The organism is Streptomyces blastmyceticus (genome assembly GCF_039521185.1).
Classification (GTDB): Bacteria; Actinomycetota; Actinomycetes; order Streptomycetales; family Streptomycetaceae; genus Streptomyces; species Streptomyces blastmyceticus.
The window spans coordinates 33031-90314 of the sequence record NZ_BAAABW010000015.1; the positions used below are offsets into that span (position 1 = coordinate 33031).

Annotated in this window: 47 protein-coding genes and 1 tRNA gene (1 of these 48 running past the window's edge); 20 read left to right on the forward strand and 28 right to left on the reverse strand. The window is 70.6% G+C overall.

All coding sequences use genetic code 11. The features are described from left to right. Positions 1-64 precede the first annotated feature (64 nt). Positions 65-868: an alpha/beta hydrolase family protein gene (locus ABD269_RS12815; protein ID WP_344117955.1), complete on the forward strand. Its 804-nt coding sequence runs from the start codon at positions 65-67 to the stop codon at positions 866-868. 22 nt (positions 869-890) lie between these two features. On the opposite strand, the gene ABD269_RS12820 is transcribed toward ABD269_RS12815, so the two are convergent. The 3 genes from ABD269_RS12820 to ABD269_RS12830 all read right to left on the reverse strand — a co-directional run bounded on the left by ABD269_RS12820 (position 891) and on the right by ABD269_RS12830 (position 2589). Then, entirely contained in the window at positions 891-1733 is an 843-nt protein-coding gene (locus ABD269_RS12820) for a TauD/TfdA dioxygenase family protein (RefSeq protein WP_344117956.1), read from the reverse strand. A gap of 88 nt (positions 1734-1821) precedes the next feature. Further along, positions 1822-2055, reverse strand: coding sequence for a VOC family protein (locus tag ABD269_RS12825; protein ID WP_344117957.1), 234 nt, complete (start codon positions 2053-2055; stop codon positions 1822-1824). A gap of 150 nt (positions 2056-2205) precedes the next feature. After that, positions 2206-2589 carry a VOC family protein gene (locus tag ABD269_RS12830; protein WP_344117958.1) on the reverse strand — a complete coding sequence of 128 codons (384 nt, stop codon included), beginning with the start codon at positions 2587-2589 and terminating at the stop codon, positions 2206-2208. A gap of 279 nt (positions 2590-2868) precedes the next feature. Here ABD269_RS12830 and ABD269_RS12835 point away from each other — a divergent pair, with 279 nt between their 5' ends. Continuing rightward, complete coding sequence (locus ABD269_RS12835) at positions 2869-4113, forward strand: MFS transporter (protein WP_344117959.1); 1245 nt, start codon at positions 2869-2871, stop codon at positions 4111-4113. Here ABD269_RS12835 and ABD269_RS12840 read toward each other — a convergent pair. After that, positions 4107-5036: a LysR family transcriptional regulator gene (locus ABD269_RS12840; protein WP_344117960.1), complete on the reverse strand. Its 930-nt coding sequence runs from the start codon at positions 5034-5036 to the stop codon at positions 4107-4109. The genes ABD269_RS12835 and ABD269_RS12840 overlap by 7 nt on opposite strands. A gap of 131 nt (positions 5037-5167) precedes the next feature. Between ABD269_RS12840 and ABD269_RS12845 the strand changes: the two genes are divergently transcribed. Beyond that, positions 5168-6400: an MFS transporter gene (locus ABD269_RS12845; RefSeq protein ID WP_344117961.1), complete on the forward strand. Its 1233-nt coding sequence runs from the start codon at positions 5168-5170 to the stop codon at positions 6398-6400. A 101-nt stretch (positions 6401-6501) separates the two neighbouring features. Here the strand turns inward: ABD269_RS12845 and ABD269_RS12850 are convergent, their stop codons facing one another. Then, a complete protein-coding gene (locus tag ABD269_RS12850; protein WP_344117962.1) occupies positions 6502-6891 on the reverse strand; it encodes a RidA family protein in 390 nt (129 codons plus the stop codon). Between the two features lie 62 nt (positions 6892-6953). Further along, positions 6954-7751 carry an NAD(P)H-dependent oxidoreductase gene (locus ABD269_RS12855; protein WP_344117963.1) on the reverse strand — a complete coding sequence of 266 codons (798 nt, stop codon included), beginning with the start codon at positions 7749-7751 and terminating at the stop codon, positions 6954-6956. A 98-nt stretch (positions 7752-7849) separates the two neighbouring features. On the opposite strand from ABD269_RS12855, the gene ABD269_RS12860 reads away from it, so the two are divergent. Next, positions 7850-8728 carry a helix-turn-helix transcriptional regulator gene (locus tag ABD269_RS12860; protein ID WP_344117964.1) on the forward strand — a complete coding sequence of 293 codons (879 nt, stop codon included), beginning with the start codon at positions 7850-7852 and terminating at the stop codon, positions 8726-8728. 226 nt (positions 8729-8954) lie between these two features. Then, positions 8955-9590 (forward strand): hypothetical protein, encoded by a 636-nt coding sequence (locus ABD269_RS12865; protein ID WP_344117966.1) that lies wholly within the window; start codon positions 8955-8957, stop codon positions 9588-9590. A 135-nt stretch (positions 9591-9725) separates the two neighbouring features. Here ABD269_RS12865 and ABD269_RS12870 read toward each other — a convergent pair whose 3' ends face one another. The 6 genes from ABD269_RS12870 to ABD269_RS12895 form a co-directional block, all read right to left on the reverse strand. After that, the gene (locus tag ABD269_RS12870; protein WP_344117968.1) at positions 9726-12050 is read right to left on the reverse strand and encodes an ABC transporter permease; all 2325 of its coding nucleotides are present in this window, start codon (positions 12048-12050) and stop codon (positions 9726-9728) included. After that, positions 12047-12739 carry an ABC transporter ATP-binding protein gene (locus ABD269_RS12875; protein ID WP_344117969.1) on the reverse strand — a complete coding sequence of 231 codons (693 nt, stop codon included), beginning with the start codon at positions 12737-12739 and terminating at the stop codon, positions 12047-12049. The genes ABD269_RS12870 and ABD269_RS12875 overlap by 4 nt, the downstream gene beginning before the upstream one ends. Further along, positions 12736-13260, reverse strand: a complete 525-nt coding sequence (locus ABD269_RS12880) for a PadR family transcriptional regulator (RefSeq protein ID WP_344117970.1) — start codon at positions 13258-13260, stop codon at positions 12736-12738. The genes ABD269_RS12875 and ABD269_RS12880 overlap by 4 nt, the downstream gene beginning before the upstream one ends. 250 nt (positions 13261-13510) lie before the next feature. After that, on the reverse strand, positions 13511-14278 hold the full coding sequence (locus ABD269_RS12885; RefSeq protein WP_344117971.1) for a class I SAM-dependent methyltransferase: 768 nt from the start codon (positions 14276-14278) through the stop codon (positions 13511-13513). Between the two features lie 16 nt (positions 14279-14294). Beyond that, positions 14295-16337: an alpha/beta fold hydrolase gene (locus ABD269_RS12890; protein ID WP_344117972.1), complete on the reverse strand. Its 2043-nt coding sequence runs from the start codon at positions 16335-16337 to the stop codon at positions 14295-14297. Between the two features lie 41 nt (positions 16338-16378). Beyond that, positions 16379-17755 carry a condensation domain-containing protein gene (locus ABD269_RS12895; protein ID WP_344117973.1) on the reverse strand — a complete coding sequence of 459 codons (1377 nt, stop codon included), beginning with the start codon at positions 17753-17755 and terminating at the stop codon, positions 16379-16381. A 429-nt stretch (positions 17756-18184) separates the two neighbouring features. Between ABD269_RS12895 and ABD269_RS12900 the strand changes: the two genes are divergently transcribed. Next, a complete protein-coding gene (locus tag ABD269_RS12900; protein ID WP_344117974.1) occupies positions 18185-18676 on the forward strand; it encodes a hypothetical protein in 492 nt (163 codons plus the stop codon). Between the two features lie 348 nt (positions 18677-19024). Here the strand turns inward: ABD269_RS12900 and ABD269_RS12905 are convergent, their stop codons facing one another. Then, entirely contained in the window at positions 19025-21109 is a 2085-nt protein-coding gene (locus ABD269_RS12905) for an alkyl/aryl-sulfatase (protein WP_344117975.1), read from the reverse strand. A gap of 229 nt (positions 21110-21338) precedes the next feature. Here ABD269_RS12905 and ABD269_RS12910 point away from each other — a divergent pair, with 229 nt between their 5' ends. The 5 genes from ABD269_RS12910 (at position 21339) to ABD269_RS12930 (ending at position 29443) form a co-directional block, all read left to right on the forward strand. Continuing rightward, positions 21339-23027, forward strand: coding sequence for an MFS transporter (locus ABD269_RS12910; RefSeq protein ID WP_344117976.1), 1689 nt, complete (start codon positions 21339-21341; stop codon positions 23025-23027). 293 nt (positions 23028-23320) lie between these two features. Beyond that, positions 23321-23791 (forward strand): pyridoxamine 5'-phosphate oxidase family protein, encoded by a 471-nt coding sequence (locus ABD269_RS12915; protein ID WP_301890234.1) that lies wholly within the window; start codon positions 23321-23323, stop codon positions 23789-23791. Between the two features lie 153 nt (positions 23792-23944). Continuing rightward, positions 23945-26983, forward strand: coding sequence for an amino acid adenylation domain-containing protein (locus ABD269_RS12920; RefSeq protein ID WP_344117977.1), 3039 nt, complete (start codon positions 23945-23947; stop codon positions 26981-26983). Continuing rightward, the gene (locus ABD269_RS12925) at positions 26980-28188 is read left to right on the forward strand and encodes a cytochrome P450 family protein (protein WP_344117978.1); all 1209 of its coding nucleotides are present in this window, start codon (positions 26980-26982) and stop codon (positions 28186-28188) included. Before ABD269_RS12920 ends, ABD269_RS12925 begins: the two co-directional genes overlap by 4 nt. Positions 28189-28231: 43 nt before the next feature. After that, a complete protein-coding gene (locus ABD269_RS12930; RefSeq protein ID WP_344117979.1) occupies positions 28232-29443 on the forward strand; it encodes a cytochrome P450 in 1212 nt (403 codons plus the stop codon). Positions 29444-29473: 30 nt separating this feature from the next. On the opposite strand, the gene ABD269_RS12935 is transcribed toward ABD269_RS12930, so the two are convergent. The 3 genes from ABD269_RS12935 to ABD269_RS12945 all read right to left on the reverse strand — a co-directional run bounded on the left by ABD269_RS12935 (position 29474) and on the right by ABD269_RS12945 (position 31707). Beyond that, the gene (locus ABD269_RS12935) at positions 29474-30046 is read right to left on the reverse strand and encodes a TetR/AcrR family transcriptional regulator (protein WP_344117980.1); all 573 of its coding nucleotides are present in this window, start codon (positions 30044-30046) and stop codon (positions 29474-29476) included. Positions 30047-30131: 85 nt separating this feature from the next. Then, positions 30132-31514: an amidase gene (locus ABD269_RS12940; RefSeq protein WP_344117981.1), complete on the reverse strand. Its 1383-nt coding sequence runs from the start codon at positions 31512-31514 to the stop codon at positions 30132-30134. Beyond that, on the reverse strand, positions 31501-31707 hold the full coding sequence (locus ABD269_RS12945) for a hypothetical protein (protein WP_344117982.1): 207 nt from the start codon (positions 31705-31707) through the stop codon (positions 31501-31503). The genes ABD269_RS12940 and ABD269_RS12945 overlap by 14 nt, the downstream gene beginning before the upstream one ends. 145 nt (positions 31708-31852) lie before the next feature. Here ABD269_RS12945 and ABD269_RS12950 point away from each other — a divergent pair, with 145 nt between their 5' ends. Then, positions 31853-32758 carry an MBL fold metallo-hydrolase gene (locus ABD269_RS12950; RefSeq protein WP_344117983.1) on the forward strand — a complete coding sequence of 302 codons (906 nt, stop codon included), beginning with the start codon at positions 31853-31855 and terminating at the stop codon, positions 32756-32758. Positions 32759-32812: 54 nt separating this feature from the next. Beyond that, positions 32813-33673 (forward strand): trypsin-like serine protease, encoded by an 861-nt coding sequence (locus ABD269_RS12955; RefSeq protein ID WP_344117984.1) that lies wholly within the window; start codon positions 32813-32815, stop codon positions 33671-33673. A 25-nt stretch (positions 33674-33698) separates the two neighbouring features. Here the strand turns inward: ABD269_RS12955 and ABD269_RS12960 are convergent, their stop codons facing one another. From ABD269_RS12960 to ABD269_RS12980, 5 genes are all read right to left on the reverse strand, one after another. Beyond that, a complete protein-coding gene (locus ABD269_RS12960) occupies positions 33699-35291 on the reverse strand; it encodes a trypsin-like peptidase domain-containing protein (protein ID WP_344117985.1) in 1593 nt (530 codons plus the stop codon). Positions 35292-35438: 147 nt separating this feature from the next. Then, positions 35439-35915, reverse strand: a complete 477-nt coding sequence (locus tag ABD269_RS12965) for a hypothetical protein (protein WP_344117986.1) — start codon at positions 35913-35915, stop codon at positions 35439-35441. Positions 35916-36017: 102 nt separating this feature from the next. Continuing rightward, positions 36018-37256, reverse strand: coding sequence for a cytochrome P450 family protein (locus ABD269_RS12970; protein ID WP_344117987.1), 1239 nt, complete (start codon positions 37254-37256; stop codon positions 36018-36020). A gap of 78 nt (positions 37257-37334) precedes the next feature. After that, on the reverse strand, positions 37335-41786 hold the full coding sequence (locus ABD269_RS12975; protein ID WP_344117988.1) for a caspase, EACC1-associated type: 4452 nt from the start codon (positions 41784-41786) through the stop codon (positions 37335-37337). Then, on the reverse strand, positions 41770-42174 hold the full coding sequence (locus ABD269_RS12980; protein ID WP_344117989.1) for an effector-associated constant component EACC1: 405 nt from the start codon (positions 42172-42174) through the stop codon (positions 41770-41772). Before ABD269_RS12980 ends, ABD269_RS12975 begins: the two co-directional genes overlap by 17 nt. Positions 42175-42465: 291 nt before the next feature. Between ABD269_RS12980 and ABD269_RS12985 the strand changes: the two genes are divergently transcribed. Further along, positions 42466-43236 (forward strand): TetR/AcrR family transcriptional regulator C-terminal domain-containing protein, encoded by a 771-nt coding sequence (locus ABD269_RS12985; RefSeq protein WP_344117990.1) that lies wholly within the window; start codon positions 42466-42468, stop codon positions 43234-43236. A gap of 81 nt (positions 43237-43317) precedes the next feature. Here the strand turns inward: ABD269_RS12985 and ABD269_RS12990 are convergent, their stop codons facing one another. The 3 genes from ABD269_RS12990 to ABD269_RS13000 all read right to left on the reverse strand — a co-directional run bounded on the left by ABD269_RS12990 (position 43318) and on the right by ABD269_RS13000 (position 48305). Further along, a complete protein-coding gene (locus ABD269_RS12990; RefSeq protein ID WP_344117991.1) occupies positions 43318-45447 on the reverse strand; it encodes an FG-GAP repeat domain-containing protein in 2130 nt (709 codons plus the stop codon). Between the two features lie 78 nt (positions 45448-45525). Continuing rightward, positions 45526-46698 (reverse strand): FG-GAP-like repeat-containing protein, encoded by a 1173-nt coding sequence (locus ABD269_RS12995; RefSeq protein WP_344117992.1) that lies wholly within the window; start codon positions 46696-46698, stop codon positions 45526-45528. A gap of 110 nt (positions 46699-46808) precedes the next feature. Further along, positions 46809-48305, reverse strand: a complete 1497-nt coding sequence (locus tag ABD269_RS13000; RefSeq protein ID WP_344117993.1) for a C40 family peptidase — start codon at positions 48303-48305, stop codon at positions 46809-46811. Positions 48306-48914: 609 nt separating this feature from the next. Between ABD269_RS13000 and ABD269_RS13005 the strand changes: the two genes are divergently transcribed. Further along, entirely contained in the window at positions 48915-49850 is a 936-nt protein-coding gene (locus ABD269_RS13005; protein ID WP_344117994.1) for a hypothetical protein, read from the forward strand. A 106-nt stretch (positions 49851-49956) separates the two neighbouring features. On the opposite strand, the gene ABD269_RS13010 is transcribed toward ABD269_RS13005, so the two are convergent. Both ABD269_RS13010 and ABD269_RS13015 read right to left on the reverse strand, forming a co-directional pair. Continuing rightward, positions 49957-50742: a hypothetical protein gene (locus ABD269_RS13010; protein WP_344117995.1), complete on the reverse strand. Its 786-nt coding sequence runs from the start codon at positions 50740-50742 to the stop codon at positions 49957-49959. 256 nt (positions 50743-50998) lie between these two features. Beyond that, complete coding sequence (locus ABD269_RS13015; RefSeq protein ID WP_344117996.1) at positions 50999-51859, reverse strand: SDR family NAD(P)-dependent oxidoreductase; 861 nt, start codon at positions 51857-51859, stop codon at positions 50999-51001. 87 nt (positions 51860-51946) lie between these two features. Here ABD269_RS13015 and ABD269_RS13020 point away from each other — a divergent pair, with 87 nt between their 5' ends. Together ABD269_RS13020 and ABD269_RS13025 are read left to right on the forward strand one after the other, a co-directional pair. Beyond that, positions 51947-52399: a MarR family winged helix-turn-helix transcriptional regulator gene (locus ABD269_RS13020; RefSeq protein ID WP_344117997.1), complete on the forward strand. Its 453-nt coding sequence runs from the start codon at positions 51947-51949 to the stop codon at positions 52397-52399. A gap of 74 nt (positions 52400-52473) precedes the next feature. Next, positions 52474-52547, forward strand: a tRNA-Met gene (locus tag ABD269_RS13025). Positions 52548-52622: 75 nt separating this feature from the next. Here the strand turns inward: ABD269_RS13025 and ABD269_RS13030 are convergent. Further along, positions 52623-53042: a spore germination protein GerW family protein gene (locus ABD269_RS13030; RefSeq protein WP_344117998.1), complete on the reverse strand. Its 420-nt coding sequence runs from the start codon at positions 53040-53042 to the stop codon at positions 52623-52625. Between the two features lie 133 nt (positions 53043-53175). Here ABD269_RS13030 and ABD269_RS13035 point away from each other — a divergent pair, with 133 nt between their 5' ends. Next, the gene (locus ABD269_RS13035; RefSeq protein ID WP_301890212.1) at positions 53176-54072 is read left to right on the forward strand and encodes a MerR family transcriptional regulator; all 897 of its coding nucleotides are present in this window, start codon (positions 53176-53178) and stop codon (positions 54070-54072) included. A 79-nt stretch (positions 54073-54151) separates the two neighbouring features. Here the strand turns inward: ABD269_RS13035 and ABD269_RS13040 are convergent, their stop codons facing one another. Next, complete coding sequence (locus ABD269_RS13040) at positions 54152-55096, reverse strand: SGNH/GDSL hydrolase family protein (protein WP_344117999.1); 945 nt, start codon at positions 55094-55096, stop codon at positions 54152-54154. A gap of 297 nt (positions 55097-55393) precedes the next feature. On the opposite strand from ABD269_RS13040, the gene ABD269_RS13045 reads away from it, so the two are divergent. Both ABD269_RS13045 and ABD269_RS13050 read left to right on the forward strand, forming a co-directional pair. Next, complete coding sequence (locus tag ABD269_RS13045) at positions 55394-55999, forward strand: hypothetical protein (protein WP_344118000.1); 606 nt, start codon at positions 55394-55396, stop codon at positions 55997-55999. A 490-nt stretch (positions 56000-56489) separates the two neighbouring features. Next, positions 56490-57284: the 5' portion of a UDP-N-acetylmuramoyl-L-alanyl-D-glutamate--2,6-diaminopimelate ligase gene (locus ABD269_RS13050; protein WP_344118001.1), read on the forward strand. 678 nt of this gene lie beyond the right edge of the window; 795 of the gene's 1473 nt are visible here — the first part of the coding sequence; the start codon lies at positions 56490-56492; its stop codon lies beyond the right edge, outside the window.

A 57284-nucleotide genomic window follows, 5' to 3' on the forward strand; every position in this document is an offset into this window, starting at 1 on the left:
CGGCGCAACGACCGTGCGACAGCCGCCCGTTCCGCGTTCCCCGAGATCTGGGCGGCGCGCGACCATGCCTAGGAGCATCTCCGCCTTCGCGGCCGAGGAGGAGCGCCGGGTCCTGTCGATGGAGCCGGTCACCGCGCCCGTTCACCACGCGTACGGCGACCACCCCGACCAGGTGTACGACCTGTGGCCCACCGACGGTCCCCGCGCCCCGCTGGTGATCCTGCTGCACGGCGGATTCTGGCGGTACGACCGTACGCATCTGACGCCGTTTGCCGCCCACCTCGCGGAGAACGGCTTCACCACGGCCCTGCCGGAGTTCCGCCGCCCGGGCGGGGCCGGGGGCTACCCGGTCACGTTCGACGACGTCGCCCTGGCGATGAGCAGTATCGCGGACGGTCGGCCCTTCCTCCTGGCCGGCCACAGCTCCGGCGGCCACCTCGCACTGTGGGCCGCCGCTCGCGGCCTGCTGCCGGACTGTTCACCGTGGCACTCCACCGACCTGCCTGCGGCGGTGCTCGCCCTCGCCCCCATCACCGACCTCGCCGGGGCGATCCGCGAAGACCTCAGCTCCGGCGCCGCCCTCGAACTCCTGGGAGGCGTGGACAAAGCACCCTCCCGGCTCCCCTCCGTGGACCCGCTCACGCTGCTCCGCGGCGCGGGCACGACCGGGGTGCCGACCGTCGTGCTGCACGGCTCCGTGGACGAGGAGATCCCCCACCGCCAGTTCACCGACTACGCCGCCGCGCACCCGGACGCCGAACTCATCGCGCTTCCGGGGGTCGGCCACTACACCCCCATCGAGCCGCACTCACCGGCCAACCGCACCGTGATCGCCACCCTCAACCGCCTGTCCGCGCACGTCTCGTAGAGGCTCGGCATCTGAGCCGTCGTCATGAAGGGGCAGCGATGCTGATGCGGTGGACGGTGCGGTGGACCCCCGGCTCGACGGGGGTGGCCGCGTGGTAGGTGGTCGCTGTTTTCCACACCATGAGGTCCTTCGGCAACCAGCGGTGTGTGTAGATGTGCTCCGGATCCTGGATGAGGTGGTCGAGCAGGGTGCAGAACTCCTCGTTCTGGTTGGCGTCGAAGCCGTTCACCGTGCGCAGGTACTCAGGGCAACCGTAGAGGTAGGGACGTCCGGTGAACGCGTCGCACCTGACCAGCGGCTGTTCGACGGAAGGGTGTTTGATGTCGATCAGGTCCCGCAGTTCGGCCACGGACAGACCGGCATGTTCCGGGCCGATGATGAAGTGTCCCGCGAAGCTGTGCACGGCCGTGCGCCCGTCGATCCTGGTCTTCCAGGGGTCCGGCAGGCGGTCGTAGACGTCGCAGGCGTTGGCGTACAACGTGTGGCCACTGGTGTGCGGGACGTCGACGCCGTACAGCATGGAATAGGCCGGCGGATCCGTCAGGAACGTGGAGTCCTGATGCCAGTAGTTCCCGGCGCGGGCCGCGCCCACCGGCTTGTTCCCCTTGACGACGTTCGACATGACGGTGACCTCGGGAAAGGACGGATGCCCGTACCTCACGTCGGGGAAGGGGACCGGCCTGCCGATCTTGCGAGCGAGGACGACCTGCTGCTCGGGGGTGAGGGCCAGGTCACGCACCACGATCAACTCGCGCTGACGCAGCGTTTCGTGGAGGGCGCCGAAGACGTCGGGGCGCTGCAAGTCCTCAAAGGTGACCCCGGTGATCCCGGACCCGATGAACGGCGTGAGCTGACGGATCTGCATGTGAGCCTCCCCCTTCAGCATCCTTAATCCGCCACCGGCAGCGCCACCGCCTCTCCGGCCAATCCGCATCCCCCCGAACCGCGCCCTCTCAAGCGTTGGCGCTGATACAGAACGGCTGACCGGAGGGGTCCAGCAGCACCGTCCAGTGCTCGCCGCCGGGCTGGTGGGCGGGCTTGGTGGCGCCGAGACCGATGAGGCGCTTCTCGGCGGCCTCGACGTCGTCGAAGGCCAGGTCGAGATGGAAGACGAGCTCGTCCTCGGGCCAGTTGGGGGGCCTTGAAGGACTCGGCGGTGTAGAAGACGTACGCCGTCGTGCCGTCACTGATCATCGCCGCGGCGTCGCCGAAGGTCTGGGTGACCTCCCACCCCAGGGCGGCGGCGTAGAAGTCGGCGAGCACCTTGCCGTCGTGGCCCCAGAAGGCCGCGCACTTCACGACCGCGCCCGCTGTGCCGGTGTTCTTCGTCATGGTGATCACCGGGTCCGCTTCTGGTTGACGCCGATGACGTAGCCGTCGAGGTCGGTGAAGTAGAAGATCCGGTCGCCGTGGTGCTCCACTTCCTTCGTCACGGTGACCAGGGGCCGGATGCGCTCGACGTAGGCGTCGAAGTCGTCGACGGCCAGGTAGAACATGCCGAACGCGCCGACCGGGGTGTCCTTGAGGACCGGCAGCCAGTCCCGCAGGTGCGCGTCGCGGTAGACCATCAGCGCGAATTCTCCGCCGAAGAGCAGGATGCGCAGGTCGTCGTCCGGGTCGTTGCCGGCGGGCAGGGCGGTGAAGCCGAGCTTCTCGTAGAAATCGACGGTCGCCTGGGTGTCGGTCACGCCGAGGCAGGGGGCGATGGCCGGAGGCTTCATGAGGATCACTCCTTGAGGGGGAAGGTCGGATAGCGACCACTTCGTCGTTCAGTACATTTGTACTGTACGACGGATCGGATCGATGCGCAATACGGACATACAGCATGTAGCTATTGCGGTACTTCTGTACCGGATCCATCCATCAAGCCTGCCCAGAATCGCACCATTAGGTAATGAACAGCCGAAAACACACCCTTGATCCGCCCTGCCCCCTAAGGTGGCCTCCGGTACGGTCGGGGCCGTTGCTTCTGGCCCGGCGTCGTGCGGTCAGGAGGGCTCATGGAGTACCTGCGGCTACTGCGCAAGCCCCCCGTGCTCATGCTGTGGCTGGCCCGGGGCCTTTCCGTCATCGGCGAGCGGGTGTACGGCGTCGCGGTCATATGGAGCATCTACGCGAGCACGGGCTCGGCCTCGCTCATGGGGCTGGTGGCGGTCCTGGAGTCGGCTCCCTATGTCGTCCTCGGCACACTGGGGCGGCGTGCGGTCGCCCGCTTCTCCTCGTGCCGGGCGCTCGCGTGGCTGGACGCCGTACGCGCGGCCGTGGCCGTCGCCCTGCCGTTCCTCTGGTCGCCCGACAGCCGGGGTACGTGCGTGCTGTTCGCCGGTGTGCTGCTGCTCGGCGTCCTCGCCGCTCTCTTCGACCCGAACCTGGAGGCGCTGGTACCGGCCCTCGCCGACCGGGAGCACGTACAGCAGGTGACCGGGCTGTTCGACCTCACCGGACGGATCGCCCTCATCACCGGCCGGGCGAGCGCCGGCCTGCTGCTTCTGGTGTTCTCCAAGATCCAGCTCTTCGTGTTCAACGGAGTGGCGTTCGCCGTGTCGGCGGCGGTGCTCGGACTGCTCTCCCGGTACGGCAGCGTGGCGGCCGGCCGACGGCCCGTGTCCGTGAAGTCGTCGGTACGGGCGCGGCCGCTGCTCCGCGCCCACCCTCACGTCGGGCTGGCGATCGGGGTGTACGGCCTGGTGCCGCTGTGCTCGGCCGCGACCACCGTGGGGATGCCCGTACTCCTCGCCACCCGCTACGGCGCGGGGGCGGGTGTCTACGGCCTGGTCACGGCGGCTGTCGGCGTCGGTGCGCTCGTCGGCAATCCGCTGGCCGGCAACTGGAGACCCACGGGCTGGCTCGCCGTCTGCTGCTACGCGTGGGCGGTGGACGGGGTGGCGACCGCGTGCATGGGGCTGGTGGGGCGGGTGTCGGCGCTGGGACTGCTGTCGGCACTGACCGGACTGGTCGCGCCGGTCGCGGCCGTCACCCTGCGGGCGCGCCTGGGGGCTTTCCCGCCCGCGGAACGGCTGCGGCTGATGACGGTCGAACACACCGCGACCCGCCTGGGCAGCATGGCGGGCATACTCCTGCTGCCGCTGCTCATCGGTTTCTCACCCCGAGGCTCGTTCGTCGCCGCCGGCGCGACAGTCACAGCGTTGGCGATCGGGGTGCACGCCCTGTCCACCCGGATCCCACGCCCCGGTCCCGCTCCCTCCCCGGCCGAGAGCGGCGGGACTGCGGTGGCGGGTTACTGAGCCCACTTGGGTGTCCATGTCCCGGCGTCGCTGTGGCCGGTGTGTGTGGAGCCGAGGTGGTCGCGGAGCAGGGCGAGCGCGGGGTGCGGGTTGTCGCCGCGCCAGATCAGGGAGTGCGGGTAGACCGGCGTCGGGTCGTGCATGGGAACGCGCCGCAAGTCGTGGTCGGCGGGCCAGACGAAGCTGGTCTGTTCGCCGACGAAGGTCGCGAGGGCCGGGGAGTCGGCGATCGTGTCCAGGAGGGGCTCGGTGCCGAAGTCGGGGCCGGTCACCTCGATGGTGAGCCCGAACGCGGCGGCGAGGTCGTCGTAGTACGCGGCCCACTCGGTCCCGGCGACGATGCCCGGCATCCAGATCCGGTGCCCGGCGAGCTGGGCGGGTGTGACCGTGCGGGCGGCGGCCAGCTCGTGGGCCGGTCCCGTGAGGAGCTGGATGGGCTCGTCGAGGACCCGGACGGCCTCGACGCCGTCGGGGAGCTGCCGCGCGGGGAGGGTGAGGGCGCGGAACGACGCGTCGATCGTGCCCGACCGGACAGCGGCGATGGCCGCGTCGGCGTCGAAGAGAGTCACAACGTCGAGTGGTGTCCCGGGGTGCGCGCGATGGAAGCCGCGCATCAGGTCCGCCGGCGCGAGCCGCCGGCCGATCACATCGACGCGCAGCGCACGGCTGCCGGGCCGCACGGAGGCCGCCGCCCGCTCTTCCGCCTGGAGGAGATCGCGGGCATGGGGCAGGAACGCCTGCCCGTCGATGGTGAGCTTGGCTCCGCGCGCGGTACGGGTGAAGAGCCGCACACCGAGGTCCTTCTCCAGGCCGGCGACGCGCTTGGAGACGGCCTGCTGGGTGATCGACAGGTTGGCGGCGGCTTCCTGGAACTGCCCCACGTCCGCGACAGCGACGAAGGTGCGCACGGCATCGAGATTCACGCCGGTCATCCTAGTTGCACAACTTATGGTTGTGGCTTGCTCCATGGTTCGGTTGTTTGATCCGCCGACGTGTTGCTGGCTTTGATGTCCCTGGTCAACGTTCGAGCGGGGCGGCGAGGGGTGTGCTGGGCATGGGGGTCAGGCGGTCGCTGGGGCGGCAGTTCGGGTGGCTGTGGACCGCGTATACGGTCAGCGCGTTCGGTACGTGGCTCGCGTTCGACGCGTTCCCCCTGATCGCGATCCTTGTGCTGCACGCCGGGCCGACGGAGGTGTCCGCGCTGGCGGCCGCGGGACTGGCGGTGGGAGCGGCGGTGGCGATGCCGCTCGGCCCGTGGGTGGAGTTCCGCCGCAAACGACCGGTGATGGTCGCGATGGACCTGACCCGGTTCGCGGCACTGATGAGCGTCCCCGCCGCGTACGCGCTCGGCTGGCTCGGCTTCACCCAGCTCCTGGTCGTATCGGTCGTCGTCGCAGCAGCCGACATCACCTTCAACGCGGCCGCCGGCGCGTGCCTGAAGGCACTCGTCCAGCCGCGGGACCTGCTCGTCGCGAACAGCCGGTTCGAGGCTACGACCTGGACCGCCACCATGGCCGGACCGCCGCTCGGCGGGGCCGCGATCGCGTTGTTCGGCCCGGTGACAACCGTGGTGGCCGACGCGGTCAGCTACCTGCTCTCGGCCGTGGGCATCCGTGCGATCGGCGGCACGGAGCCGCACCCTGCGCAGGCCGACGCGCGGCCACGGCTGCGAGCCCGCGACGTGCCCGACGGGTGGCGGTACATCCTCGCCGACCCGGCCCTGCGACCCCTGTTCTTCAACACGATCCTGTTCAACGGCCTCCTCATGGCGACCCAGCCGCTGCTCGCCGTCCTCATGCTCGGCCGCCTCGGGTTCGCTCCCTGGCAGTACCTCCTCGCCTTCGCGGTGCCCTGCGTCGGCGGCCTGATCGGCTCACGGCTGGCCCGTCGGCTTGTCGCGCGCTTCGGTCAGCGCAAGGTCATGCTCACCGCCGGGACACTGCGAGCGTGCTGGCTGCTCGGGCTGACCTTCATCCGCCCCGGCACCGCCGGGCTCGTGCTCGTCATGGCCGTCGAGCTCGGTCTGATCACCTGCTGTGCGGTGTTCAACCCGGTGCTCGCCACCTACCGGCTCGACCGGACCCCGGCGGACCGGGTCGCCCGCACCCTGTCCGCATGGTCGGTCACCAGCAAGGCCACGACCGCGGCCATGACGGGTCTATGGGGCCTGCTCGCCGCTGTCACCGGCCCTCGCACCGCGATCGCAATAGCCGGCCTCCTCATCCTGACAACCCCGCTCCTGCTCCCCCGGCGTGACCACACGCCGCAACTCGCGACTGTCTCGTGAGGACGGCCACTGAGCCTCGAATTCGACGTCAGCTCTCATGACTTCAGTCGAACCGGATGTGTTTGGCCCCTGTGCCAGACCCTGCTCAAGCAACCCCGGAGCTACGCCCCGGGCCGCCGTGCGTACGCCTCGATCTCGATCTTCATGCGGGGGTCGGCCAAGCCGCACACCAGCATCGTGGCGGCCGGTCTGAACTCGCCGAAGGCGCGGCGCAGGGACGGCCAGCAGGGCTCGAAGTCCTTGCGGTCGGGGAGGAGATACCGCACGCGTACGACGTCGGCGAAGGTGCATTCCGCCTCGGTCAGGGCGGCCTCGATGTTGCGCAGGCACTGTTCGGTCTGCTCCACCACGTCGTCGGAGATCGTCATCGTGGTGTAGTCGAAACCCGTCGTCCCGGACACGTGCACCAAGTCGCCGTCGACCACGGCACGGGCGTAGCCGATCTGCTCCTCGAACGTCGAGCCGCTGAGGATCGCGCGTCGCTCTGTCATGTGCCGAACGCTAAGTGATCAGCACCGATACGTCCATCACGGCACCTGATGCACCCGCCCCCTCAACCGCGCGGGCGGACATGCAACTCCAGCCCGTTCGCCCCCGGCGCCTCCACACCCGGCAGCAGCCGCATGTCGTGGTCGTAGTCGCCGCCGACGAGCGACCGGAAGGGGACCGGCTCGTCCGTGAAGAGGCCGTCGAGGCGTCGCCCGTACTCCCGCTTCGCCGCCGCGAACCGCTCCGCGGACAGGTCGTTCGAGCCGTACGCCGCGAACGGTTCGAGCGGTGCCATGCCGGTGAACCAGAACAGACCGTGCTGCACCGGGTGGAGGACGTCCGTAAGCCGCCCGTGGATGCCCCGGTCGGAGAACGACGACTCCCGGGCGCCGGCCGTCACCGACAACAGCGCGCGCCGCCCCGCCAGGGCGCTGCCCTCGCCGTAGGGCGGAGGGAGAGCCGGGCCGTAGCCGAACCCGCTGGTGAACACCCGGTCGATCCAGCCCTTCAGGATCGCGGGCACCGAGAACCACCACAGCGGGAACTGCAGGATCACCGCGTCCGACCAACGCACCTTCTCCTGCTCCGCCGCGACGTCCGGCGACAGCCGGCCCGCCAGCGTGGCCCGCTCGGAGGCGGCCATCACATGCAGTCGCCGGTCCCCGGCGTGGTCGGGGAAGTCATCAGCGTCCACGGCAGACTTCCACTTCATCGCATAGAGGTCGGACACCCGCACCTCGTGCCCCGCGGCGCGCAGGTGCTCGACCGCGAAGGTGGTGAGAGCGGCGTTGAGCGAACGGGGTTCCGGGTGGGCGCTGACGACGAGGATCTTCTTGCACGGCTGCGGCGTGGTTGTGGTCATGCGCCAACGTTCTCCCGGGCGCGACCGGGTAGCCAGCACCCGGTTCGACCGGTGGATCGTCAATCCTGGTACTGCGAGGACCACGCATACTTGGGCCCATGGACGGCGTGGACCACATAGAGCACACAGACGGCACCGACAGCGGAATCGGCGACACCCGACGGGCACTCGGCGGCTTTCTGCGTGCCCGCCGCGGGCGCGTCGCGCCGGAGCACGTGGGGCTCGCGAGTGGCCGTCGGCGGAGGGTGCGCGGGCTGCGCCGCGAGGAGCTGGCCCAGCTCGCGGGGATCAGCGTGGACTATTACGTACGCCTCGAACAGGGCCGGGCCACCCAGCCGTCGCCCGAGGTGCTCGACGCGCTCGCCGGGGCGCTCGGCCTCGACGCGGCGGAGCGCAGGCACCTCGCCACCCTGGCCGACGCCAGGCGCGGCCCGGCCCCCAGGGCCCGGGTCAGTCCCCTGTTGCAGCGCGTCCTGGATTCCATGGACCGCTTCCCGGCGTTCGTGACGAACCACCGTCTCGACGTGGTGGCCTGGAACGGCCTGGGCGCCGAACTGACCGGTGGCCTGGACGATCCGGACCGCCGCGACCGGAACAACGCCAGATACCTTTTCCTCGACCCCGCTTCCTGGGAGGTCTTCCCCGAGTGGGAGGCCAGGGCGGCGGAGTGCGTGGGTCAGTTGAGGGTCGCCGCGGGGCGCTACCCCGACGACGTGGAACTGACCGCGCTCATCACGCAACTGTCCTCGCTCAGCGCTGAGTTCCGGCGGATCTGGGACAGCGGCGAGGTGGTGATGTGCGCGGCGGGGCGCAAGCGGCTGCGGCACCCGGTGGCCGGGTTGCTCACCCTGGACTTCGAAACACTGCACGTACCGGCCGCGCCCGGCGAAACGGGGCTGATCGTGCACGTGTTCAGCGCCGAGGAGGGCAGTGCGGAGGCCGCCGCCCTCACCCGGCTGGCGGGGACGGCCGGGTGAGGGGCACCGAGTCGATAAGGGGTTCGGCCGTCGCACGTCGCGATCCACGTACGTTCGAGGCGTCCGGCGACCCCGACCGTACGCAAACCTTGCCCTCCGATATCCCGACACCCATGGTGCTGCCATGTGCGGTGAAAAAGGTCATTGCTCGGCAGATGGTCACTACCACCCTGTCCGAGTGAGTAACATCCCGCAGCAACACACCAGTCCAGCAGAAGGAGCGGTCATGACCGACGGAATGGACGACGCCAGCATCCGGACCCGGTATGCGGCACAGTTCGCAGCCGACCTGGAGAACAACGAGAAGGAGCAGGAAACGCTCCGCGCACGCCTTGAGCAGCTGGCGCAGGAGCACGCGTGGCTGTCCGGCATGCGGGGCACGGTGGCCGGGGAGAAGGCTGCCCCTGGTAAGACGGCCGACGCCGCCGCGAGCGAGGCGGCCGGGGGAAGCGTTCCGCGTCCGCGCCGGGCGAAGAAGGCGGCCGACACACCCGTCCGCCGGAAGAAGCCGGCGCAGGCCAAGAGCGCGGAAACGCCTAAGGCGTCCGGCGGGCGGACCAGGAAGAGCGACGGACCCACGTTGGGCGAGCTGGTTCTCGGTCTCCTCACCCGACACCACCAGCCGCGCATGGTCAGCGAGGTCGTCAACGAGCTGGGTCAGGCCCACCCGGAACGCACGGTGAGTGCCCAGGTGGTGCGCAACACGGTGGAAGCACTCGTCGCCAAGGGCCGTCTGGACCGCGAGCGGAAGCAGGGGTCGGTGTTCTACACCGCGCCCACGGGTGCGGCTTCCGGGACGGCTGCCCCGTCGCCGGTGTCCGAGCCCGCGGCCACCACGGAGAAGGCCACGGCCGAGGCCTGACCGGAGGCCGGTGCGCCTCACACACTGTGCGTCGCGCGGGGTTGCGTCCACCCATGAACGGGTGACGTGGCCCCGGCCCTCGGGCCATGCACCGCGGCCCCTGCCAAGAGTTTGGAAGGGGCCGCGGTCCGACCGCTATTCGGTGCGCAGCCCGTCCGGGCGCATCAGCTTCCACAGCGAGGGCAGCGACAGAGCGGTCACCAACAGGACCACCCCTGCACCGATTCCCACCATGGCCCCCACCGGCAGCCAGTCCACCACGATCTGTCTGCCCACCATCCGCAGCAGCACCGCCCCGAGTGCGAGTCCCACCCCGGTCGCGAGGACGAGGCCGAGTGCGACGGGGACGGCGGTCTGCCACAGGACCGACCAGCTGAGCGTGGTGCGACGGGTGCCGAAGGCGACCAGGGCGGAGAGCAGCTTCTTGCGGTCGCGCAACTGCTCCAAGGTGGAGACCAGCAAGCTGGCGCCGATCAGCAGCAGGACCGCCGTCGCGCCGATGTACAGGCCCTTGCGGACTCCCGCGAAGCGGTTCGAGGTCTCGTACGCGTTGAGCGAGTAGGCCACGGTCAGCGGGTCGGCGGCCGTCGCGGAGTTCAGCACCCGGTCCGTGGCCTGCTGGTCGCGAGGGTCGAGCCGCACGTACGTGGTGTAGCGCATCGGTGCCTTCGCCACGGAGCGGACCGCGCCCGGGGTGGCGAGGATGCCATTGCGGCGGTAGCCCGACGGGTCCGTCCGTGCCTGTACCTCCTGGGCGTTCGCCGGCACGGTCCACGGGAGCGCCACACCGCTGCGGTCGCTGTAGGAGGGGTCGACATACAGCTTGGCGCCCGCCGGGATCGGATCCCCGCTGTACTCCCCGCCCCTGGCGAGGAAGACGTCGCCGTCCTTGCAGGACGGCAGCTCGGCCACCTCGCGCAGCTCCGCGCAGCCGCCGATCGTCATGTCGGTGGAGTGGTTCGGGTCCTTCGCCTTCTCGCCCAGGTTGGCGTAGCCCAGGGTGGTCGTGCCGGTGACGCCCTTGGTGTTCTTCAGCGCCTGGATCTGCTGAGCAGCCCGTTCCGGAGCGACCTCGCCCATGGGCACGGACATCTGGGCACGGTTGGTGTCCGCACCGCTGCGCTTCACATAGTCGCCCTCGATCGCGCTGAACATCATCTGGAGCGCGATCGCCCCGGCCACCGCCACCGCGATGCCGTTCACCAGGCGGGCCGCCGTACCGGAGGTCAACTGCAGCCTGCGGACGGCCAGCTGCCAGCTGACCCCGCCGCCACCGAGCCTGCGCACCACCGCCTCCACGAGCCAGGGCAGCAGCGCGGTGACGCCGATGAGGAGCAGTACGGTGCCGGAGACCACCTGGACCTGGTTGAACGTGCCGTTGTCGCGACCCCGCCCCGTCATCGGGACCAGGAGCGCGAGACCCGCCAGCGGCGGCAGCACCCGCCACCACACCCGGCGCTTGCGCGGCACCGAGTTGCGGACCACACCCAGCGGCTCGATCGTGACACCGCGCAGCGCGAGAAGGGTGACCCCGACCGCCGCCGTCGGGACGACGACCGCGACCGACAGGGCCAGCAGGGGGTTGGGGTCGATGTCGGCCGGGAAGACGTTGAGGCCGTTGACCGAGATGTCGCCGACGAACTGGCGGGCGATCATGAAGAACGCCGCGCCGAGGACCAGGCCGAGCGCCGAGCCCGCGAGTGCCTCGCCGGCGGCGATCCAGCGTGTGGTGCGGCGGTCCGCGCCGACCAGGCGCAGGGCCGCGAGGCGCCGGTCGCGCCGGTCGCCGCCGAAGCGTACGGCGGCCGCGATGAACACCGCGACGGGCATCAGGAGCACCACGAAGATGATCACGATGAGCAGGGCGAGGACCGGATCGATCTTCTCCCCCGCGCCCTTGTCGACGAAGCCCGTCACCCGGGTGACGCCGCTCTGGTCGCCCTCGGCCGCCAGGCGGGGCCCGAGGGCGTCGCTGCCCGCGTAGTAGGCCATCTCGTGCGGGCCGAGCAGTCCGGTGTCCTTGATCGTGCCGGTCACCTTGTACGGCAGCCGTTCGCGCAGCAGTGCGCCGCCGGGCGAGTCCAGCAGGGACTTGAGCTCCGGGGAGACCACCATCTCCCGGTCGCCCGGGATCCCCGAAAGGCCGGGCGGCACGGGTGCCTTGGGGCCTTCGGGCTGCAGCAGGCGGCCGCGGATGTCCTTGCCCTGGAACTTGGTGTCGGTGCGGCCGATGAGCAGGGGGTCGGCGGACGGTACGGACACGGCGGCGGCGCCGAAGTCGTTGCGCGCGTTGTCCCGCGCGTCCCGCTTGCTCAGCGCGCTGGGGATCGCGGTCGTCGCGAGCAGCAGCGCGACGCCGAGGCCGACGCCGACCGCGGTGAGCAGGGTGCGGGTCCAGCCCTCACGGCCGCCGGAGAGCGCGAACTTGGTGCCGAGCGCGAGGTCGGAGAGCCGGCTCATACGGTGTGCTCCATCATCATGTCCCGGGATTTGCCGTCGCGTACGACGACCTCGCGGTCCGAGTAGGCGGCGACCCGGGCCTCGTGCGTGACGAGGACGACGGCCGCGTTCGTCGAGCGGGCCGCCTCGGTCAGGAGCTGCATCACGCGCTCGCCGTTGAGCGAGTCGAGCGCGCCGGTCGGCTCGTCCGCGAAGACGACCCTCGGCGAGGTCACGAGAGAGCGGGCCACGGCCACGCGCTGCCCCTGGCCGCCGGAGACCTCGCCGGGGCGCTTGTGCCCGAGGTCGGCGACCTCCAGGCGCTCCATCCAGTGCAGCGCCGTGCGCTCGGCCTCCTTGCGCTTGACGCCGTTCAGACGGAGGGGCAGCGCGACGTTCTCGACACAGGTCAGCTCCGGCACCAGCTGGCCGAACTGGAAGACGAAGCCGAATTCGGTGCGCCGCAGGGCGGAGCGTTCGGCGTCCGGCATCGCGGAGAGCTCACGGCCGTCGTAGGTGATGGTGCCGGAGTCGGGCATGACGATCCCGGCGAGGCAGTGCAGAAGTGTCGACTTGCCGGAGCCGGAGGGCCCCATCACGGCGACGACCTCGCCCGGGTGGACGGAGAACTCCGCGCCGTCGAGTGCCGGCGTGGGGCCGTAGGCCTTGTGCAGGTCGCGGGCGACGAGCAGGGAGCCTTCGGGAATCATGAACGTACCTCCGTGGCGAGCTGGTCGAGTCGTGCGGCGGTCAGCTCGAGCCAGCGCAGGTCGGCTTCGAGGTGGAACAGGGCGTGGTCGCAGATGAGCTGGTCGGACAGGTCCCCGTGCCGCTTGCGCTCGGTGAGGCCGCGCATCAGGCGAAGGTGCTCGGCGCGCTGGGTGTCGACGACATCGCCCGCGTCGCGACCGGTCAGCAGGGCGAGGACGACCTTGGTGTAGAGCGTCGACTGCAGATACGGCTCGGGCTTCTCGGGCTGCTTGATCCACGTCTCGACGTCGGTGACCCCGGCGGCGGTGATGGCATACCGCTTCCGTTCCGGACCACCGCCGGCCTCGACGCCGTCGACCTCGACGAGGCCGTTCTTCAGCAGCCTGGACATGGTCGAGTAGACCTGCCCGTAGTGCAGCGGACGGTCGTGCCCGAACTTCTCGTCGAAGGCGCGCTTCAGGTCGTACCCATGGCATGGGCCCGATTCGAGGAGCCCGAGAAGGGTGTGGCCGATGGACATGGGTGTGCCTTTCTCCGGTGCCGAGTGTGCGCAGCGCCGTGGCATTGGGCGCCCTGCCTCACGAGAAACGACTATACACATCATGTATACACAGGGTGCATAGGCTTCTCGAGGGCCGCTGCGGGAGAATGAAACACCCTATAACGGAATAGACATGATCGAATCCCACTGAAATCACGCATTGCGCATGACCGGCTACCGGATGGGGCGGCGTCCGGCCTACGGGCGGGTCACCCTGGCGCCGGAAGCATCAGGAGCACTCGAAAGCCACGAGAAACGGGTTCGCCCGATAGACCGCCCAGAAAGATTCGCCCTTCGCCTTGACGACGCCCTCCGGGATCATGGCCGGGTGCCAGGTCAACTCGGTGAAGCCTGCCGCGCCGGCCGATTCCTCGTACGCCTGCCGGTCCCAGCGCGTGAAGCGCAGCTCCGTGGGCGGGTCGGTCAGGATCTGCACGGACAGATCGGTCTTCCGCTGCAGGGTCTCCGCAGCCATGACGCGCAGTCCGTAGGGCTCCCAGCTCGGGCCGTACGGGTCGAAGTCCGGTCCGACGGTGACCGCGACGAGACGCCCTCCCGGGGTGAGGTTCGTGCGGATTCCACGGAACATCCGTGTCATCTCATGGATGCTGGAGGCGTAGTTGAACAGCCATACCGCGGTGGCGACATCGAAGGAGCCCAGGCACGGCATGCGGGCCACGTCGTGCACGTGGTAGGTGATACCCCGGGGCTCCTCGCTCTCCGCCCGGCGGGCGAGGGCCACCATCTCACCGGAGATGTCCACCCCGGCGGCCGTCGCCGCGCCCAGCTCTTTGACGAGCCGGGTGTAGTGACCGAATCCGCAAGCCAGATCGAGCACGCGCGCTCCACGGATGTCCCGGAGGAGGCGGCGCACGGTGTGCTCCTCGGGAACGGGGACGTGCCGACGCTTGAAGGCCGCGTATTTCTCACCCACGGTGTCGTACTGCGCCGATGCCGCGATCGGCCGGGAGCTGTTGTCCGGTTCTGCAAGCGTCATGATTCTCCGCACCCGCTCAGAACGTTCCGGAGCGCGCCATGTTTTCCAGCGTCCGCGACAGCGTCTCCCTGAACGCTTCCTTCGTGTGCCGCGCCTGCGGAGTGTCGGCGAACACGGAGTTCACACACAGACCGGTGTCGTTCCGGTGGAAGAAGAAGCAGATGCCATTGCTGTGCGACACCCAGACATGCTTCCTGGCCTTCCACGCGGCGTGGTTCCCCGATCCCGGGGTCTTCCTGAAGTCGAGATAGGAAAAGAGATTCACGGCGTACGGCCAGGAGCTCATCGCGGAGTACTGGGGAGCCAGCAGGTGGAGCGCTTTCACGAAGGGTACGTCGACATGCTTCCGCATCTCGCTGGACGCGGTCCGCACGTCGGTCATGACCTCGGTGAGGTCCTTGCCCTTCGCCACGGAGAACTCGATGGGCATCGGGTTCGCGAACCAGCCCATGGAGTGCGTGTAAGGACCTTGCCCGCGTCCGCTGACCGGCATGAATCCCCGGTAGACCTCCGGCCCGCCCTCCTTTCTGAGGGAAATCCCCACGGCGGCCAGGAGACCCATGAACAGCCTCCCGTTCGCCGCCCGGCACCGGGCTTCGAGCGCTTCCACCTCGACCTCGGCGAGCAGCGTGTCCGTCTCGTTGACCGCGGGGTACATCCGGCCCGGCTCAAGGCCGAGGTCCAGCGGGAACGGCGGGAAGAAGTCGCCGTTCCGCGCCATGAACGCCTTCCAGTGGTCCAGTCGGTCGTCATCGACATCCATCGACCCGATACGGCGGCGCTGCTCGTGGCTGAAAGTGAGGTAGCTTCCCGCTTCCGGGAGCACCGGCTGCCGGCCGCATGAGAACGCCGCATAGGCCGTGGCGACGTCATGCACGGCGATCGATGCCGACACCCCATCGGTCACGAGATGGTCGAAGGCCAGATACACCGTGGTGCGTTCATCGCCGATCACCGCCCCCATCACGAACAGCAGCCCGGACAGCGCATCGATCTTCCTGATGAACCGGGCCAGGTGGGAACGGAGTTCGACCGACGAATCGAAGTACCCCGAGTCGATCGTTTCGAGCGCGACGTCGTCCGGTTCGAGGACGTCACAGGACAGATCACCGGCGAGCTGCTGAAAGGTGCAGCGCAGCACCTCGTGGCGCCGCACGAAATACAGCAGCGCCGAATCGAGCGCCGGGCGGTCAAGGCGGCCCTGAATTTCGAAGGTGACCACCTCATGGACGAACACGGGGTCGTCCGCCCCATGAGCGTCCTGAGCCGTGGTGAATCCCTCCTCCTGGTTGTACGAAGCGATTCCACGTGGTCGCGCCGCCTCTGCCGCACCGCGCGGTTCCATGGCACGCACCCTCCATTCGACGGCGCACCCAGGGAAGACATCCAGTTCTGCGACGGGGATCTGAAGCACCGGACGAACAGCCTTTCTGTCGCTGTCACAGCAGGAGGGGCAGTACGGCGTGGCATAGGGGCGGCACGGAACGGTCCGGGTCGAGGGCGTTGCGGACCAGGCGCAGGGTGATGTCGTCGTAGACGGCGTTGAAGTGGTCGGTGAGGTCGAGTGGGCACGCGTCCTGGGCCAGGATGTTGACGACGTTCGCCGCGCGCGGGAGTTGTGCCTCGCAAGACCGGGTGTGCGACCGGCGAGCGGTAGCAGACCGTACACGTGCACGCCCTGGCTGGCAGGTTCGATACCAACCATGCGGGCGACCTTGGACCGGCCGTGCAGGCGGTTGATGTAGTACAGCGGCAGCAGACCGTCTTGGGAGTGACCGACGAGGTCCACCTTCGGGGCACCGGTCGCGGCGCGCACCCGGTCTACGAAGGCGGCGAGTTGCCGTCCTGAGTCCCGCATCGGCCCCAGCTGCTGGAACGGACTGCCCTCGACGCCACCGTAGTTGAACCCGAACACGCAGTAGCCGTCGCTTCGCAGCTGTGGGGCGAGCCGTGACCAGGTGGCGTAGACGTTCTCCAGGGTGCCGTTCACCAGGACCACCGGCCGAGGATGGGCGGGGCCCGGCGCCCAAGCTGCCATCAGCCGGACGATCCAGCTCATCCTCACACTGCGCTCCTTCGCCCCCACAAGGGATTTGCCGGTCAGAACGTTCCGGAACGCGCCATGGTCTCCAGAGTCCGCGTCAGGGTTCGCCCGAGTGCGGCCTTGGTGTGACGGGCCTGTGGCGTGTCGACGAAGATCGAGTTCATGTAGAGCCCGGCGTCGTTCCGATGGAACCAGAAGCAGATGCCGTTGCTGCGCGACGCCCAGATATGTTCCCTGGCCTTCCAGACGGCGTGATTCCGTGACCCTGGGGACTTCCTGAAGTCGAGATAGGAGAAGAAGTTGACGGCGTACGGCCAGTAGCGGATCGTCGTGTACTCCACCGGGGCCAGCAGATGCCATGCCTTGACGAAGGGCACATCGGCGTGCCGTTGCATCTCGTCGAACGCGGCCCGTACGTTGCCCATGATCTCCGCGAAGGACTTGCCCTCCGCCACAGAGAATTCGATGGGCATCGTGTTGATGAACCAGCCCATGGTGTGGGCATAGGAACCCCGGCCCCGCTCGCTGACCGGCATGACTCCTCGGTAGACGTCCGGCCCGCCCTCCTTCCTGAGGGAGACTCCCACGGCGGCCAGGAGGCCCATGAACAGTCTTCCGTCCGCCGCCCGGCAACGGGCTTCGAGCGCCTCCACCTCATCGGCGGCGAGCAGCATTCCCGCGTCGTTGACAGTGGGGTACATACAGCCCGGTTCGACCCCGAGATCCAGCGGGAACGGCGGGAAGAAGGCGCCGCCGCGCGCCATGAACGCCTTCCAGTGGTCCAGCCTGCTGTCCTCGACGCCCATCGAACCGCTACGACGGCGCTGCTCACGGCTGAAGGTGAGGTAGCTTCCCGCCTCGGGGAGCACCGGCTGATGGCCTCGTGAGAACGCCGCGTAGGCCGTGGCGATGTCGTTCACGGCGATCGGTGTCGACAATCCGTCGGTCACGAGATGGTCGCAGGCGAAGTACACCGTGGTGGACTCGTCCCTGATCACCGCGCCCATGAGGATCAGCGGCCAGGACAGAGTGTCGACCTTCTGAAAGAACTCGTGCAGGAAGGCCCGGAGTTCGGCGGCGGAGTCGGCACTCCCTCTGTCGATGAGTTCCAGCTTGACGTCGTCCGGTTCGAGGATGTCACAGGACAGATCACCCGCGAGCTGCTGAAAGGTACAGCGCAGCACCTCGTGGCGCCGCACGAAATACAGCAGCGCCGACTCGAGTGCCGAGCGGTCGAGCACCCCGGGGATTTCGAAAGTCCCCGCTACGTAGGCGGAAATCATGTCGTTCGCGCTTCGGGCGCCCTGCGCGACAGCGAAATGTTTTGCCTGGTTGTACGTCGTGGTCTGGAGCTGCTGCGCGGGCTTCTCGGAGAGGCTCCGTTTCGCGGAAACCATCTGCCATTCAAAGATGTGTCCGGGCGCGAACTCCACGTCTTCGACGGACACCTGAAGCACGACGACTCCTCCCGTTGCCACCGTTCGGCCCAACGAGCCAACCAGCTGGACGGATACGGGCCAGGCACGCACCGGGCACCGGGGCCTGTGGACAGCGCCCCAGTGCCCGGCCTTCAGGAAGCGTCGATCACCGGTTTCGCCGGACGCCCGAGCGCGGCCGCAGCAGTGCCGCCGCCAGGATGGCCGGGGTGGTGAGCAGCAGAGTGAACGTGACCATCGAAATGCCGTGAACCTGCTTCTTGTTCATCGACGGGACGGCATTCCGGTAGATGGGGTGGTGGCCCGTGGAACCTTGCGGGCGAGCGGGTGCCTTCGGGGCCGAGATCGGCGGGACCGCCGCGGGAGCCGGGGCGGGGCGGGACGGCGCGTTGGCGATGGGGGCGGGGCCCGGCGGGAGTTGGGCGGGTGGTGCGGGAGCGGGTGCCGGGGGCGGCGCGGGCGCGGGAGGCGGGGGTACGGGCGCGGGGGCCGGAGGAGCCGGAGCCGGAGGCACGGGCGGTACGGCTGGTGGCGGGGCGGGCACAGGCGGCACCGGAGCGGGAGCAGGCGGCGGGGCTGGGGCAGGAGGTGCGGGCGCCGGGGCACCGGGCGGAGGCGGTGGAGGCACGGGGGCGGGAGCCGGAGGCGCAGGGGCCGGTGGGGCGGGCGGTGCGGGTGGAGCAGGAGCAGGTGGCGCCGGAGCCGGAGCTCCCGGCCCCGGCGGCGGTACGGGAGCCGGGGGGCCGGGATTGGGAGGGGCGGGTGGTGCTGGTGCAGGCGGAGCGGGGGCGGGTGGTGCTGGCGCGGGTGGTGCTGGAGCCGGCGGTGGGGCGGACGCCGGAGGCGCGGGGGCAGGCGGCGCCGCCTTACGGCACTTCAGCCACACCTCCGCATTCGCTCTCAGAACCTCCGCGGTGATGTCCAGGCATCCCTGGCCGTTGTCCGTCACTTCCGCTTTCGCGGCGCCGCCCAGCGCGTTCACAGCAACATGCGAAAGCGGATGCGGCGGCAGCAGCGGTGGCAGGTTGTGCAGGACGGCGGTCAAGGACGTGTTGCCTATCGCGGCATGCGCGCCCCCGTCGTCCGCCGCCGCCCCGCCCGTCACCGTGAGCACGGCAGCCGTGGCCATCATCACCGCGTATCCAGTTCTCCGCCACCCCGTCATGCGGAACAGCCTGCACGTCCGCGGCGCATCCAGGGTGCGTTCGCACCAGATTCCTCCGATGGGCGGAAAATTACCTCAACACACCCCGCCCCCTCGGTGCGTCAGCTCGTCAATTTGGGGCCCACGATCGGGAACTTCGGGTCCGGGATCGTCAGGTAGCCGAAGACCGTGTCCGCCGCCGCCTTGCCGGAAGCCGGGCTGAGCTCGATCTGCTGGGGCGCGGCGTCCACGGCCGTGTCGAAGTTCCGCCGGAACAGCGGCGTCTCCGCGAGCGAGTTCAGCGTCTCCCGGGTCAGTTTGATCGTGACCTGCGGCGGGCCGGCGAAGCGGTCGGCGCCCTCCACGTAGACGAGCACGCCGTTCCGCAGCGTAGTCGTGCACTCCTGGCCGGTGTCGCTGATCACCCACCGCAGGACGATCGGCGACCGCTGCTCGTCCGCGGCCTTCGGCCCGTCGATGCTCCTGGCCAGCATCGAGAAGTACTGTTCCAGGCTGGTGCTGCGCACCAGGTCCGCGGAGCTCTGCGTGGTGATGAGCGGCTGCGGGCCGCCCACGACCTCCTCGGCGCCGGTGAGGAAGAAGTTGCGCCAGGTGCCGTTCTCGGCGCCGTAGCCGAGCTGCGTCATGACCTGGGCCTGGAGCTGTTTCGCCTGCTCCAGGACCGGCTCGGGTACCTCCGGGTTCCCGTCGCCCCGTCCGGCCGCGAAGATCACGTGGTTGAGGATCTCGACGGCCCAGCGGAAGCCCTCCGTCGTGTCGAGGGCGAACACCCTTCGCGCCTCGTCCACGACGGCCTGCGGGCCGCCCATCGCCGCGACGTACCGCGCGCCGGACTCGCTCGGTGGCAGGTTCCACAGGTGGGCGGGGTTGCCGTCGAACCAGCCCATGTAACGCTGGTAGACGGCCTTGAAGTTGTGGCTCAGCGAGCCGTAGTAGCCCTGGCTGTACCAGTGGTCGGCGATCCCTGCAGGCAGGTGCTGGAGCTTCTCGGCGATCTCGATGCCCGTGTAGCCGTCGTTGATCAGCCGCAGCGTCTGGTCGTTGAGGTAGGCGTACATGTCCCGCTGGTTGCTGAGAAACGTGAGGATGTTCTCCCGGCCCCAGCGCGGCCAGTGATGGGAGGCGAACTCGACCTCCGTGTGCTCCCCGAAGGTCTGGATCATCTCGGTGAGGTACTTCGACCAGGCGTGCGCGTCGCGGACCTGCGCTCCGCGCAGGCTGAGGATGTTGTGCAGGGTGTGCGTCGCATTCTCCGCCGCGCACAGCGCCCTCAGCTCGGGGAGGTAGATGTTCATCTCCGCGGGTGCCTCGGTGCCGGGCGTGAGCTGGAAGACGAAGCGGACGCCGTCGATCGTGCGGCGGTGCAGGCCCGGCGTCCACGGGATGACGTCCGCGGGCGACCAGTCCTTGCTCAGGACCGCCTCGGCGCTGCCGATGTAGTCGGTCGGCGGGATGAGCGAGACCTCGCCCGTGGAGATCGTCAGCCCGAGGCCCGCGCCGACCTGGCCCGTCGGGGCCTTGGGCAGTTGGGCCGCGTACATGTACTGCGCGCGGCGGGCCATCGCCGGGCCGGCGTAGATGTTCTCGCTGACCGCGTGCTCCAGGAAGCCTGCCGGGGCGACGACGGGGATGCCGGGTTCGAGGGTGTCGTTCTTGTCGTGGAACAGGCCGCGGGAGCCGCCGAAGTGGTCGACGTGGCAGTGCGTGTAGATGACGGCGACGATGGGCCGTGTGTCCGACACATGGTTCCGGTACAGCTTGAGTGCGTGCTTCGCTGTCTCATAACAGGCCAGCGGGTCGATGACGATGATGCCCGTGTCGCCCTCGATGATGGTCATGTTGGACAGGTCGTAGCCGCGCACCTGGTAGATGGCACGGTTCCCGGAGGACGCGACCTGGAACAGGCCGGCGATGTGGGTGAGTTGCCCCTGCCGGAGCAGGCTCCCGTTGACCGTCGGGAAATCCTCCCGCAGGCCCGGGTCGAGGAACTCGTACGCCTCGAAGTTCCACACCACCTTGTCCGGGTGCTTCCGGGACGGGATGGCGGGGATTTCGGGCACGGCTATCAGGCCGTACTGGGCGTCCTTGAAGTCGTCCCCGTTGTCCTGCCTGACCGCCGTGCCCGTCTTGCGGTTCGCGTCCGCGACGGACGCGGAAGGCTCGATGGGTTCGGAGAGTCCGGACATGCGTCTGCCTCCTTGTGGACATGCGGGATCACCGCACGCTGGGGAAGAAGTGCGTGAACCGTGCAATGACACAGGCGACGGTATGAAGGTGTGTGACGCACGCACAAGCAACCGATCCGGCCAAGCTGATCAGTGCGAGGCCATCAGCCGCTGGCGCAGAGGGCACGCTTTCCCGCCAACGGCACGCGAGTTCGCCTCTTTCCCGATCTTCCCGGGCAAGATCGTTCCCATGTCCGACTCCTACGCTGACGACGTCGTCTTATCCGCCGCCCCCGGGCAGGTCTCCGAGCCGCTCGGGCCACCGCCGTACGCATGGCGTTGGGTAGCTCTGTGGGTGATCCTCGCCGCTGAGGCGATGGACATGCTCGACGCGTTGGTGGCCAACATCGCGGCGCCGTCGATCCGTGCCGAGCTGGGCGGCGGGACGAGTGTGACGCAGTGGCTCGGTGCGGCGTACGCGCTGGCGATGGCGGTCGGGCTGATCACCGGTGGGCGGCTGGGTGATGTCGTGGGGCGTCGGCGGATGTTTCTCGTCGGGGTGTCCGGGTTCACGGTCGCCTCGCTGCTGTGCGCGGCGGCCCAGTCGCCAGGGGTGTTGATCGGTTCGCGCGGGCTGCAGGGGCTGTTCGGCGCGGTGCTGATCCCGCAGGGGCTCGGCCTCATCAAGGAGATGTTCCACGGCAGGGAGGCGGGCAAGGCGTTCGGGATGTACGGGCCGGTGATGGGACTGTCGTATGTGGGCGGCCCGGTGCTGGCCGGATGGCTGGTGAGCGCCGACTTCTTCGGGGCCGGCTGGCGCATGGTCTTCCTGATCAACCTGCCGCTCGGGCTGCTCGCGCTGTTCGGCGGGTGGCGGTTCCTGCCCGAGTCGGGCCGTACGGCCGCGACGCGGCTGGACCTCGTCGGGGTGGTGCTCGCCTCCGCCGCCGCGCTGCCGGTCGTCTTCCCGCTCGTGCAGGGGCGGGAACTGGGCTGGCCGGTTTGGGTGTTCGTGTCCATGGCGGCCGGGGTGGCCCTGTTCGGGCTGTTCGGCTGGTACGAGACGCGCACGGCGCGGCGCGGCGGCGACCCGCTAGTGGTGCCGGGGCTGTTCCGCAAGAGGGCCTTCTCGGGCGGATTGGCGACGGGCGCTGTCCTGTTCGCCGCGGTGGCGGGTTTCTCGCTGGTGCTCAGCCTGTTCCTGCAGTCGGGGCTCGGTGCCACGCCACTCGAAGCGGGTCTGGCCGTGCTGCCCTGGTCGGCGGGGACCGTCGTCGGCTTCGTCGTCGTGCAGGTGCTGGACGGCTCGGGGGCGCTCGACCGGCTCGGCCGCGGGCTCGTCCAGGCCGGTGTGGTGGTGATGACGCTGGGCACCGGTGCGTTCGCGCTCACGCTCCAGCTCGTCGGCGCGCGGGTCACGGTGTGGCATGGCGCGCCGGCGCTTGTCGTCATCGGGCTGGGGATGGGGCTGGTGATGGGCCCGTTCTTCCATACGGTGCTGGCCGCGGTGGAGCCGCACGAGACGGGCTCGGCCGCCGGGACGCTGACCGCCGTGCAGCAGCTGGGCAGCGCGCTGGGAGTCGCGGTGCTGGGCACGGTGTTCTTCTCCGTGCTCGGCGGCCAGGTCGCCGGCGCCGCGGACACGGCCGCCCCCAGGGCGCTCGGTTCCGCCGGGATGACGGGTGCGGAGCGGTCCGCGCTCGTCGCGGCCCTGCGCGAGTGCGGGCGGGAGACCGCGGAGTCCAGGGATCCCGCGACGCCGCCCGGCTCCTGCCGTCGGCTGACGGACGGCCCTGCCGCCGAGGCCGGCCGGACGGCGGTCAGGCTCGGCTACGCCGGAACCATGAAGATCACCCTGGGCGCCGAGGCCGGACTGCTCACGGTCACGCTCCTGGCCTCCTTCCTGCTCCCCCGGCCGGGCCGGACCCGGGACCGCTAGCCGTCGGCCGTCAACCTCTACAGGCCGTCGACGTTGCCATCCCTTGCGTGACGACGGTTGGCCGGAGCGTGATGTTGGTGGTTGACAGACGGAGCAGAAACGTCCAGTCTCATCAGCTGAACAACCCGTCATAGCCAGACTGTTGATGGTAAATCCCTCAACAGATCTGTTTTTCAGGGCATTTCGCCCGCCCGATCGCTCGGATCGCGGTCCCGTCGCACGGGTCCGGCCCCGGAGATCTCCACCGCGCACAGCGCCATCGAGTAGCACCACCGAGACAGGGAGACCGACCCATGCTGCCCACCATGCCGCACGACGAACGCGCACGCTTCCTCGCTGACCTGCACGTCGGCGTTCTGGGTGCGACCGACACCCGAGGCACCCGCGCGCCCCTGCTCGTGCCGGTCTGGTACCACTACGAGCCCGGCGGGGAGGTCGTCGTGCAGACCGGCCGGGAAACGATCAAGGCCCGGCTCCTGCGCGCGGCGGGCCGGTTCAGCCTGTGCGTGCAGGACGAGAACCGGCCGTACCGGTACGTCAGCGTGGAGGGCCCCATCACCTCGGTCACCGACCCGGTGGACCCGGTCCTGCGCGAGGCCATGGCCCGCCGCTATCTGGACCCCGAGGAGGCCCGGGCGTACCTGGCGGCGACAGCGGATCAGCTCAAGGACGACATCACCTTCCGCATGCGCCCGCAGCACTGGCGCACCGCGAACTTCGCGGCCTTCGCCGCCGAGTTCGCCGAGGACGGCAAGAGCGGCTGACGCCCCGCACGGCGCACGTCAGGCAATGGATGACATGACACACCCCGCACCCGAAGCGAGCAGGAATTCATGGCAGATATCGACGTTTTCGTCCGAACGGCTCCCATAGCCTCACCGGCTCCGGCCGGCTCCACCGACGCGTACGGCCCGGACGTGCCCCCTTACCCGCGGGACCGTCGCATTCCGGAGCTGTTCGAGGTGCAGGCCGCGGCCCGGCCGCGGGCGCTGGCGGCCCGGCACGGGGATCGCACCCTGACCTACGGGGAGTTGGACGCCCGCTCCGACGCCCTCGCGGCGAGCCTGCTCGCGCGGGGCGTCGAGCCGGGTTCGCCGGTGGGTGTGTGCGGCAGCCGTTCCCTAGAGGCGTTGGTCGCCCTGCTGGGCATCCTCAAGGCCGGCTGCGCGTACGTACCGCTCGACGAGGACCTTCCGCCCGCCCGGCTGCGGGCCATGGCAGAGGACGCCGGGCTGCGCGCGGCCGTCGTACTGCCGGGCAGCGCGGGCCGCGTGCGCGGACTGCGCGTCCGCGTCGATCTCGACGCCGTCGACGGCACTGTTCCCGCGGGCTCGGCCCCCATCCGGGTCACCACCGCATCCGCCGCCGACTGCGCCTATGTGGTGTTCACTTCCGGCTCGTCGGGCCGTCCCAAGCCGGTGGCGATCCCGCACCGCGGCGTGGTCCGACTGGTGCTCTCCGACCGTGAGCTGCCCGCGCCCGGCCCTGGCGACGGCGTGCTGCACGCCTACGGCCTGTCCTCCGACGCCTCCACGATCGAGATCTGGGGCGCGCTGCTCACCGGCGCCTGCCTGGTCCTCGCGGACCGTGAGGACCTGCTCTCGCCCACCGCGCTGGAGGAGCTGTTCCGGACCCAGGGGGTGACCGTCGCCTACCTCACGACCAGTGTCTTCCACCTCGTGGCGCGGACCCGTCCCGAGGCCCTGGCCCGGCTGTGCTTCGTCTCGGCGGGCGGGGAGGCGATGGACCCCCACCTCACGCGTGCCGTTCTGGCGGCGTGCCCCGACACCACGGTGGTCAACTTCTATGGCCCGACGGAGAATTCGGTGGTCTCCACCGCCCATGTGGTGCGTGCGCTGCCCGCCGACGCCACGCACGTCCCCATAGGCCGCCCGTTCGGCGCGTCCACCTGCCACGTCCTGCGCGCGGACGGCTCGCCCGCGGCGCCGGGCGAGGAAGGGGAGCTGTACGTCGGCGGGGACGGCCTGGCCCTGGGCTACCTCGGAGACCCGGGGCTGACCGCCGAACGGTTCGTCAGCCTGCCCGCGATCGAGCCGCACGGGCCGCTGTACCGGACCGGCGACCGGGTCGTACGGGACGCCGACGGCCTGCTGGAGTACCGGGGGCGGCTCGACCACCAGGTGAAGCTGCGCGGCGCCCGCATAGAACTCGACGAGGTCGAGGCCCGCCTGCGGGCCCACCCCGAGGTCGGCGAGGCCGTCGTCCAGGTCGAGTCGGGGGCACTGACCGCCTACGTCACCGCGACCCGCCCCGGTCACCCCCTGCCGCTGCCCGACCTGCGCCGGTACTGCGCGGACTGGCTTCCGTCACAGGCCGTCCCGGCGCTCGTGGCCATGGAGCACTTACCGGTCACCAGCGGCGGCAAGGTCGACCGCAGCCGTCTGAAGGCCACCGCCCCGCTCGTCGAAGTACCGGACGGCACGAAGGTCGAGGGCGTGCTCAACGCGGTCACCGAGGTGTGGCAGCAGGTGCTGCGCGTGCGCCCCGCCCCGCAGGACGACTTCTTCCTCCTGGGCGGCGACTCCCTGCTCGCCTCCGAGACCGTCACCCGCACCCTCGCGGTGCTCGGCCTCGATGCCGGGCTGGGCTCCACCCTGATCAGGGCCCTGCTGGCCGCGCCCACCCTGGAGGGCTTCACCGCGACCGTACGTGAACTGCGCGGCGGCGGTGCGGCGCGGCCGGAGCCGACCGTCGACTTCGTGCGCGAGAGCGAGCTCGGCTTCGAGCTGCCGCCCGCGCAGGGCCCGGCCCCGCGCCCGGACGATCCGGCGGACGTGCTCCTCACGGGCGCCTCGGGCTTCGTCGGCGCGTTCCTCCTGGAACGCCTCCTGCGCGCGACGTCCGCGCGCGTCCACTGCCCCGTACGGGCGTCGAGCCGCGCGCACGCCGGGCAGCGGGTGCGCGACGCGCTCGCCCGCTACGGTCTGTGCCCGGACGAGGCCGCGTGGCAGCGGGTGGAGTGCTTCCCCGCGGACCTCGCGGAGCCCGGCCTCGGCCTCTCCCCCGAGCACGCCGCCGAGCTGTCCCGCAGTGTGGACCTGGTGGTGCACAACGCCGCCCGCGTCAACTTCCTCTACCCCTACGAGCAGTTGCGGCAGGCGAACGTCGAGGGTACCCGGGAGATCATCCGGCTCGCCGCACCCCGGCGGGTGCCCGTGCACTTCATCTCCACCGTCGCCGTCGTCGCCAGCTTCGGCACGGCCGGTGTGCACGAGGTCGACGAGGACGCCCCACTGGCCCACGCGGACGGGCTCACCATGGGCTACGCGGAGAGCAAGTGGGTCGCCGAGGGCGTGCTGCGCGCGGCCGCGGAGCAGGGGCTGCCGGTCGCCGTGTACCGGCCGTACGAGGTGACGGGCGACAGGGTGCACGGTGCGTGCAACACCGAGACAGCCATCTGCTCGCTGTTCAAGACGATCGCCGAGACCGGCCTCGCCCCCGACATCGAGCTGCCGATGGACTTCGTGCCCGTCGACCACCTCGCCGAGTCCGTGGTCCACATCGCCACGCGCCGCCCGGCCACCGGGCGGACCTTCCATGTCACCAACCCGCGCCCGGCGATGCTGGCGGACGTCCTCGACCGGATGCGCGCGGCAGGCTGCGAGGTGCGGACACTGCCGTACGGGCAGTGGGTGGGCGAGCTGGTGCGCCACGTCAGCCGGAACCCGACCAGCCCGACGGCGCCGTTCGTGTCCCTGTGCGTGGACCGCAGCCGCAACGCCGACATGTCGGTCAAGGAGATGTACGTCAAGGGCACGTTCCCGGTGCTGGGCCGGCGCAACGCCGAGGAGGCGCTGGCCGACAGCGGGCTGGACTGCCCGCCGGTCGATTCCGCCCTGCTCGACCGGTACTTGGAGTACTTCTTCTCCTCCGGCTACATCAGGCGGCCGGTGCCGGAGCACGGTGCCCCGTCCGGAACGGAGCACACCGCGTGAGTGACACCGAAGCACTCGTCCCCGTCCCGGACGTCGAACCGGGCACCGCAGGGCCGCCGTGCGCCTACGCCCGGCTGCGCGCCGAACAACCGGTCGTCAAAGCACAGTTGCCCAACGGCGAGACGGGCTGGCTGATCAGCCGCTACGAGGACGCGCGTGCCGCCTTCGCCGATCCCCGCCTCGTCCGGCCGCTGCTCTCGGCCTGGCCGCCCCGCGAGGAGGAGGACGCGCCGCCGCCGTGTCTGCCGACGTTCCTGGAGATGACCGGCGCACACCACGAGCGCGTGCGCCGCGCCGTGCTGCCGCTCTTCGGCCGGCGCCGGCTGGAGTTCATGGAGCCCCGGATCCGGACGATGGCGGAAGAGCTGATCGACACGATGACGGCCTCGGCCGAGGGCCGTACGGCGGATCTGATCGCCGCGTACGTCGAGCCGCTGCCGCTGCGGGTGCTGTGCGAGACGGTCGGGCTGCCGCACGAGGACCGTGACGTGTATCTGCCGCACACCCTCACCCTCCTCGGCGCCGCCGGGCTGTCGATGGAGGAGGTGCTGGCGGCCCTGTACGCGCTGCAGGACTACGCCTCCGAGCTGATCGGCCGCAAGGAGCGGGAGGAGGGCGAGGACTACATCCACCTCCTGCTGGCCGAGAGCCGCCGCGCGGGCAGCGAGCTGACCCGTGACGACGTCGTCAGCTTCGTCGTCACCATGCTCATGGCCGGCTACAAGACCAATATGCAGCACACCGGCAACGCACTGCTCGCGCTGCTCACCCACCCCGAGCAGATGCGGAAGCTGCGCGACGCCCCCGAGGGGATCGGCACGGCGGTGGAGGAGCTGCTGCGGTACGTCCCGTTGATGAACGCCATCAACATCCTCGTCGCGGAGGAGGACTTCACCCTGCACGGGCAGCGGATCCGCGCCGGTGACGCGGTCGTCCCGGTCCCCGCCTCCGCCAACCGCGACCCGGCGGCGTTCGCCGACCCGGACAGCCTCGACCTGACCCGGACGCCCAACGCGCACATCGCGTTCGGGCACGGGCCGCACGCCTGCACCGGGGGCCATCTGACCCGGCTGCAACTCGGCACGGCCGTGCGGGTGCTGCTGGAGCGGCTGCCCGACATCGAACTCGCCGTCCCCGCGGAGTCGATCCCCTGGGACGAGTCCACGCCGTTGCGCGCTCCGGCGCGGCTGCCGGTGCGCTGGTGACCTGCCCCGCCGCCCGCCCACCACACGAGAGAGGCCCGAAGACATGACCGCACCGGACGCACACGCATCCGAGGAAGCCCTGCCGCACTACCCCTTCAGCACCCGGGGCGACCGGCTCGCCCCCGAACTCGGTGATCTCCGGGGCCGCTGCCCGGTGGCCAGGGTCAGCACCAACTCCGGCGGCGAGGCGTGGCTGGTCACCGGCTACGAGCTGACCCAGCAGGTGCTGCGGGAGCGGAAGTTCGCCCGGTCGGTGCTGGGCGACCCCGACAGCCCGGGGCAGGACGCCCCGATCCTGGCCCCCGAGCTGCTGGACGCCATGAACCACCTCCAGCGGGCCGGTCTGCGCGACGAGGTGCTCAAGGCGCTCGGCCGCAACCAGCCGGACCTGCCCTCCGACTGGGTCGCCGAGGTCACCCGCGAGGGCCTGGACGCGATGGTCCGGGAGGGCAATCCGGGCGATCTGCAGCGCCACTTCGCGGAGTGGGTCGCCGCGCAGTGCATGTGCCGGCTGCTCGGCCTGCCCTTCGAGGACCGTGAGTGGCTCGCCGTGCGGGCCGACCTCGACCTGACCATGGTGACGCCCACCAACGAGGAGCTCGCCCGCAACTGGGAGGAGATCCGCGTCTATGTGCACGAGCACATGGCCGCCCGCCGCCCCGGGGAGCCGCGCGGCCTGCTCGACCGCCTCGCGGACCTCAACGACATCCAGCACGGCCTCACCGACGAACAACTGTCGAACATCGGGTCGGTCCTCTTCGTCAGCGGCTACGAGGACTTCGCCGGCTTCCTCGGGGTCGCCGCGTTCAATCTCCTCCAGCACCCCGAGGTGATGAGCTCCGTACGCGCCCGGCCGGAGACGATGCCGGGCTGTGTGGAGGAACTGCTGCGGTGCAGCGTCGTCCTGGGCAACGCGATTCCGCGCTTCGTCACCGAGGACAAGAAGCTCGGCACCGAGGCCGTCAAGGAGGGCGACCTGATCCTGCTCTCCCTGGACGCGGTCAACTACGACCCCACCGCGTTCACCGACCCCGAAACCTTCGACCCCACCCGCTCCCCCAACCCCCATATGCGCTTCGGCTACGGCCGCCACCACTGCCCCGGCGCCCACCTGGTGCGCAGCCACTCCGACACGGCTTTCCGCGTCCTGCTCGACCGCCTGCCGGACATCCGCCTCGCGGTACCGGCGGACGAGGTGCCCTGGCACCCCAACCGCATGGCGATCATGGCTGCCTGCATTCCGGTGACGTGGTGAGAGCCTCCCGGCACGCCACGCCGAGGTGGGTCAGCGGGGCGGCGCGACCGAGGTGAGCGCGGTCTGTACGAGGTGATCCGCGTACGCGGCGGTCAACCGGCCCGGGCGGAACAGGATGCGGTACATCATCGGCGCCACGACAAGGTCCATGACCGCCTCGACGCCCGGAACCTCTTCGCCGCGCTCCGTCGCACGGGCGAGGATCACCTCGACCTGGTCGGCGGCGTACGCCGAGCACTGGCCGGCGTTGGCGCCGTCGGGGTCGCCGAGGAGCGCGTCGCGGATGTAGGCGCGGCCCGATGGGGAGGCCATCTCGTCGAGGAAGTGCCTGGCCCAGGCCGACAGGTCCGCATGGAGGCTCCCGTGGTCGGCGGGGGCCTCCTCGGGGCGGAGGCGCTCGACGGCCACGTCCGACAGCAGCTCCTGGAGGTCGCCCCAGCGGCGGTAGATCGTCGAAGGGGTGACACCCGCGCGGGCCGCGACGGCCGGGACGGTCAGCGCCTCGCGGCCCTGTTCGGCTTCGAGCTCGCGCACGGCGGCATGCACCGCCTCCTGGACGCGGGCGCTGCGCCCCCCGGGGCGGGCCATGGCCTTGGGACTCATGACGCCAGCTTAAAGCAAATAAATTGCTTCTGAAGTGAGCGGCCCCGCGTCTCTCCACCGCCGGGCGCGCCGCGCCGCGCTCCCATCAGGCTGCCACGACGGCCGGTGCACCGAGACGACCGTGGGCCGACTCGTAGGCCTGGCCGACGCGCAGCACGGTGGCATCGCCCATGGGCCTGGCCATCAGCTGCATGCCGATGGGCAGGCCCGCGTGGTCGCGCCCGACCGGCAGGGTCAGCGACGGCACCCCGGTGATGTTCGCGGGCGCGGAGAGGCGGACGTAGGCGTCCGAGACGCTCTCCGTGGTGCCGTCCGCCCATTCGACGGCATTCTGACCGGCCGGGGCGGCCGTCATCGGCACTGTGGGCGCGGCGATCACATCGACCCGGCCGAACACCCGCATCCATGCCTGGCGCATGAGGGCGCGGGCCCGCTGGGCCCGCAAGTAATCACCCGCCGACACCAGTTCGCCTGCTTCGAGGAGCACCCGCACATCCGGTGCGTACAGCTCGGGGACCGACCGCAGCGTCCGCTCGTGGTAGGCGGTCGCCTCCGGGACCATCAGGCCCCATTGGGTCGCCTGGACGTAGCGGGCCATCGGGGTCTGGACCCCGACGAGTTCGGCCCCGAGGTCGGCCATGCGCGCGATGGCACGTCGCACGGCGGTCTCGACCTCGGGGTCGACGTGGTCGAAGTAGTAGTCGTCCGGCACTCCGATCCGCAGGCCGCCGAGATCCTCGCCATGGGTCCGGGTCGTGTCGGGCCCGGTCGGCCCCTGGGCCTCGTGGCCGGTCAGGGCGGAGAGTACGAGCGCCGCGTCCCGCACCGTGCGGGTGAGGGGGCCGACGTGGTCCAGGGACCAGGACAGCGAGGTCACACCGTGCGTGGGGACGAGGCCGTAGGTCGGCTTGAACCCGACGATTCCGTTGAGTGCCGCGGGCACGCGGATGGAGCCGCCGGTGTCCGTGCCCAGGGCGAAGGTGGCCGCCCCCGCGGCCACCGCGACCGCGGAACCGCCGCTCGACCCGCCCGCGACACGGTCGCGGTCCCAGGCGTTGCGTGTCTGGGGTGTCGTCAGCCCGTAGGCGAATTCATGCGTGTGCGTCTTCCCCAGGAGGACCGCTCCGGCACCGGTCAGGCGGGTGACCACGGTGCTGTCCTCCTCGGCGACATGGTCCGCCCTGACCCGGGAACTCGCCGTGGTCGGCATACCGGCGACGTCGACGAGGTCCTTGAGCCCATAGGGGATGCCGTGCAGCGGACCCCGGTGGCGGCCGGTCGCGATCTCGTCCGCCGCCCGCGCGGCCGAGCGAAGCGCCTCTTCACCCACCACGGAGACGTAGGCCCGCAGCTCTTGATCGACGGCACCGATCCGCTCGAGGACGGAACGGGTCAGCTCCACCGGGGAGAGTTCCCCCCTGCCCACCGCGGCGGCCGCTTCGGCGAGGGTCAGCTCAAAGGGACGCATCCGCCACCTCCGGCGCGATGGCGTGGGTGGCAGGAGCTATCTCCTGGAAGTCCAGGTCACGCAGGGTGGCTATTACCGCATGGATGTGGTTCGCGGTGGCGGCCACGTCGGCGTGGCGTTCGCCCTCCAGCGGGAGCCCGGCGCGGAGCGCCCAACGGGCGGCTTCCCGGGCGGTGAGTTCGGCGGTGCTCATGGGTGCCTTTCATGTGCATGCGCGTCTGCTGCTGAGCAGCGACTCGACAGCCACACCCAGCTAACGCGAAATGTTTGCGTTAGTGGACAGTAAGGGACTAGTGTCGACTAACGCAAACGCATAGCTTTAAGAGAAGAGGCGCCCCATGCACGGCCACTCGACGCCCTCACCCAGCCCCGCGCCCCCGACCTGGCGCCTGGGAGACCTCGGCATCCACCGCGTCGACGAAGTGCCCCTGCCCTCGCAGACCGGATCCTGGCTGCTCCCGGCAGCCGGCCCGGACGTGGTGGCCCGAGCGCCCTGGCTGCGGCCCGACTTCGCCGACGAAGCCGGGACTCTGCGCCTGGCCAGTCACAGCTTCGCCTTCTCGGTGGACGGGCTGCGCGTCCTCGTCGACACCGGCATCGGCAACGGCAAGACGCGCGCCAACCCCGCATGGGACAACCTCGACAGCGACTACCTCACGCGCCTGACCACCGCCGGCTTCGCACCGGAAAGCGTCGACCTGGTGATCCTCACGCACCTCCACACCGACCATGTCGGGTGGAACACCCGCGCGGACGGCGGCCTGTGGAAGCCCACCTTCCCCAACGCCCGCTACCTGACGGCCCGGGCGGAGTGGAACCACTGGTCGACGGCGGAGATGGACGATGCCCGGCGCCAGATGTTCCGGGACTCGGTCCACCCCGTCAAGGACGCCGGTCTGCTCCACCTCGTCGACGTCCCGGCGAAGGGCACCGAGGTCGCACCGGGCGTCCGACTGATCCCCACCCCGGGGCACACCCCCGGCCACATCTCCGTGGAGCTCCGCAGCGGCACCGCCACCGCCCTGATCACCGGCGACTGCATCCACCATCCCGTGCAGCTGCACGACCCCGGGATCGACAGCTGCGTGGACACCGACCCCCGCCAGGCTGCAGCCACCCGGCGCCGCCTGCTCGCCTCCCTGACCGACACCGACACCCTGCTGCTCGGCACGCACTTCCCCTCACCCACCGGCGGCCGGGTGACATCCCGAGGCGACTCGTACCGGCTCATCCCCTCACTTTGAGACGCCAGGGAGCGGCGAGCGTATTCACCCCCGGCGGTGCCCTAAAATCCCGCCATGCGTCGACGTCCCGCTGTGGCAGTCATCGTTCTGGCCGTAATCGCCATCGCCTCGGGCTGCTCCAGCGGCAGCTCGCCGGAAGAGAAGGTCGCAGCTTCGGCCTCGCCGTCCCCGGCGGCGTCCCAGCCGGACGAGTGGACGGCCAGCCGGATGGAGGGCGCCCGTCCGCTGCACCGCCAGCCCGGGGTCTCCCGTACGCCACCGCCGACCGAGTCGAACGCCCGGGTGGGCGCGGTGTTCGGCCACGACGGGACGGGCGACCACTTCTGCACCGGCAGCGTCGTGGACAGCCCGGGAAAGTCCATCGTCATCACGGCGGCGCACTGCATCCACGCCGGGAAGGGCGGTGGCTACCAGACCGACCTGGCCTTCGTGCCCGGCTACCGCAACGGGCAGTCCCCCAACGGCATCTGGCCGGTCAGCAAGATGCTGGTGGACGACCACTGGGCGCAGTCCTCCGACCCCGACTACGACGTGGGCTTCGTCATCGTCGGCAAACTGGGCGGCAGACGCATCGCGGACGTGCTGGGCGCGAACCGCTTCGGCTACAACGCCGGTTACGACAAGCACGTCCGGATCACGGGCTACCCGTCGAGCGGCGAGGACCCCATCTCGTGCGTCAACAAGGCCACGAAGTTCCAGGCGGACCAGATGAAGGTCGACTGCACCGGCTACAGCGGCGGGACCAGCGGCAGCCCCTGGCTGGCCAATTTCGACCGCGCCACCCACACCGGTGACGTGATCGGTGTCATCGGCGGCTACCAGGCGGGCGGGGACACCGACGACACCTCCTACAGCCCCTATTTCAACGACGCCATCAAGGCCCTCTACGACAAGGCCGTCAGCGCGGGGGGCTGATCCGCCCCCCGCGCCCCGTCAGCGTCTACCCGACGGTGAAGACGGACGGCGGTGTGGGGTTGTCGGCGTTGTCGTAGCCGATGGCGCAGTACGCCCAGGGGCCCTCGGAACCCTTCAGGCTCGCGGGCACTCCCAGGTAGGGCCGGTAGCCCTCCGGGTCGGAGCAGTCGGTTCCGCCCTTCGGCCCGTACTTGACCTTGTACGAAGTGATCTCCCACGGCATGTAGACGGGACGCACCCAGTACGAGGAGTCCGCTCCGGTGCCGAACTGCTGGATATCGACCTGGGGAGCGACGGTCGGCGGGGTGTTGTCGACGCGCGCGTAGGCGTACGACGGGTGTGCGAGCGACTTCGCCCATTCGCCGCCGCCCAGGCGGGCGTCCGGTCCGCCGACGGCGCACAGCACATACAGGTTGTCATGCTTGGGCAGGAGCTCGGTGTACGCCAGGCCCGTGGCGGGCAGGGGCCGGGGCCGGGTGTAGCCGCGCGGGTCGGTGCAGTCGACGGCGCCGAACGGGCCGGTCTTGAAGGCGGCGTACGCGTGGTGCGCGTCCTTGCGCGGTGTGACGCGGGCGTCCCAGCGGGCGGGGCCCTGCGGGGTGTTGCTCTGCGTGTGCTGTCCTGACGAGGCGACGTCGACCTGCTCGCCCCGGTCGAGCCGGCAGCCGCTCCGGTCCAGCCGCAGGCCCGTACCGTCCAGGCAGGAGGCGACCGCGTCGACCGGCGTCGCGTAGACGGTGTTGTCCTTGGGCACCACCAGTCCGGACGCGCTGCCCTCGCAGGGGCGGCCGAGGCCGCAGCCGAGGTAGCCGGGCGTGGACACGGTGTTGAGCATGCCCACGATCTGCTCGCCGCTCGCGGTGGTGACGGGGCCGCCGGATGAGCCGCCGCTGATGCCGAGGCAGTCGGTGCGGGTGAAGTCCCGCCACAGCCAGGTGTATTCGTGCAGGGCCACCGAGGAGGCCGTCACCTTGCAGGCGGACAGCCGCAGATACCGCCGGTCGGGGTCCACACCGTCGGTCGGGGCGTGCGCCGCCTGCAGAGGGGTACCCGGGGCGGGACGGGCGGTGGCGAGCGTGCGGGGCGTCACGTCCAGCCGGGCCAGCTCGCCGTAGGTGACGGACAGCTGGAGCACCGAGACGTCGATGCCCTTCATCGTCGCGTACGCGACGCGCTCGACGGGGAACGTCCTGTGCTCGGCGGCGTTGTCGTGGAAATACGCGGGAGTGAAGCTCCAGTCGGGCCCCGCGGGCTGATCGACGACGACCTCATTGGTCTTCATCGTGTCGCTGACACAGTGCCCGTTGCTCAGGACGATCGCCTTGGCGCCGGGATCCGGCTTGCCCAGGGCATGGACGAGCGTCGCCGTGCAGGTGGTACCACCGCCCCCGACGAGACGGCCGGACGAACGGAACTTCCGCCCGGCGGCGGAGCCGGAGTCGATGAGCGGCGCATCCTCCGGGTCCGCCTGCGCACCGGCCCGGACATCGGCCCGCGACGGCTGCACGGCCTGCGCCTGGCCTCCGCAGATCATCCCCGCGGCGACGACCCCACAGGCACCCACGGCCAACGGGCCGCGTATTCGGGCGAGAACGCGGGGAAGAAAGACGTCTCTCAAGGCGGTCCTCCATGATCGGCGACTCGGGACGCCTCGAACTGTCGCAGAGGCTTCGGCCTCCTACGAGGGGATGGTTCCGCTTTCGGTCATGCCCTGGCCACAGTTCCCAGGCAGCCTTCTCGGGCGAGGGGCGGGCGCCCGCCCCCATCAGTCCCATGCGTTGAAGAGCACCCCGCCCAACGCTGTGATCCCGTAGAAGCGCACCTCCTGCCACTCGCCCTGCGTAAGCACGGAAGTGTCCACATCGGAGAGGGGCATGAACAGCTGCTCACCGCTGAGCACCATGAGCCCCGCGTGGGCGAAGGCGTCAGCCCATGGCGGCGGAGCGAGGAACTCGTCGTTGTAGAGAACCCGGCGTTCCCGGGCGAAGGCGATCCAGGGGTGATGGGCGTGACACAGGATGACGCTCTCGTCCGCGCCGACGATGACCGACGCGGCGTGGAAGGTACGGGGGTACGCCCGCTCCTCCACCTCGCCCACCTTGCCTCCGGCGGCACGGGCGGCCGCGTGCAGACCGGCACGGAAAGCCCGGAGATCCGTTTCGGGAAGCGGGCCGTCCTTCGGCCGGAAGAAGCCCGTCGCGCCCCGCGGCAGGATGAAGCCCGCCTTCTCGTCGTTGACCATGCGTCCATTTTGCCCAGCACGGGTCCGGGCGGGTTCACCACGGCCACCACGCCGCCCTGGCCACCGACGCCATGACCGAGGCACCGCAGCCACGCCGCCGTGCTACGGCCGAAGCCGCACCGGCAGTACCTCCGCGCTGTTTCCCACGAAGCTGGGGTGCGGTGGCAGATCGTGGTCGGGGACGGCGAGTTCGAGGTCCGGGTAGCGGGTGTAGAGCGCTCTCAGGGCGGTTGTCGCCTCCAGTCGTGCCAGCGGTGCCCCGAGGCAGTAGTGCGGGCCGTGGCCGAAGGAGAGGTGGCGGGCCGCGGGGCGGCGGGTGATGTCGAAGCGGGCCGCGTCGGGGCCGTACGCCCGCTCGTCGCGGCCGGCGGCGGTGTACGAGGCGAGCACCGGGGTGCCCCGGGGGACGACCGTGCCACCGATGGTCAGGTCGCGGGTCGGGTAGCGGAACGGGAAGAAGCTCACCGGGCTGTCGTAGCGCAGGGTCTCCTCGACCACGTCCGCCCAGTCGGCCTTTCCCGTGCGCACCAGCTCCAGCTGCTCCGGGTGCGCGCACAGCGCCCGTACCGCGTTGGTGATCAGGTTGAGCGTGGTCTCGTGCCCGGCGACGACCATGAGCAGCAGGGTGCCGGTCAGTTCGCGGTCGGTGAGCCGGTCGCTGTCCTCGGCCCGCGCGGCCAGGAGCGCACTGGTGAGGTCGTCGCCCGGGGCCGCGCGGCGGCGGGCGACGACAAGGTCGAGGATGTCGGCCATGTCGCGGTTGACGGCCAGGGCCCGCTCGGGGGTGGTCGTGGTGCTCACGATGAGAGTCGACAACTGGTGCAGCCCGTCCCGCAGGTCCGGGTCGACGCCGAGCAGCTCGCTGATGACGGCCATGGGCAGGGGAAGGGCGAAGTGCTCGCGCAGGTCGACCACCCCCGCGGCTCCGTAGGACGCGGCCCGGCCGAGCGCGTCCAGCAGACGGTCCGTCAGTTCCTCGACGCGGGGCCGTAGTTCTTCGACGCGTCGCGGGGTGAGGACCTGGGTGACCAGCCCGCGCAGCCGCCGGTGGTCGTCCCCGTCCGCGGTGGTCATGCCCTCGACGGTGGCGAAGGTGGCCAGCGGCCACCCCGGCGGTACGGCGCCCTCGCGCAGTGCCGTGAAGTGGCGGGCGTTCTTGGCGACTTCGGGGTGGGCGAGGAACTCCTTCAGCTCCTCGTGCCGGGTGACCGCCACGGCGGCGACGTCACCGGGCAGCACCACGGGCACGACCGGGCCCCGCGCGCGCAGCCGCTCGTTGGCCGCGTGCTGGTCGGCTCCGGTGGCGTCGAGGCGATGTGGTGCGTCGGATCGGTCCTGCATCTGAGGCTCCTCGGGACGTGGGTGAATGCGGGGGCGGCAAGGCCGGTCATCGGATCCGGCAGGGGTGTTGCCCAAGGATCAGCACCGTGGTGACGGTGTGACGCTGTCGGTCGTCGACGAGGCCCCGCGCAGCGCCTGGCACAGCGTGGCGACAACACGGTCCGGGGCGATGTCCAGCACGGCGACGGCCCCGGCGCCGCCGGAGACCGCGAGGTGACGTCCGTCGGGCGCGAACGCCAGGCCGCCGAGCACACCGAGGTCCGGCTTGACAACGGCGAGGGCCCGCCCAGTGTCGACGTCCCACAGGCGGAGCGCATCGTTGGTGCCGGCGACGGTGGCCAGCGTCCTGCCGTCGGGGCTGAAGGCCATCCGCCAGACCGAGTCCGTGTGACCGAGGGTGGGCCCGCCGATCGGTCGCCGGGTCGTGAGGTCCCACAGGCGCACTGCCCCGTCGTGAGGTCCCAGAGCCGCGGTCCGCCCGTCGGGAGCGATGGCGAGGGCCGTCACCCCGCGGTCGCCCTCCGTCAGGACCGACAGGAACCTTCCGTCGTCGGCGTCGCGCAGCTCCACCTTGTGGCTGTTGCCTCCGGTGCCGGAGACGACCAGCGGGCCGCCTCGTCCCGCGAAGGCCACTTTCGTCGCGGGGCTGGAGTTGTCCAGTTGCCATGCCGCCCGTTGGGCGCCGGTCGCCGTGTCCCACAGCACCAGATAGTCGAAGATGACGGGCTCTCCCGGCCGCTGGTAGTAGTGGCACAGGACGGCCGCGAGCGTCCGCCCGTCCGGGCTGAAGGCCACGGACCAGACCTGGCGTCCGTCACCGCCCGCCGGGCCGGTGGCGGTCAGGGTGGTGCGCAGCCGCCCGCTGGACGCGTCCCACAGGCGGACGGCGTGGTCGGCGTCGCCGCCGGCGAGCAGGGATCCGTCCGGGCTGTACGCGGTCGCCAAGGTGGTCGCGCCGGCGTCGAGTTGCCTGAATCCGCCCGCCGATGCGGGGTCCATCACGCGCAGGCCGTCGCCGCCCCGGCCTCGCGCGTCCATGTTCCCGGCCACGGCGATGGCACGGCCGTCCGGACGGTAGGCGAGCCAGTTGGAGCCGGTGTTGCCGACGAAGTACTTGGGGGCCGTCCGCCAGATGTTGACGGTGTGCGGTTCCCACATGCCGCTCACCAGGAATCGGCCGTCGGGGCTGAAAGCGAGCGTGGTCACTTGACTGTATCCGGGAAACTGCGGCCCTCCGGTGTTCCGGCAGGTGTCGGTCCACAGAGTGGAGATCCCGACGGCAGTTGCGGCGGCCAGAAGGGAGCCGTCGGGACTGAAGGCCAGCTGGTTCACCATGGCGTCATTGATGCTGCGGGGGCCGCACGACTGCCGCCAGTCGGCGGTGTTCCACACATGGACGCTGCCGTCACTGCCGCCCACCGCGATCCGGTCGCCCTGGCGGTCGAAGGCCACGGTGTTCTCCTGGCCGGTGGCGCCCGACAGCGGGAGCCGGTCCCGCAGGCGGCCCGCCTGCGTCCGGCCGGTGGCCAGGAAGGCCTGTTCAGCCGTGGCCAGGTCCCACAGCGACAGGCCGGACGCGGCGTGCCCGACACCGGCCAGGGTCCGGCCGTCCGGGCTGATCGCGACCGCGGACAGTCCCGCGCGGTCGGCGGTGTCGGCGGGGAGCTCGAAGACCGCCGCGCGCCGGCCGTCGCTGGTGAACAGCTGTGCCGCGGTGGGAGCCGCGACGACGAACCAGTCCTTGTCCGGGCTGACGGTCAGTCGGCCGGCGGCGCCTGTGAGTGTGCCGGCCCCTTCCCGGGTGCGGACGTTCCAGGCGCGGGTGCCGCCGGTGTCGCCCTGCTGATCGTAGGAGGCGGTGAGGAGGGTGTCGTCACGGGAGAAGGCCAGGCCGAGCAGGGTGCCGGAAGACTGGGGCACCTGCCACAGCATGCGGTGGGTGGCGGCGTCGAAGATCCGGACCGTGCCGTTGCCCTGGCCGGTGGCGATGGTCCGGCCGTCCGGGCTCACCGCGACCTCCGAGATCGCCGCGTCGTGGCCCGCGAGGGTGCCGCCGTAGCCGTAGGTCTGCGCCGTCAGCACCGCGCTGCGCGCCTCCAGGGTATGGCTCACCTGCCACGCGGAGATCGCCTGCGCGTCCGCGAGCCTGCCGTCGCCGCGGGACGCCGACTCGCCCGACTGTGCCGACAGCGCCCGTGACTGGGCCTCACGCGCGGCGCCGCGGGCGTGGTCGGCGTTGACGAGGGCCAAGCCGCCCAGCAACAGGGACGCGACGGTCAGCAGTATCAGGACCGTACGCCTGAGTTGACGGCGCCGGGTGTTCCGCCTGCTCTGCACCTGACTGTCATTCAGGAAGCGCCCGACTGCTGTCTCCTGCTGCGCGCCGGGGCGTCGGCCGGTCAGGCGCAGGGCGTTCCGGAGCCGCTCCCCGTCGTAGAGCCGGTCGCGGTCGCCGTCGCGCGTCCAGGCTGTGGCGTCGTCGTGCAGCCGCTGCCGGGCCAGCAGTTCCTCGCGGCCCTCCCTGATCCACTGCCGCAGCGCCGGCCAGCCCCGCAGCAGGGCTTCGTGGCTGATCCGGGCCTGTTCCTGGTCGACAGTGACGATCCGCGCCCGCACCAGGGCGTCCACTGCCCGGTCGACGGCTTCGCCGTCCGGAGCGGACTCCTCCCGCCGCAGTTCGGTCAGGTCCACCGGGTGGTGGGTGTCCTGGGTGCCCTCCCCGAGCCGGATCATCCGCAGCAGCACCGTCCGGGCCGCCTCCTGCGCCCCGGGGTCCAGCTGCGCGAGGGCCTGGTCGGCCCGCTGCCTGACAGCACCCCAGATGCCGCCCGTCGCACGGTACGCGGACAGGGTCAGCGCCCGGCCGTCCGTCAGCTGCCAGGTCGCCTGGAGGGCGTACGACAGAAAGGGCAGCGCACCCGCCCGCTCCGTCGGCCCTTCGGCCTGCCGCGCCCCTTGCCCGGCCTCCGGAGCGTCCGTCTCCTGCTCGGTCGCGCCCGCCGACAGGTCGTGCAGCAGCAGGTCGAGCAGTCCGTCCTCCAGCGGCAGTCCGATGGTGCGGGCCGGGCCTTCGACGGCCGCGCGCAGGTCCGCGTCCTCCATCGGGCGGACCGGGAGCTGTGCGATCCGCCGGGCGTCCGTCAACAGGCCGTAGCGCAGGAGATGAGGGTAGAAGTCGGCTCTGACGCCCAGAACCACGATCGCGACGGGCTCGCCGCCGTCCGGGCGGGGCCGTGTGAGTTCGTCGAGCGTGTCCAGGAAGGCTCGCCGCTCGGATTCCTCCGCGCATTCGGTGAAGACCTCTTCGAACTGGTCCACGACGAGCAGGATCCGTCGGCCCGCGGTGGGGCCGTCGGCCTCGCGCAGGAGCAGCGCCGCGTCGACGGGGCCGAGCCGCTCCTCGCCGGTGGCCGCGGCCTGCGCCGCCCGGCGCAGGGTTCCGGTGAGCGCCTCCAGCGGGTGCTTCCCCGGGGTGATCAGCAGCCGCGGCCAACCGCGGGTCCGCTCCTCGCCCCGCGACAGCGCGGGCAACAGACCCGCGCGCAGCAGCGACGACTTCCCGGAGCCGGACGCCCCGAGGAGGGCCACCATGCCGGGGGCGGCGAGCCGGCCGACGACGTGCTCCAGCAGTTGGGCGGTCATGCCGGCGCGGCCGAAGAAGAACCCGGCGTCGTCACTCCCGAAGTGCCGCAGGCCCGGGTACGGGCAGGTGGCCTGCGGAGCCTCGCCGAGCGGCACCGACGGCGGCGGGGGCGTGGCGGGGGCGGCCGGGTTGACGGCGAGGACCATCTCTCCGCCCCGGTCGGCGAAGTGGCGGTGCGGGCGGGGTGCCGAGCGTTCGGGCAGCACGCGGCCCAGGTACCGGTACGCGTGGTCCAGGGTGAGTTGCCGCGGGCCCGTGGGATCGCCCTGGTTCAGCAGCTCGACCAGCGCGCCGGTGAACGCCGTGTGGGGCTGGCCGGGCAGCGCCAGGCTCCGCTCCTCCCGGGCGGCGGAGGCCAGCAAGTGGGTGCCGTGGATCGCGGCGAGCTCCAGCGCCCCCGCGGTCGCCGGCGCGAAGGATCCACGCTCCCGGCCCGAGAAGCAGCAGTCCAGCAGAATCGCGACCATCGGTGCCCGGCACCGGGAGACCGCGTCCCGCACCGCCGAGTACGGCAGCGCCTTGTACGACAACCCCGTCGACAGGCTGTCCGTCGCCCGCGTGGCGAGGTGCAGCTCGCCACCGGGACTGATCACGCCGTGGCCCACGTAGTGGAGCAGGAACACCTCCGTGGCCTGCTCGGCCGCCGTGGTGATCGCTTCGCCCAGGAGTACGGGGTCGGCCGGGTCGAGGACGGTGGTGAGGTTGGGCCCGCCGTCCGGGACGCCGCAGTGCCGGACCAGCGCCTCGCGCAGGTCTCGTAAGGACCGCTCGACCTGGGCGATGTCCGGGAGTTCGGAACCCGGCCGGTGTCTGCCCGTACCGGCGAGCACGACCCTCACGCCCGGTCCCGACAAAGGGAGGAAGACCTCGTCAGGAGGCGGCGTCATCCGGCTCTTCCCCTGCCGGTTCGCCGTTCGGGCCGATCCGCTCGACGAGGCGGTCGACCAGGTCGTACAGCTCGTCGGCGGGCAGTGCCGACACGACGTCGGACTCCAGCTCGACCGAACCGCCGTCGGGCAGCACCACGCGCATCTTCAGCGTTCCCCGCCGCCTCCGCAACCAGGAGACGAGGAGCCCCACCGCGGCGGTTATCGCCCCGCCGGGTCCCAGCCCCACGACGAGGGCCTCCAGCTCCGACCCCAACTCGCCGGGTGCGGGCGGCCGCTCGATCATCCGCACGTGGCCCCGCAGGTCGGGCTCCTCGGTCAGCCACTCCCGCAGCGACCTCAGCCCCTGGGCGTCCTCGCCACCTGAAATCCGTAATTCGATGTGCACCGGACCCCCTGTCCCCCACCTGCCGCGCTCCCATCGCGCGCCAACCCACGAGCGTACTGCGCCCACTTGAGTGTCGCCATGGCTTGCTGCGACCCTCCTGTACCTCACGCGAAGAAGCACCTCACCGGAGGCGGCTTTGCCAATCGTGATCCCACGAGCCCGACCGGCCTCCGTCGCGTCGCCCGACCCGAGGAGGACCCCCGTACAGCGTGCGCCTTCCGCACGATGTACACACATGCGTACAGCGTGCCGTCCGGGGACTATCCTGGGGCCCGAGAAAGAGGAGGCCGCATGCCGATCGACGATGAGCAGCCGAAGCAGACGATCCCGTCGGTGTGGACCCGACCCCAGCGCCGCAAGCGGGAGCAGCCCACGCTCAGCCGGGACCAGATCGTGTCCGTCGCACTGGAACTGCTGGACGCCGACGGCATCGACGCGCTGAGCATGCGCAAACTCGGCACCCGCCTGAACGCCGGGGCCACCTCGCTGTACACACACGTGGCCAACAAGGACGAACTGATCGAACTGGTCGTGGACGAGATCTACGGCGAGATCGAGGTGCCCGACGCCGGCGCCACGGACATGCGGACCGAGTGGCGTCCGGCCATCACGCGCTGCGCGCAGAGCCTGCGGTCGGTGTTCCACCGGCACCCCTGGATCGTCTCCGGGCTGGGCGAGGCGGGCGTGGTCTCCCTGGGGCCGAACGCGATGCGGCTCTCCGACGGCATGCTCGCCATCTTCGAGGAGGCCGGTTTCTCGCTGGAGCAGGCGGACCGCGCCGTGAACGCGGTCGCCTCGTACGCCATAGGGGTGTCGACCACCGAGGCCGCGTGGCTGTCCCGGCTCGCCCGCAGCGGTCTGAGCGAGCAGGAAGGCGTGGACAGCCTGTGGCCGGCGGCCCAGCAGGCCGCGCAGGCGTACCCGCGGCTGCGCAGGCTGTACGCCGCGCAGCAGGTCCAGGACTCGGACGACACCCGCAACGACAACTTCGGCGACGGGCTCGACTGCGTCCTCGACGGCCTGGAGCTCCGGCTCCGTCGTACGCAGGCCGCCGCGGACTGACGCACGCCGCCCCGCCGGGACATGCGCGTGCCCCCGCCTTACCGAAGGCGGGGGCATGAGCGACGGCGGGCGATTCCCGGACTACCAGCCGGTGCCGATCCGGGTGCGGTCGCCCAGGGCGTTGTTGCCGGTGCCCGGGTAGAAGTAGAGGCTCCCGGTGGAGCCGACGGGTGCCTCGACGGCGTCGACGTCACCCTTGCCGTCGCGGTTGAAGTCCGCGCCGACCAACTGTCGCATGCTGTCCCAGCCGGTGCCGAGCTGAGTGCGGCCACCCAGGGTGTTGCCGCCGTTCAGCGTCCCGGAACCGGGGTAGGCCCACAGCTTGCCGTCCCGGTCGACGGCCACGAGGTCGGCCTTGCCGTCACCGTCGAGATCGCCGGGGCTGGTGAGTTCGGTCAACGTGTCCCAGCCGGAGCTGATCCGGACGCGGTCGCCCAGGGTGTTGTTGCCGTCGAGCGAGCCGGAGCCGGGGTAGGCCCACAGGACGCCGTCCTTGTCGACGGCCAGCAGGTCGGGCTTGCCGTTCTGGTCGACGTTCATCGCGGTCAGCTCCCGCATGGTGTTCCAGCCGGTGCCGATCTGTACCCGGTCCCCGAGGGTGCTCATGCCCTTGGCGGCGCCGGTGCCCGGATACACGTACAGGATCCCGGTGTCGGGGTCGACGGCGAGCAGGTCGGCCTTGCCGTCACCGGTGAAGTCACCGGCGACGAGCTTGCCCAGACCACCCCAGCCGGTGCCGATCTGGACGCGGTCGCCGAAGGTGCCGTCACCGGTGCCGGGGTAGAGCCACAGCTTCCCGGTGGCGGTCTCGACGCCGACCAGGTCGGGCTTGCCGTCACCGGTGAAGTCGGCGGAGGTCAGCTGGGCCATGCCCGCCGGGGCGGGACCGTCCGGCCAGGGCGTATGGACGACCATGCGCTGCTGGTCGGCCTCGTTGGCGATCCACAGCTCGTCGCTGCCGGGCCAGTAGGAGAGGTTCTCGATGTTCACACCGGTACGCGTGACGAGGCGTACCGGCTCATTGGGCCTGGCCTCGTAGAGACAGCTGGGGATGTCCACGCCGCCGTGCTTGGCGTCGACGAACTCCGGGCAGGCGCTCGCGATGGCGAACCGACCGTTGTTCATGGCGATGCCCTGAGTGCCGCCTATCGGGGAGGCGAAAGCGTCCGATGCCTGGACGTGTCCCGAGGTGTCGGCCTTCAGCCGTCCGGTGGCCGGGTCGATGGGCCAGCGCACGACCGGCGCCGTGGCCTTGCCGAACCTGTCCTCCACGCTGTCGGGGTCGCCCTCCGCCGTGACCAGGGCGGGCTGGGAGCCGCTGAGGTCGAGCGATGCCGCGGTCAGGCACGGGCGCTGCGGGACGTTCGCCGGCGGGTATGTCCCGCAGCCGTCCCCCGCGCCGGTGTACGCGTAGCTGCCGGTGCGCGGCAGGACGTAGTCGAAGCCGCCCCCGTGCGTCCGGCCGGCCGTGTCCACGCCGACCGAGGAGTCCGCGGTGGCGTCCATCTTCCAGATGTCGTTCAAGTCGAATACGTCGAAGCCGCTGCCGATGGACGCGACGTACAGGCGACTGCCAGCCCAGACCACGCCGTTGGCGTGCCCCGTCAGGGCCGCGAAGTTCTTGCTGTCGTCGGAGAGCCCGACCAGGAGGGCGTGCCGGTAGGTGACATGGGCCGGGTCGGTGACATCGGCGAAGGTGATCCGTTCCCGCTTGTCGCCGGACGCGCTCCAGCCGGTGAGGAGGACCTTGCGGCCGTTCACCAGGGTCTGTGCCTGGGGCGATTCACCGGATCCGGTGAGTCCCTGCGGGTACCAGGCCGTGGTGCCGTCGTCCTCGGTCGACCAGCAGAAGCCCTGCGCCCCTGTGATGTTGGACGGGTGGCACAAGGAGCGGGCCGAGGTCACGTTCGAGGTGTCGGCCAGGACGCCGTTGATGCCGGTGCGCTTGAGGGAGGGGTGGGCGGACTGGAACGTGGACACGCGGCCCGCGTCGCGGCCGTTGTCCCACTGGAAGCCCAGGCCGTCGGTGCTGATGCGGGTGACGGCGTTGTAGGTGGCGATGGCCCCGTTGGGGACGGCGGGGGCGGAGGGCGCGGAGGCGGCGACGGCCGGGCCGCCGGTGGCGAACCCCACCGTCAGGGACGCCAGCGCCCCCAAGGCCGCGGCGATGCCTCGGGCTGCGGCGCGGGTTCCGCGGACTGGTCTGGTCATGGCGATGGCTTGCCCTTTCCGGAGAGTGAGGTGGGACCGCCGCCGCGTCTTGGGTGCGGCGGCGGCCCGTGAACCGCGTCAGGAGTAGGCGTTCCAGCCGCCGCCGAGGTCGGTGGGGTCGGTGAAACCACCGTCGCCCTTGCCCCGATAGACCAGCGCGTGACCGTCGGACTTCCGACGCACCATCAGGTCGGGAACACCGTTCTTGTTGATGTCGCCCACACCCGTGATCACGTCATAGGCGTCCCAACCACCACCCAAGTCGGTGGGGTCGGTGTACGTACCGTCACCCTTACCCCAGTACACCAACGCATGGCCGTCCGACTTCCGACGCACCAACAGGTCGGACACACCATTGCCGTTGAGGTCACCAGCGTTGGTGATCACGTCGTACGCGTCCCAACCACCACCGAGGTCGGTGGGGTCGGTGTACGTACCGTCACCCTTGCCCCAGTACACCAGGGCATGACCGTCGGACTTCCGACGCACCATCAGGTCCGGAACACCGTTCTTGTTGATGTCACCCACACCCGTGATCACGTCATAGGCATCCCAACCACCACCCAGATCAGTCGGGTCGGTGTACGTCCCGTCACCCTTACCCCAGTACACCAACGCGTGGCCATCGGACTTCCGACGCACCAACAGGTCGGACATACCGTTCTTCTTGAGGTCACCCACACCCGTGATCGCGTCGTACCCGTCCCAGCCGCCACCGAGGTCGGTGGGGTCGGTGTACGTGCCGTCGCCCTTACCCCAGTACACGAGTGCATGGCCGTCCTTCCGGCGCGCCAGGAGGTCCGGGACGCCGTTGCCGTTGATGTCACCGACGTTGACCAGCGGCGACATCGCGGGGCCGGCGTCCTCGGCCGGGTAGGGGTCGGGCCCGCCCTTGCTGAGGCCGGTCCCGGGAGCGCATGTCCACGCGCCCGGCCCCTGGTCTTTGAGGATCTTCTCGGCTATGAGTATCTGCTGCTTCTTCGTGGCGAGATCGGGGCGCGCCGCGTATGCGGTGCCGCCGTAGTGCCGCCAGTTGTCCATGTTGATCTGGAGGCCGCCGTAGTACGTGTGGGTGATGTCGATGGCGCTCCAGTTGTCGGTGCTCTCGCAATGGGCGACCTTGTCCCAGGTGGCGACCGACGCGGCGCTCGCGGGGGTGGCGCCGAGGGCGCCCGCGGCGAGGGCGGTGGTGAGGGAAAGGAGCACGGCGGCCTCGCGGAGCCGCTTGGTGGTGGGGACACGGGTGTTCATGGGCATGGGGATCCTCGCTGTGCGGGGTGATCGGGTGAGGTGGTGCCGACGGCAGGGGCCCGGGCGGGGGTTCAGCGTCCGGGCCCCACTGCTGACGGGGGGCGCCGGGGTCAGGAGTAGTTGTCCCAGCCGCCGCCGAGGTCGGTGGGGTTGGTGTAACCGCCGTCGCCCTTGCCCCAGTAGACGAGCGCATGACCGTCCGACTTGCGACGCACCATCAGGTCCGGAACACCGTCCTTGTTGATGTCGCCCACACCGGTGATCGCGTCATAGGCGTCCCAACCACCACCCAGATCGGTCGGGTTGGTGTAACCGCCGTCACCCTTGCCCCAGTACACCAGCGCGTGGCCATCGGACTTCCGGCGCACCAACAGGTCGGGCACACCGTTGCCGTTGAGGTCACCGGCATTGGTGATCACGTCGTACGCGTCCCAGCCGCCACCGAGGTCGGTGGGGTCGGTGAAACCACCGTCACCCTTGCCCCAGTAGACCAAGGCATGGCCGTCCGACTTCCGGCGCACCATCAGGTCCGGGACACCGTTCTTGTTGATGTCACCGATGCCTGTGATCGAGTCATAGGCGTCCCAACCACCACCCAGGTCGGTCGGGTCGGTGAAACCACCATCGCCCTTGCCCCAGTACACGAGCGCGTGACCGTCGGACTTCCGGCGCACCAACAGGTCGGACATACCGTTCTTCTTGAGGTCACCCACACCCGTGATCGAGTCATAGGCGTCCCAACCACCACCCAGATCGGTCGGGTCGGTGTACGTACCGTCGCCCTTGCCCCAGTACACCAGCGCGTGGCCGTCCTTCCGGCGCGCCAGGAGGTCCGAGACGCCGTTGCCGTTGATGTCACCGACGTTGACCAGCGGCGACATGGCATTCGCGGACGAGTTGTCGACGATCTTGTCGTAGCGGCGCGGACTGAAGGTGCCGTGACCGGGCCAGTACGGGTAGGGGACGGTGCTGTGCTTGGCGTAGCCGTTGGGCTCGCCGCCCGACTCCTCGTAGGCCTCGTACTTCGTGTGGTCGGCGTTGGCCCAGCCGCCGAAGATGGCCACGTGGCCGCTGGCCCCTGCGTCGGGGTTGAGCAGGATGTCTCCGGGCTTGAGGGAGTCCTTGCTGATGGAGGACGTGAAGTCCAACAGCGTGCCGGTCGTCTCGCCGTAGTTGTTCGCAGATGAGGAGGCGAGGTGCCAGGCCATGGAGACGAAGCCCGAGCAGTCGGTGCGGTAGGTGCCGTTGGCGTCGGTGCGGTACTTGTTCATGCTGTACGGGACCCCGGCATCCGTCCAGGTCTTGGCCCTCTCTATGACCTCGTCACGGCTGATCGACCCGCCCGTGCTGGAGTCGGAGGTCAGCGAGCGTCTCTTGGCGGCGGGTGCGGCGGCGTCCAGCTGGGCCCGGGTCGCGGTGGTCGGGTTCGGCACGGTCGGGGTGAACGAGGTCAAGGTGCCGTGGTCCGCGGCCTTCTTCTTGACCTGCGCGCTCTGCCCGGCGGAGGGAGTCCTGGCGTGCGTCGCGGCCGACGCCAGGCCGGCGTCCGTGAGGGTGATGGCGCCGACGACGGCAGTGGCCAGGGCGATTCGGATTGGCAAGCGCATGTCATTTTCCTTATGAGAGGTGAGCCAGGGACAGGGCGCGCAGGAGACCCGCGCGGCCGCCGCGAGGAAGGCGGCACGCGCGACCGTCCTGCGGGAAGGGCGGACAGAGAGGTGCGGGCCAGGGACGAACTCGGCCCGACGGCGTACGACCGCAGACGGCTGCGGCCGCACCGGCCCGGGTGATGTCAGGTCAGATTTGACGGACCGTCATCACGGAGCGCCGGAAGTCGACGCACGGCAATCCTGGAGGCCGAGGCGGGCAGGCCGACGAGCCGCCTCGATCGCGACGGCGCCGCTGCCCGCGAGCAGTGCGCGACGCACGAGCTCCGCCGCCCGACCCAGATCCTCCGACATGACACACCCCCCGGTCACCAACACCGTGCGCTTCTGAGAACACCGTACGCTTATCCGTACAGTGTTCGCAACATCCGTACGTCGTGCGCTCAAGAGGCTTCCCGACCGCTCGTGGGCAGCGGCCTGATACCGACCGGCCACGACCGGCCAGGGTTCCCGGCTCCCCGGATGACGCGAATTGGTACGGACAACTCCGTTCCGGAAGGGCAGCGTTGGGGCGGTTCAGACACCTGAAGAACTCGAGGACGGACGCCCATGAAGACTCCGAAGCCCCTCAGGTCCGCCGCGCTCCTGGCCGTTCCGCTGGCGGTGGGCATGGCTCTGAGCGCCGCCACGGCGCCCGCCGCCTCGGCCGCTCCCTCCGCACCGGGCCCGCACCCGGCAGTCGACGTCACGCTCAGGAACGCCGACAACGGCCGCACGCTGAACGTCCGGACCGACGACGGCGTCAGAGTGGAGCTGACCGGCTCCCGCTCGGAGGGCGCCACATGGGCGTGGAGCGTGCCCACGACGAGCGGCTCCCAGGCCTTCGACCGCACGACGGGCGGTACGTCGCAGGACGGCAACGCGACAGCCACGTTCCGGGCGGTACGGCCCGGCACCGCCGAGATCGAGGCGTACCAGCGGTGCATCCCGGAGCCGGGCTATCTCTGTCCGCAGGTCGTGATCCCGTGGAAGGTGACCTTCACGGTGAACGGGCCGGCGCGGAAGGCGGCCCAGGCCGCTCCGGCCGAGCGGTCCCTCCTCGGCCTCATCGACCGGGCGACGGCCCGGGTCCGCGCCTCGTATCCGCAAGCGGTGCTGATGGTCGCGGAGGGGGACGCGCCGGGCGGACCGACCCGGGACATGGCCGACGTGACGCACTGGCGGTTCGTCTTCAACAACCGCGACAACTCCTCCGTGGAGATCAGCGGAGACCTCGACGGCACGCTCGGGCCGATCACCAAGCACGGCAGCAGGTGGATCGGCGCCCTGCCGATCGACGAGAAGGTCACGATGACGCCCGCCCAGGCGTACGACCGCCTCCAGGAGGCCGACCACGACGAGGCGTTCCGCTACGTCTCGCTCGTGAAGCCGATGGGGACGCCTCCCTGGCGCCTGCAGTACCACTTCTCCCACCACCCCGGCGGCTGCGACGGCTATGCCGTGTTCGTCGGCTCGGGAGACGTGTCACCCATCTGCGGAGGCTGAGCGAGGAGCCGGGGTTCCGCCGTGAGTGCCGTCGGCCTGCCACGTCCGTGGGACGCGGCAGGCCGACGGCCGTTCGGCTCTTCCCTTCACCGAACTCCGCGCGAGCTCACTTGCCTTCCTTCTTTTCCTCATTCACCGCGGCGGTCCCGTTGTCGCCGGGGCTGGGCGTGGACTTCCCCGTGCCGGAGCCCGGCGTCTTCTGTTGAGGGACTTCCATCTTGGTGGCCGAGGTGAACACCTTCGTGTTCCGGGACGCGCACGACGCCTTTTCGTCGGCGGTCATGGGGCGGGTCTTGACGACCACGGCGTTTTTGACGCCGTCGGTGTCATTGGGCGCGGGGCTGGTGATGGTGTCGTCCCAGAACCAGTAGTAGTGGCCCCAGTGCGGGTCGTCGTAGTGGGTCTGCCATCTGCCGTCGACCTGGTGCATGACCTGGGCCCGGGAGATCCAGCCCACCTCGCCGGGCTTGACCGTCATGCCCAGGTTGCCGCCTTCCGAGTGCTCGGTGCTCCAGGTGTGCCCGTATTTCGCGGTGACGCTCAGGTCCACGATGCCCGCTATCTTGCCGCCGCTCGTGATGGAAACGTCGAGCGAGTCCGACGATCCCACGGAGTCCGACCAGTTGATTCCCTGCGTCGCGGGGGACGTGCTGCAGTTGTAGAGGGTGTTCGACACCTGGTGGTAGTCGCCGAGGTAGGCCTTCTTGACCACCGGGTTGTTGAACGTGCACTTGCCGACACCGCTGGCGCAGTCGGCCATGAGCTGGTCGGTGGTCGGCTCTTCGGCGGCCGCGGCGGCGGGCAATGCGGCGGCGCCGAGAACGACGGCTGCGGCAGCGCCCGCAAGCACTATCCGTCCGCCATGGGCCTTCCAGGGCTTCATCGTTGCCATGAGCGTTACCTGCAATCCTTGAGGAATTGGGAATACGGTCCGGTCATCCCCCGCGGATTCAGGCTGCTGTAGTGAGGTGGGGGCGGAGAATCAATGAATAGCAAAACCCCCTCCGCTTATTCCAGAAAATTCCTTCACCCTGATAGACGTTTTCTATTCCGCCACTTCGCCGTGGATCCAGCGTCGTTGGAATGGACACTGCGGACGAACACAGCGGAGGCACGCCGGTTCCGGCAAAGGCTTCGGCACGACCCGCTCAGCCGCCGAGCTCCTCGCCCTCCACCCAGGCGGTCATCAGCGACTGGACTGCCGAGCCGTCGCGGTCGGCGAGCTTGGTGGCCGTGAAGTCGCGGGCCCAGTCGGAGGTCTGGATCCGGAACGGCGGCCGCTCGGCGGTCAGTGCGTCGATGACCGCGGCGGCGGCCTCGGCCGGGGTCTGGGCGTTGCCGAAGGACTGCTGGGTGCGGGCGATGTAGGCCTGGAGCGCGGGGGCGTACGAGCCGGCCGCGGCCACCAGCGCCGGGATGTCGATCCCGAGGGCGGCCACGAACTCGCTGGCGACCGCGCCCGGTTCGACCACGCTCACGTCCACGCCGACCGATGCCGCGACCGGGACCAGCGACTCCATGAAGCCCTCCACCGCGAACTTCGCCGCGCAGTACGCCTCGTTGAAGGGCTGGCCGATCACCCCGCCGACGCTCGTCACGGTGACGAGGCGGCCGCGCGTCGCGCGCAGGTGCGGCAGCGCGGCGCGCGTCACCTCGACGACGCCGAAGTAGTTGACCTCCATCGCACGGCGGACGGCGGACATGTCGTCCTGCTCGACGGTGCCGAGGTGACCGGCGCCCGCGTTGTTGACCACGGCGTCCAGGCGGCCGTGCTCGGCGACGACCTCCGCCAGGCAGGCGGTGACGGACTCCGCGTCCGTCACGTCCAGCCGCTCGACCTGGACCGCATCGCTGACGCCCGCCTCGGCCGCGGCCTTCAGCAGGGCGTCCGCCTTGCGCGGGTCGCGCATCGTCGCGACGACCTTCCAGCCGGCCCGCGCCGCGCCCACGGCGGCGGCGAGGCCGATGCCCGAGGAAGTGCCGGTGATGAGAACGGTCCTGTCGGTCACGGGAGCTCCTTGACGTGCGTGCCATTGCGTGTGTGTACACACAATAGAGTTGTGTGTACACACACGCAAGTCGCTAAACTCCACCTCATGGCGCGCAACGAACTCACCCTGGGGTCCCTCACCGCCCGCGACCACGCCTTCTACGGCCTGGTGTGGGCCGGGACCACTCTCAGCGCACGGGTCGACCAGGCGCTGATACGCGCCCACGACCTCCCGCTCTCATGGTTCGAAGTGATGCTCTGGCTCAGCGGCCAGGACGAGCCGGTCGCCGCCTCGGAGCTCGGCGCGAAGACCCTGCTCAGCCGCAGCCAGGTCTCCCGGGTGGTCGATTCGCTGAGCGGCCGGGGGCTGGTCGAACGGGTGCCCTCGCCGACGGACGCGCGTTCCGTACGGATCGCCCTGACCGAGGCCGGTCGACGCGCCTTCGCCGAGGCGGACGCGACGCGGCGGGCGGCGCTGGCCGAACCCTTCGACGACCGCCTCGACGACGAGGACATCGAGGCACTCGAACGGGTCTGGGCCAAGCTCAAGGCGTCCTGACCGGGCCCGCGGCGTACGCCCGATGACGGCGATTCGGCCTCACCGGTTCGATGCCGTACTGTTCACCGTAACGACGCGGGGTGGAGCAGCTCGGTAGCTCGCTGGGCTCATAACCCAGAGGTCGCAGGTTCAAATCCTGTCCCCGCTACTCGCATGAAGGCCCGGCAGCTCGGCTGTCGGGCCTTCGTTGCATGCCGGGCACGAACGCGATGCGGCGGCTCGTTCAGCGGGAGCGGCGGGCGGCGAGGCGGCGAACGAGCCGTGGGACGGCTGCGCCCGCCAGGAGAGCGGCCAGCGGCACGACGACATCCACCCAAGGGGCCCGCAGGGATTTATAGGTGGTGGTGCCGTCCTTGATCTCTATGAAGCCGCGGGGGCGGGCGCTGAATCCGCCACCGCCTCCTCCCTCGCCGGTGCCGGCCGCTCCGGCTTCACGGCCCGCGCCCCCGGCGAATCCGTAGCTGATTTCGGCGACCGGAATGACGGTGACCCCGCCGCTGGTGACGGGCTCGCCGTAGACAGCTGTCGCCGAGGCCCGGCTGCCGAGCTTCCCGGCCAGGCGTTCCAGCCGGGTGACGGGCACGGGGGCCGCGGCCGTATCGGCCGTAGGGACGGGCTCGTTCGGTGTGTCTGAGGTGGTCATCGGATACCTCCTGGGGCGACGTGTACGACGGTCCCGAGGATATGGGCGGCGCCCTCGGCCATGACGCTGATCGTTTGCACGTGACGCAGCGGTATGTGCTGTTGTGGGGCTGCGAGCGAAAGGCAGAGTCCCGATGACATTCAGCACCCCCACGCCACCCCTCACCGTCAAGATCGGCGAGGCCGCCGCCCTGGCCGGCACCACGCCCCGTGCCATCAGGCACTACCACCAGGTCGGGCTGCTCCCGGAACCCGAACGCGGCGGCGACGACCGGCGCCGCTACGGCTACGAGGACATCGTGCGCCTGCTGTGGATCCGGCGGATGACCGAGGCCGGGCTGAGCCTGGACGGCATCCGCACCGTACTCACGGCCGATGACGTCCGGCACCGGCGCGCGATCCTCGACAGCCTCGACGAAGACCTCGCGGAGAAGGAGGCCACCATCCGCTCCCAGCGCGCGGTCCTGCGGCGCCTGCGCCAGGCCGACAGCGACGTCGGGCTGCTCTCCCCCGCCGTGGGCGAGGTGCTGGACCGGGTCGGCGCGGGTCCGCTGCGCGCGGACGAGCTCGACACCCTGCTGGTCACGGAGCGGTTCTTCGGCCCCGAGGAGGCCGCGATGCAGGCCGCGGGCTTCGGTGTCCTCTCGGCCGACGAGGCGCTGCGCGCCGAGCAGGACCGCCTCGACCGTGCCGCCCGAGCCCTCTCGGACCCGGACGATCCGGGCATCAGGGAGCTCGCCGCCCAGTACGTCGCCCACTATCAGGCCATGGAGGACGCCGAGCGCGCCGCCGGGATCGACCATGACGACCACCACACGCCGATCGAGGTCGACGAGGAGACGGGCGAGGTCCGCTGGCCCGCCATGGACGAGGCGCTGCGCCTTCCGTCCGAGGCGACGCCGGTGGAGCTGCGGATCGCGGAACTGGTCGGTGAGATCTTCGGCGAACAGATCGCTCAGGAGCACGAGGCCGAGGCCACCGGGCAGTGCGCTCCGCCCGGGCCCTCGCACCGGGACGACGCGCGCGGGTGATCCGGGCGGGCAAGGCGCGAAACCCCTTGACCGCCGCGCCGCGTTGAACACCGCGGCGCGGCGGCACGGCACGCCGGGGTCAGCGGCCGATGGCTCGCAGCACCGCGTCGGCCATGACCCGCTCGCCCCGCGCGTTCGGGTGCAGGGGAAGGGCGGGCGACTTCGGGAGCAGGCCCTCGACCCACGGATCGGCGGAGCAGGCGTCGTGGCCCTCGGTCACGGCGGTGGTGTCGACGAACGTGGCCTCGTTGGCGGCCGCGGTCCGGGCGAGCAGCGCTTGGAGATAGGCGAGGATGCTGTGGAGGTACGCGGTGTCCTTCAGGGTCACCGTGAGTTTTCCGAGGCACTTCACGGGGTCGGAGTCGATCACCGTCGGGTAACCGACGAGGAGCACCTTGGCGTTCGGTGCCTCGGACCGGATCCGCCGGATCCCGTCCCCGAGCCGCACGGCCGCCGCGTCCAGCCGCTGCTCGAGAATGTCCCTACCGCCCGCGTTGTAGGAGTCCCGGCAGGGAGCGCCGAGCGGGTTGGTGAGGCTGAGGGCGGAGCAGACGGCGACGACATCGACGAAGCCGAGGTCCGAGGTGCCGATGTCGTTGCCGCCGATCGTGAGCGTGACGAGGTCCGTGTCGGCCGAAATCGCGTCGAGCTGCGGCCCGTTGACCGGGATGCCGGCGTCGGTGTGGGTGGTGGTGAGCGCGGCGACCTTCGCCCCGGCACAGGTCACGTCCCGGTACGCGGACGGGCCGACGGCCGCGGCGACAAGGTGTCCGTAGTTCTTGCTGGAGCGCATGCACAGGCCGCCCGACTGGTCCGGGACACCCGCTCCGGCCGCGTACGAGTCGCCGAGCGCGACGTACGCGCCGCTCCCGCCTTCGGCGGCTCGGGCCGTGCCCGGGCCGCCGAAGGCGGTGAAGGCGAGGGCCGCGGCCAGGATCGCCCCGCCGGCACGAGCGGCGCCGCGGGGCGTACGGGTCTTGCGGTCGGTGTGGTGCGCGAGTGCTTGCGAAGCGGCTCTGGGCACTGCTCCTCCGCGAAGGACGGGCCCCTGGGAAGGGGCGGGCGGGAACGGGCACCGGACGAAACCGGCGGGTAACGTCCCCGTATCGTTCCCTCCTCCCGCCGCACCGGCCATGGGCACGCACACAATCGCACCGCGGCCCGCTTGTTCCCCGCCACGAATCGGGGCCCGGCCGGTGGCCGGAGCCGTCAGCTCGGCGACGCATGCCGTTGCCCGATCGCAGGGATGACGTCCCGGTCCGCTCTCCTCCCCCGGTCCCCCGTGCCTCCCGAGCGCGCGGATGTGACCGACAATCAGCGCATGGACGTCCCCGAACTGCTCGAAGCTGCTTCCCTGCTGGTCCCCGAAGAGACCGCCACCGAGAACGACATCACGGTGCACGACATCTGGGACTACCTCGTCCACGACGAGTGGGAGACCGCGCTCGGCCTGCTCGAAGAGCTCGGCCACGGCCGCCCGCAGCCTTTGGCGTTCTGGGAGGCGCTCGCCGACGCTGCCGAGCAGTTGCGGCTGGAACGAAGCACGGCCTGGTGCCATTGGCGTTGCTACGAGATCCGCAATGGCATCATCCGGGCGGAGCTGACGCTCCGGCCGGCCGAGGAAGCCCGGCGTACGGCGCCCATCCCCGGTGCCGGAATCCTGCGACCGATGTGGAACATCGGCCACCGATCACCGTCCGGCGAGGTCTCGGTCAACATCGCACGGCTGTGGATCGAGGGCGGGCATTCCCTGGAACCCGGCGGCCGGGCCGCGGTCCGGCTCGCGCCCCTCGTCCCCTCCCGGTGGCAGCACCTCGAACCCGGTCGACGGATCGCCATGCACGAGGACCGGACGGTGGCGGGCACCGCGACCATCCTGGAGATCTGCCCACCCACCACCGGGGCACCCCCCGAGAGCTGTGCATAAAGCCCTCCGCGCGGACGTACCCCCACGCACCGTCCGTACGCCCGGCACGCGCCGTGCCGGGCGCCGTGCCCCGCTGCTGGACATACACTGCAGGGGTGTCGGGCAGGCCCCTGCTCCGCCCGGCCACCTGAACACACCCTCCGAGCCGGACCAGCGGGTCCGGCCACCCGGAATCCGGTCGGCCCAGGAGAGGGGTCCGGCCCGGAGCCGGTCGCGTGGTGTGCCGGGTAGCGACGCCCGGCCGGTCCGGCCCCTCGGCTCGCACGCAGATATCCCCCTGTGGGGCCCGCTCGCCCGCACAACGCCGCCGACCGCCTTGCCCCTTGCCGCACGTGCCCCGCACCGCGCAGAAGGGGACGGCACCCGGCCGGTCAGCACGGCCCCGGCGCCGCCGGGCCGTGGCCGACAACGCGGTTCCGGTTCACCGTCACCCCTGCCGCGAGGCCGGGACACGCGCAGTGCGCCGCCGACCGCTTCCGAGGGGACAGCCGTGAAACTGAGCGCACTGCTCGACGGGCACGACCACCGCGTACTCCAGGGCGACCCGGAGACGCCGATCACCGCGGACATGACGTTGGACGCCCACCGGGTGGTGCCCGGATCCCTGTACATCGCGGTCCCAGGACATGGGGAAGGCGGCCCCGGACGCATCGAACAGGCGGTCCGGCGAGGAGCGGTGGCCGTGCTGACCGCCGACGACGTCCCACCGCCGGTGCTGCCCGGGGGTCCGTGCGTGGTGCGGGTCGCGGACATCCGGGCGGCCACCGCGGTCGCGGCTTCCCGCTATCACGGCGACCCGGGCCGGGCCATGGACGTCGTCGCGATCACCGGCACCAACGGCAAGACCTCGGTCTCGTACATGGTCGAGTCGATCCTGCGGACCGCCGAGACCGCGCGGGTCGGGGTCATCGGCACCTCGGGCAGCCGGATCGGTGGACAGCGGATCGCCATGCCGCGGTCGGTGCTGACCACCCCGAACTCGCCGGACCTGCAATACCTGCTGGGCCACATGCGCGACCGGCACACGGGCACGGTGGTCCTGGAGGCGACGTCCATGGGCCTGTTGGAGCGGCGGCTGGACCACGTGTTCGTCGACGTCGGCATCTTCACCAACCTGACCCCGGACCACCTCGACGACCACGGAACGATGGAGAGTTACAAGAACGCCAAACTGCGGCTCTTCGACGGGCTGTGCGGCCGTGCGGTGGTCAATGCCGACGATCCCGTCGGCGCCGAGATCCTGGCGCTGATGCCCGGCGCGACGACCACGTACGCCCTGGACGCG

Bases quoted from the DNA above. Each gene is read 5' to 3' on its own strand.
- ABD269_RS12890 (WP_344117972.1), bottom strand. From the start codon at position 16,337: ATGAGCTGGATCGTCCGGCTGATGGCAGCTTGGGCGCCGGGCCCCGCC.
- ABD269_RS13000 (WP_344117993.1), bottom strand. From the start codon at position 48,305: ATGCGCTTGCCAATCCGAATCGCCCTGGCCACTGCCGTCGTCGGCGCC.
- ABD269_RS12815 (WP_344117955.1), top strand. From the start codon at position 65: ATGCCTAGGAGCATCTCCGCCTTCGCGGCCGAGGAGGAGCGCCGGGTC.
- ABD269_RS12875 (WP_344117969.1), bottom strand. From the start codon at position 12,739: ATGATTCCCGAAGGCTCCCTGCTCGTCGCCCGCGACCTGCACAAGGCC.
- ABD269_RS12970 (WP_344117987.1), bottom strand. From the start codon at position 37,256: ATGCAGGACCGATCCGACGCACCACATCGCCTCGACGCCACCGGAGCC.
- ABD269_RS12995 (WP_344117992.1), bottom strand. From the start codon at position 46,698: ATGAACACCCGTGTCCCCACCACCAAGCGGCTCCGCGAGGCCGCCGTG.
- ABD269_RS12915 (WP_301890234.1), top strand. From the start codon at position 23,321: ATGCTGCCCACCATGCCGCACGACGAACGCGCACGCTTCCTCGCTGAC.
- ABD269_RS12885 (WP_344117971.1), bottom strand. From the start codon at position 14,278: ATGACGCTTGCAGAACCGGACAACAGCTCCCGGCCGATCGCGGCATCG.
- ABD269_RS12990 (WP_344117991.1), bottom strand. From the start codon at position 45,447: ATGACCAGACCAGTCCGCGGAACCCGCGCCGCAGCCCGAGGCATCGCC.
- ABD269_RS13005 (WP_344117994.1), top strand. From the start codon at position 48,915: ATGAAGACTCCGAAGCCCCTCAGGTCCGCCGCGCTCCTGGCCGTTCCG.
- ABD269_RS12935 (WP_344117980.1), bottom strand. From the start codon at position 30,046: ATGAGTCCCAAGGCCATGGCCCGCCCCGGGGGGCGCAGCGCCCGCGTC.
- ABD269_RS13010 (WP_344117995.1), bottom strand. From the start codon at position 50,742: ATGGCAACGATGAAGCCCTGGAAGGCCCATGGCGGACGGATAGTGCTT.
- ABD269_RS12940 (WP_344117981.1), bottom strand. From the start codon at position 31,514: ATGCGTCCCTTTGAGCTGACCCTCGCCGAAGCGGCCGCCGCGGTGGGC.
- ABD269_RS12820 (WP_344117956.1), bottom strand. From the start codon at position 1,733: ATGCAGATCCGTCAGCTCACGCCGTTCATCGGGTCCGGGATCACCGGG.
- ABD269_RS12880 (WP_344117970.1), bottom strand. From the start codon at position 13,260: ATGTCCATCGGCCACACCCTTCTCGGGCTCCTCGAATCGGGCCCATGC.
- ABD269_RS13035 (WP_301890212.1), top strand. From the start codon at position 53,176: ATGACATTCAGCACCCCCACGCCACCCCTCACCGTCAAGATCGGCGAG.
- ABD269_RS12950 (WP_344117983.1), top strand. From the start codon at position 31,853: ATGCACGGCCACTCGACGCCCTCACCCAGCCCCGCGCCCCCGACCTGG.
- ABD269_RS13045 (WP_344118000.1), top strand. From the start codon at position 55,394: ATGGACGTCCCCGAACTGCTCGAAGCTGCTTCCCTGCTGGTCCCCGAA.
- ABD269_RS12965 (WP_344117986.1), bottom strand. From the start codon at position 35,915: ATGGTCAACGACGAGAAGGCGGGCTTCATCCTGCCGCGGGGCGCGACG.
- ABD269_RS12850 (WP_344117962.1), bottom strand. From the start codon at position 6,891: ATGACAGAGCGACGCGCGATCCTCAGCGGCTCGACGTTCGAGGAGCAG.
- ABD269_RS12955 (WP_344117984.1), top strand. From the start codon at position 32,813: ATGCGTCGACGTCCCGCTGTGGCAGTCATCGTTCTGGCCGTAATCGCC.
- ABD269_RS13030 (WP_344117998.1), bottom strand. From the start codon at position 53,042: ATGACCACCTCAGACACACCGAACGAGCCCGTCCCTACGGCCGATACG.
- ABD269_RS13020 (WP_344117997.1), top strand. From the start codon at position 51,947: ATGGCGCGCAACGAACTCACCCTGGGGTCCCTCACCGCCCGCGACCAC.
- ABD269_RS12845 (WP_344117961.1), top strand. From the start codon at position 5,168: ATGGGGGTCAGGCGGTCGCTGGGGCGGCAGTTCGGGTGGCTGTGGACC.
- ABD269_RS12865 (WP_344117966.1), top strand. From the start codon at position 8,955: ATGACCGACGGAATGGACGACGCCAGCATCCGGACCCGGTATGCGGCA.
- ABD269_RS12855 (WP_344117963.1), bottom strand. From the start codon at position 7,751: ATGACCACAACCACGCCGCAGCCGTGCAAGAAGATCCTCGTCGTCAGC.
- ABD269_RS12930 (WP_344117979.1), top strand. From the start codon at position 28,232: ATGACCGCACCGGACGCACACGCATCCGAGGAAGCCCTGCCGCACTAC.
- ABD269_RS12910 (WP_344117976.1), top strand. From the start codon at position 21,339: ATGTCCGACTCCTACGCTGACGACGTCGTCTTATCCGCCGCCCCCGGG.
- ABD269_RS12905 (WP_344117975.1), bottom strand. From the start codon at position 21,109: ATGTCCGGACTCTCCGAACCCATCGAGCCTTCCGCGTCCGTCGCGGAC.
- ABD269_RS12870 (WP_344117968.1), bottom strand. From the start codon at position 12,050: ATGAGCCGGCTCTCCGACCTCGCGCTCGGCACCAAGTTCGCGCTCTCC.
- ABD269_RS12860 (WP_344117964.1), top strand. From the start codon at position 7,850: ATGGACGGCGTGGACCACATAGAGCACACAGACGGCACCGACAGCGGA.
- ABD269_RS12985 (WP_344117990.1), top strand. From the start codon at position 42,466: ATGCCGATCGACGATGAGCAGCCGAAGCAGACGATCCCGTCGGTGTGG.
- ABD269_RS12975 (WP_344117988.1), bottom strand. From the start codon at position 41,786: ATGACGCCGCCTCCTGACGAGGTCTTCCTCCCTTTGTCGGGACCGGGC.
- ABD269_RS12945 (WP_344117982.1), bottom strand. From the start codon at position 31,707: ATGAGCACCGCCGAACTCACCGCCCGGGAAGCCGCCCGTTGGGCGCTC.
- ABD269_RS12835 (WP_344117959.1), top strand. From the start codon at position 2,869: ATGGAGTACCTGCGGCTACTGCGCAAGCCCCCCGTGCTCATGCTGTGG.
- ABD269_RS12830 (WP_344117958.1), bottom strand. From the start codon at position 2,589: ATGAAGCCTCCGGCCATCGCCCCCTGCCTCGGCGTGACCGACACCCAG.